This window comes from uncultured Cyclobacterium sp., assembly GCF_963977555.1.
Taxonomy (GTDB): Bacteria; Bacteroidota; Bacteroidia; order Cytophagales; family Cyclobacteriaceae; genus Cyclobacterium.
The window spans coordinates 115343-173013 of the sequence record NZ_CAXBPD010000006.1 but is presented as its reverse complement, the minus strand read 5'-3'; the positions used below and the strand labels follow the sequence as shown (position 1 = coordinate 173013).

At 38.6% G+C, this 57671-nt stretch carries 55 protein-coding genes (2 of these 55 running past the window's edge); 42 read left to right on the top strand and 13 right to left on the bottom strand.

What is annotated here, in order from left to right:
• From AAC073_RS09385 to AAC073_RS09335, 11 genes are all read left to right on the top strand, one after another.
• A protein-coding gene (locus AAC073_RS09385; protein ID WP_020888625.1) for a DNA-directed RNA polymerase subunit alpha crosses the window boundary here: on the top strand, positions 1-469 show its end. It extends 521 nt beyond the left edge of the window; the window shows 469 of its 990 coding nt (coding positions 522-990); its start codon lies beyond the left edge, outside the window; it ends in the stop codon at positions 467-469.
• Between the two features lie 6 nt (positions 470-475).
• A complete protein-coding gene (rplQ, locus tag AAC073_RS09380; protein ID WP_339923596.1) occupies positions 476-1063 on the top strand; it encodes a 50S ribosomal protein L17 in 588 nt (195 codons plus the stop codon).
• A 130-nt stretch (positions 1064-1193) separates the two neighbouring features.
• On the top strand, positions 1194-2285 hold the full coding sequence (gene carA / locus AAC073_RS09375) for a glutamine-hydrolyzing carbamoyl-phosphate synthase small subunit (protein WP_339923595.1): 1092 nt from the start codon (positions 1194-1196) through the stop codon (positions 2283-2285).
• 21 nt (positions 2286-2306) lie between these two features.
• Positions 2307-3584 (top strand): phosphopyruvate hydratase, encoded by a 1278-nt coding sequence (eno, locus tag AAC073_RS09370; protein WP_339923594.1) that lies wholly within the window; start codon positions 2307-2309, stop codon positions 3582-3584.
• 348 nt (positions 3585-3932) lie between these two features.
• Positions 3933-4220 carry a septum formation initiator family protein gene (locus tag AAC073_RS09365; protein ID WP_339923593.1) on the top strand — a complete coding sequence of 96 codons (288 nt, stop codon included), beginning with the start codon at positions 3933-3935 and terminating at the stop codon, positions 4218-4220.
• A complete protein-coding gene (locus tag AAC073_RS09360; protein ID WP_339923592.1) occupies positions 4201-4770 on the top strand; it encodes a hypothetical protein in 570 nt (189 codons plus the stop codon). The genes AAC073_RS09365 and AAC073_RS09360 overlap by 20 nt, the downstream gene beginning before the upstream one ends.
• A gap of 15 nt (positions 4771-4785) precedes the next feature.
• Complete coding sequence (locus tag AAC073_RS09355) at positions 4786-5622, top strand: serine acetyltransferase (protein WP_339923591.1); 837 nt, start codon at positions 4786-4788, stop codon at positions 5620-5622.
• An 11-nt stretch (positions 5623-5633) separates the two neighbouring features.
• Positions 5634-6512, top strand: coding sequence for a cysteine synthase CysM (gene cysM, locus AAC073_RS09350; RefSeq protein WP_339923590.1), 879 nt, complete (start codon positions 5634-5636; stop codon positions 6510-6512).
• Between the two features lie 242 nt (positions 6513-6754).
• The gene (locus tag AAC073_RS09345) at positions 6755-7972 is read left to right on the top strand and encodes a hypothetical protein (RefSeq protein ID WP_339923589.1); all 1218 of its coding nucleotides are present in this window, start codon (positions 6755-6757) and stop codon (positions 7970-7972) included.
• Between the two features lie 440 nt (positions 7973-8412).
• Positions 8413-9444: a TIM barrel protein gene (locus tag AAC073_RS09340; protein ID WP_339923588.1), complete on the top strand. Its 1032-nt coding sequence runs from the start codon at positions 8413-8415 to the stop codon at positions 9442-9444.
• A gap of 82 nt (positions 9445-9526) precedes the next feature.
• Complete coding sequence (locus AAC073_RS09335; RefSeq protein WP_339923587.1) at positions 9527-9901, top strand: VOC family protein; 375 nt, start codon at positions 9527-9529, stop codon at positions 9899-9901.
• Between the two features lie 42 nt (positions 9902-9943).
• On the opposite strand, the gene AAC073_RS09330 is transcribed toward AAC073_RS09335, so the two are convergent.
• The gene (locus AAC073_RS09330) at positions 9944-10897 is read right to left on the bottom strand and encodes a YafY family protein (RefSeq protein WP_339923586.1); all 954 of its coding nucleotides are present in this window, start codon (positions 10895-10897) and stop codon (positions 9944-9946) included.
• A gap of 155 nt (positions 10898-11052) precedes the next feature.
• On the opposite strand from AAC073_RS09330, the gene AAC073_RS09325 reads away from it, so the two are divergent.
• Positions 11053-11535, top strand: a complete 483-nt coding sequence (locus tag AAC073_RS09325; RefSeq protein WP_339923585.1) for a DinB family protein — start codon at positions 11053-11055, stop codon at positions 11533-11535.
• 87 nt (positions 11536-11622) lie between these two features.
• On the opposite strand, the gene lysS is transcribed toward AAC073_RS09325, so the two are convergent.
• Together lysS and AAC073_RS09315 are read right to left on the bottom strand one after the other, a co-directional pair.
• Positions 11623-13344 carry a lysine--tRNA ligase gene (gene lysS / locus AAC073_RS09320; RefSeq protein WP_339923584.1) on the bottom strand — a complete coding sequence of 574 codons (1722 nt, stop codon included), beginning with the start codon at positions 13342-13344 and terminating at the stop codon, positions 11623-11625.
• 12 nt (positions 13345-13356) lie between these two features.
• On the bottom strand, positions 13357-14547 hold the full coding sequence (locus AAC073_RS09315) for a proline dehydrogenase family protein (RefSeq protein WP_339923583.1): 1191 nt from the start codon (positions 14545-14547) through the stop codon (positions 13357-13359).
• A 224-nt stretch (positions 14548-14771) separates the two neighbouring features.
• Between AAC073_RS09315 and AAC073_RS09310 the strand changes: the two genes are divergently transcribed.
• The 9 genes from AAC073_RS09310 to AAC073_RS09270 all read left to right on the top strand — a co-directional run bounded on the left by AAC073_RS09310 (position 14772) and on the right by AAC073_RS09270 (position 25553).
• The gene (locus tag AAC073_RS09310; protein WP_339923582.1) at positions 14772-15821 is read left to right on the top strand and encodes a nucleoside hydrolase; all 1050 of its coding nucleotides are present in this window, start codon (positions 14772-14774) and stop codon (positions 15819-15821) included.
• On the top strand, positions 15818-17176 hold the full coding sequence (locus AAC073_RS09305) for a hypothetical protein (RefSeq protein ID WP_339923581.1): 1359 nt from the start codon (positions 15818-15820) through the stop codon (positions 17174-17176). The genes AAC073_RS09310 and AAC073_RS09305 overlap by 4 nt, the downstream gene beginning before the upstream one ends.
• 496 nt (positions 17177-17672) lie before the next feature.
• On the top strand, positions 17673-18779 hold the full coding sequence (locus AAC073_RS09300) for a chorismate mutase (protein ID WP_339923580.1): 1107 nt from the start codon (positions 17673-17675) through the stop codon (positions 18777-18779).
• A 238-nt stretch (positions 18780-19017) separates the two neighbouring features.
• Positions 19018-20055 (top strand): 3-dehydroquinate synthase, encoded by a 1038-nt coding sequence (aroB, locus tag AAC073_RS09295; protein WP_339923579.1) that lies wholly within the window; start codon positions 19018-19020, stop codon positions 20053-20055.
• A 59-nt stretch (positions 20056-20114) separates the two neighbouring features.
• Positions 20115-21344, top strand: a complete 1230-nt coding sequence (locus AAC073_RS09290; protein WP_339923578.1) for a 3-phosphoshikimate 1-carboxyvinyltransferase — start codon at positions 20115-20117, stop codon at positions 21342-21344.
• Between the two features lie 113 nt (positions 21345-21457).
• Complete coding sequence (locus AAC073_RS09285) at positions 21458-22273, top strand: prephenate dehydratase (protein WP_339923707.1); 816 nt, start codon at positions 21458-21460, stop codon at positions 22271-22273.
• Positions 22273-23433 carry an aminotransferase class I/II-fold pyridoxal phosphate-dependent enzyme gene (locus tag AAC073_RS09280; RefSeq protein ID WP_339923577.1) on the top strand — a complete coding sequence of 387 codons (1161 nt, stop codon included), beginning with the start codon at positions 22273-22275 and terminating at the stop codon, positions 23431-23433. Before AAC073_RS09285 ends, AAC073_RS09280 begins: the two co-directional genes overlap by 1 nt.
• Complete coding sequence (locus tag AAC073_RS09275; RefSeq protein WP_339923576.1) at positions 23430-24278, top strand: prephenate dehydrogenase; 849 nt, start codon at positions 23430-23432, stop codon at positions 24276-24278. The genes AAC073_RS09280 and AAC073_RS09275 overlap by 4 nt, the downstream gene beginning before the upstream one ends.
• A gap of 57 nt (positions 24279-24335) precedes the next feature.
• Positions 24336-25553: an arginine deiminase family protein gene (locus AAC073_RS09270; RefSeq protein ID WP_339923575.1), complete on the top strand. Its 1218-nt coding sequence runs from the start codon at positions 24336-24338 to the stop codon at positions 25551-25553.
• Positions 25554-25596: 43 nt separating this feature from the next.
• On the opposite strand, the gene AAC073_RS09265 is transcribed toward AAC073_RS09270, so the two are convergent.
• Positions 25597-28329, bottom strand: coding sequence for a putative LPS assembly protein LptD (locus AAC073_RS09265; RefSeq protein WP_339923706.1), 2733 nt, complete (start codon positions 28327-28329; stop codon positions 25597-25599).
• Positions 28330-28428: 99 nt separating this feature from the next.
• Between AAC073_RS09265 and AAC073_RS09260 the strand changes: the two genes are divergently transcribed.
• Positions 28429-29229: an N-acetylmuramoyl-L-alanine amidase gene (locus AAC073_RS09260; RefSeq protein WP_339923574.1), complete on the top strand. Its 801-nt coding sequence runs from the start codon at positions 28429-28431 to the stop codon at positions 29227-29229.
• 125 nt (positions 29230-29354) lie between these two features.
• A complete protein-coding gene (locus tag AAC073_RS09255; RefSeq protein WP_339923573.1) occupies positions 29355-30194 on the top strand; it encodes a transglutaminase-like domain-containing protein in 840 nt (279 codons plus the stop codon).
• Here the strand turns inward: AAC073_RS09255 and AAC073_RS09250 are convergent.
• Entirely contained in the window at positions 30191-30772 is a 582-nt protein-coding gene (locus AAC073_RS09250) for a redoxin family protein (RefSeq protein ID WP_339923572.1), read from the bottom strand. The two genes, AAC073_RS09255 and AAC073_RS09250, sit on opposite strands and share 4 nt — an antisense overlap.
• Positions 30773-30811: 39 nt before the next feature.
• Positions 30812-31441, bottom strand: a complete 630-nt coding sequence (locus AAC073_RS09245; RefSeq protein ID WP_339923571.1) for a 4'-phosphopantetheinyl transferase superfamily protein — start codon at positions 31439-31441, stop codon at positions 30812-30814.
• Between the two features lie 43 nt (positions 31442-31484).
• On the opposite strand from AAC073_RS09245, the gene AAC073_RS09240 reads away from it, so the two are divergent.
• Genes AAC073_RS09240 through AAC073_RS09225 form a run of 4 tightly spaced genes read left to right on the top strand, consistent with a single transcriptional unit; the run spans position 31485 to position 34114 of the window.
• On the top strand, positions 31485-32399 hold the full coding sequence (locus AAC073_RS09240) for a WD40 repeat domain-containing protein (RefSeq protein ID WP_339923570.1): 915 nt from the start codon (positions 31485-31487) through the stop codon (positions 32397-32399).
• 33 nt (positions 32400-32432) lie between these two features.
• Positions 32433-33275 (top strand): DivIVA domain-containing protein, encoded by an 843-nt coding sequence (locus tag AAC073_RS09235; protein WP_339923569.1) that lies wholly within the window; start codon positions 32433-32435, stop codon positions 33273-33275.
• Positions 33275-33640: a dihydroneopterin aldolase gene (folB, locus tag AAC073_RS09230; RefSeq protein WP_339923568.1), complete on the top strand. Its 366-nt coding sequence runs from the start codon at positions 33275-33277 to the stop codon at positions 33638-33640. The genes AAC073_RS09235 and folB overlap by 1 nt, the downstream gene beginning before the upstream one ends.
• 12 nt (positions 33641-33652) lie before the next feature.
• Positions 33653-34114, top strand: coding sequence for a DUF4268 domain-containing protein (locus AAC073_RS09225; RefSeq protein WP_339923567.1), 462 nt, complete (start codon positions 33653-33655; stop codon positions 34112-34114).
• A 33-nt stretch (positions 34115-34147) separates the two neighbouring features.
• Here AAC073_RS09225 and AAC073_RS09220 read toward each other — a convergent pair whose 3' ends face one another.
• Positions 34148-34465 (bottom strand): iron-sulfur cluster assembly accessory protein, encoded by a 318-nt coding sequence (locus AAC073_RS09220; protein ID WP_339923566.1) that lies wholly within the window; start codon positions 34463-34465, stop codon positions 34148-34150.
• A gap of 112 nt (positions 34466-34577) precedes the next feature.
• On the opposite strand from AAC073_RS09220, the gene AAC073_RS09215 reads away from it, so the two are divergent.
• The 6 genes from AAC073_RS09215 (at position 34578) to AAC073_RS09190 (ending at position 38630) form a co-directional block, all read left to right on the top strand.
• On the top strand, positions 34578-35099 hold the full coding sequence (locus tag AAC073_RS09215) for a hypothetical protein (RefSeq protein ID WP_339923565.1): 522 nt from the start codon (positions 34578-34580) through the stop codon (positions 35097-35099).
• Positions 35100-35126: 27 nt separating this feature from the next.
• Positions 35127-35543 carry a YkvA family protein gene (locus AAC073_RS09210; RefSeq protein ID WP_339923564.1) on the top strand — a complete coding sequence of 139 codons (417 nt, stop codon included), beginning with the start codon at positions 35127-35129 and terminating at the stop codon, positions 35541-35543.
• Positions 35540-36262 carry an NAD-dependent epimerase/dehydratase family protein gene (locus AAC073_RS09205; RefSeq protein ID WP_339923563.1) on the top strand — a complete coding sequence of 241 codons (723 nt, stop codon included), beginning with the start codon at positions 35540-35542 and terminating at the stop codon, positions 36260-36262. Before AAC073_RS09210 ends, AAC073_RS09205 begins: the two co-directional genes overlap by 4 nt.
• Entirely contained in the window at positions 36259-36711 is a 453-nt protein-coding gene (dtd, locus tag AAC073_RS09200; protein ID WP_339923561.1) for a D-aminoacyl-tRNA deacylase, read from the top strand. Before AAC073_RS09205 ends, dtd begins: the two co-directional genes overlap by 4 nt.
• A gap of 78 nt (positions 36712-36789) precedes the next feature.
• Entirely contained in the window at positions 36790-38298 is a 1509-nt protein-coding gene (locus AAC073_RS09195; protein ID WP_339923560.1) for an ATP-binding cassette domain-containing protein, read from the top strand.
• Between the two features lie 5 nt (positions 38299-38303).
• Complete coding sequence (locus tag AAC073_RS09190) at positions 38304-38630, top strand: nucleotide pyrophosphohydrolase (protein ID WP_339923559.1); 327 nt, start codon at positions 38304-38306, stop codon at positions 38628-38630.
• 54 nt (positions 38631-38684) lie between these two features.
• Here the strand turns inward: AAC073_RS09190 and AAC073_RS09185 are convergent, their stop codons facing one another.
• Positions 38685-39479 carry an MOSC N-terminal beta barrel domain-containing protein gene (locus tag AAC073_RS09185; RefSeq protein WP_339923558.1) on the bottom strand — a complete coding sequence of 265 codons (795 nt, stop codon included), beginning with the start codon at positions 39477-39479 and terminating at the stop codon, positions 38685-38687.
• Positions 39480-39675: 196 nt separating this feature from the next.
• On the opposite strand from AAC073_RS09185, the gene dnaK reads away from it, so the two are divergent.
• The 3 genes from dnaK (at position 39676) to AAC073_RS09170 (ending at position 45364) form a co-directional block, all read left to right on the top strand.
• Positions 39676-41598, top strand: a complete 1923-nt coding sequence (gene dnaK / locus AAC073_RS09180) for a molecular chaperone DnaK (RefSeq protein ID WP_339923557.1) — start codon at positions 39676-39678, stop codon at positions 41596-41598.
• Between the two features lie 273 nt (positions 41599-41871).
• The gene (locus AAC073_RS09175) at positions 41872-42246 is read left to right on the top strand and encodes a co-chaperone GroES family protein (protein ID WP_339923556.1); all 375 of its coding nucleotides are present in this window, start codon (positions 41872-41874) and stop codon (positions 42244-42246) included.
• Positions 42247-42754: 508 nt separating this feature from the next.
• Positions 42755-45364 carry a PAS domain S-box protein gene (locus AAC073_RS09170; RefSeq protein ID WP_339923555.1) on the top strand — a complete coding sequence of 870 codons (2610 nt, stop codon included), beginning with the start codon at positions 42755-42757 and terminating at the stop codon, positions 45362-45364.
• Between the two features lie 119 nt (positions 45365-45483).
• Here the strand turns inward: AAC073_RS09170 and AAC073_RS09165 are convergent, their stop codons facing one another.
• The 5 genes from AAC073_RS09165 to rocD form a co-directional block, all read right to left on the bottom strand.
• Entirely contained in the window at positions 45484-46653 is a 1170-nt protein-coding gene (locus tag AAC073_RS09165; protein WP_339923554.1) for a porin, read from the bottom strand.
• Positions 46654-46760: 107 nt separating this feature from the next.
• On the bottom strand, positions 46761-48059 hold the full coding sequence (gene amt / locus AAC073_RS09160) for an ammonium transporter (RefSeq protein ID WP_339923553.1): 1299 nt from the start codon (positions 48057-48059) through the stop codon (positions 46761-46763).
• Positions 48060-48556: 497 nt separating this feature from the next.
• Positions 48557-49525 carry a porphobilinogen synthase gene (gene hemB, locus AAC073_RS09155; protein WP_339923552.1) on the bottom strand — a complete coding sequence of 323 codons (969 nt, stop codon included), beginning with the start codon at positions 49523-49525 and terminating at the stop codon, positions 48557-48559.
• Positions 49526-49607: 82 nt separating this feature from the next.
• Positions 49608-50264, bottom strand: coding sequence for an HAD family phosphatase (locus AAC073_RS09150; protein ID WP_339923551.1), 657 nt, complete (start codon positions 50262-50264; stop codon positions 49608-49610).
• Positions 50261-51550 (bottom strand): ornithine--oxo-acid transaminase, encoded by a 1290-nt coding sequence (gene rocD / locus AAC073_RS09145; RefSeq protein ID WP_339923550.1) that lies wholly within the window; start codon positions 51548-51550, stop codon positions 50261-50263. The genes AAC073_RS09150 and rocD overlap by 4 nt, the downstream gene beginning before the upstream one ends.
• 223 nt (positions 51551-51773) lie before the next feature.
• Here rocD and rpmB point away from each other — a divergent pair, with 223 nt between their 5' ends.
• The 6 genes from rpmB to AAC073_RS09115 form a co-directional block, all read left to right on the top strand.
• Positions 51774-52016 carry a 50S ribosomal protein L28 gene (gene rpmB, locus AAC073_RS09140; RefSeq protein WP_014020701.1) on the top strand — a complete coding sequence of 81 codons (243 nt, stop codon included), beginning with the start codon at positions 51774-51776 and terminating at the stop codon, positions 52014-52016.
• A gap of 34 nt (positions 52017-52050) precedes the next feature.
• Positions 52051-52233 carry a 50S ribosomal protein L33 gene (rpmG, locus tag AAC073_RS09135; protein ID WP_014020702.1) on the top strand — a complete coding sequence of 61 codons (183 nt, stop codon included), beginning with the start codon at positions 52051-52053 and terminating at the stop codon, positions 52231-52233.
• A 31-nt stretch (positions 52234-52264) separates the two neighbouring features.
• Positions 52265-52417, top strand: a complete 153-nt coding sequence (locus AAC073_RS09130) for a DUF4295 domain-containing protein (protein ID WP_020888572.1) — start codon at positions 52265-52267, stop codon at positions 52415-52417.
• 90 nt (positions 52418-52507) lie between these two features.
• Positions 52508-53464 carry a signal recognition particle-docking protein FtsY gene (gene ftsY / locus AAC073_RS09125; RefSeq protein ID WP_339923549.1) on the top strand — a complete coding sequence of 319 codons (957 nt, stop codon included), beginning with the start codon at positions 52508-52510 and terminating at the stop codon, positions 53462-53464.
• Positions 53465-53727: 263 nt separating this feature from the next.
• Positions 53728-57228, top strand: a complete 3501-nt coding sequence (locus AAC073_RS09120) for a sulfatase-like hydrolase/transferase (RefSeq protein WP_339923548.1) — start codon at positions 53728-53730, stop codon at positions 57226-57228.
• A gap of 269 nt (positions 57229-57497) precedes the next feature.
• Positions 57498-57671: the beginning of a cation diffusion facilitator family transporter gene (locus AAC073_RS09115; protein WP_339923547.1), read on the top strand. 708 nt of this gene lie beyond the right edge of the window; 174 of the gene's 882 nt are visible here — the first part of the coding sequence; the start codon lies at positions 57498-57500; its stop codon lies beyond the right edge, outside the window.

Here is a 57671-nt window from a genome sequence, read left to right as displayed (position 1 = left end):
GCCTATAAAAAATGTAAAATACAGGATTGAAAATACCCGAGTTGAGCAAAAGACTGATTATGAGCAATTGATCATGGAAGTCAGCACAGACGGGTCTATACATCCTGAAAAAGCCTTGCAAGAGTCTGCAAAGATCTTGATTCAACATTTCATGCTGTTTTCAGATCAGACTATGGTTATCGATGCTCCAGGAAGCGGTGCCATTGAGCCAATAGACGAAGAATACCTGCACATGAGGAAGTTGTTGAAAACCTCTTTAAGTGATTTGGATCTTTCTGTTAGGGCTTATAACTGTCTTAAAGCAGCCGATGTTAAGAGTCTTGGAGATCTTGCCAAACTTGAAATTTCTGATATGATGAAATTCAGGAACTTTGGTAAGAAGTCTTTGGCAGAATTGGAACAACTAATCCAGGAAAAAGGCCTGACCTTCGGTATGGATCTGTCTAAGTATAAACTTGATGAAGAATAATTTAAAATGAGACACGGTAAGAAATTTAACCATTTGGGTAGAACCGCCTCACATAGAAAGGCCATGCTTTCGAATATGGCCAAATCTCTTTTGGAACACAAGCGGATCAGCACCACCCTTGCCAAAGCCAAAGAGTTGAGGAAATATGTCGAACCTTTGATCACAAAGGCCAAAGATGATACTACCCACAATAGAAGGATAACATTTAGTTACCTTAGAAATAAAGAAGCCATCAAACTTCTTTTTGGAGAAGTAATAGAAAAAGTTGGTGGCCGACCTGGTGGATACACAAGGATTATTAAAACTGGTTTTAGATTAGGTGACAACGCAGAAATGTGTATCATCGAATTGGTTGATTTTAACGAATTGATGTTGAAAGAAGAAAAACCAGCTAAAAAATCTAGCAGAAGAAGCAGAAGAGGTTCTGGAAAAGCGAATAGCGAAGAAGGAGCATCTACTCAAGAAGTTGCTGGAGAAGCTAAAGAAAGTGCGAAAGCAGAAAAAGCGCCTGAAGAGGAAGCTTCTGCAGATGCTTCTGATACTGTTTCAGAAGATAAAGCCGAAAATAAGGATGAAGATAAAAAAGCAGAGTAATCTATCTATGCTATACCTTCTTTAATATTAATAGGGATTGGGCTTTTGTTCAGTCCCTTTTTTTATATCCTTTTCGCCGAAAGCTTTTTACAAATTAGAAAATTCTTAAATTTGCATAGCAAAATTTGATATGAAAAAGAAAAAAGCAATACTTCTTTTAGCTGATGGCACTGTATTCACTGGTAGCCTCGTTGGTAGCCATGGCACCAACGGAGGCGAAATCTGTTTCAATACAGGCATGACTGGCTATCAAGAAATTTACACCGACCCTTCTTATACGGGTCAAATTATTGTGAACACTACCCCACATATTGGTAATTATGGGGTGATTGATGAAGAACAAGAATCCGCTAAACCTCTTATCGCAGGGATAGTTGTGAATGATTTCTCTACAATCTACAGTAGGTTGGATGCTAAATCCTCACTTCAAGAGTTTTTAGAAAACCACAACATCACTGGGATTGCAGATATCGATACCCGAAAATTGGTACGCCATATTAGGTCTAGTGGGGCAATGAATGCTATTATTAGCTCTGAATTCGAAGATATCGAAAGCCTAAAAGCGGAGTTGGATAAAGTGCCTGATATGAATGGGCTTGAACTTTCCTCCACGGTTTCTACAAAGGAACCTTATTTTGTAGGTAATCCAGATGCTTCTATTAAAATTGCATGTGTGGATTATGGCATTAAACGAAACATTTTAAAATGCCTAAACGAAAGAGATGTTTATTGTCAGGTATTTCCTGCAAAAACCGGTTTGGCTGAAATGGAAAAATGGAACCCTGACGCCTATTTTCTTTCAAATGGACCTGGGGATCCTGCCGTAATGAGCTATGCTGTAGAAACTACCAAAGAAATTCTTGACTTGGGCAAGCCACTTTTTGGTATCTGCTTGGGACATCAAATCTTGGCAAGAGCATGTGGTGTAGGTACTTATAAAATGCATCATGGGCATAGAGGACTTAACCATCCTATTAAAAACCTTCTGACGGGTATAAGTGAAATCACCTCTCAAAATCATGGGTTTGTCGTTAATAAAGATGATATTGACAACAACAAAGAATTGGAAATTACTCACGTTCATTTAAATGATGGCACGGTAGCTGGTATTAAACTAACCAATAAACCTGCTTTCTCAGTTCAATATCACCCTGAGAGTTCTCCAGGGCCACAAGATTCCAGGTATTTATTTGACCAATTTATTTCACAAATTCAGAAATAATTCATTAACCTTAATATTGATATGACATTAATTCAATCGATTCACGCAAGACAAATATTAGATTCCCGTGGTAACCCTACGGTAGAAGTTGATGTTTTTACAGAAACAGGTGCCTTTGGTAGGGCTGCAGTTCCTAGTGGTGCCTCTACAGGTATACATGAAGCTGTAGAGCTAAGAGATGAGGACAAAAGTGTATACATGGGCAAAGGCGTATTAAAAGCGGTTTCCAATGTAAACGATGTTATAGCACCAGAGCTTATTGGTTTTGATATTTTTGAGCAAAATCAAATTGATGAGATCATGTGTAGCCTTGATGGTACCAAGAATAAATCTAAACTTGGCGCCAATGCTATATTAGGTGTTTCCTTAGCAGTAGCTAAAGCGGCAGCTATGGAATCTGGTCAGCCGCTATACAGATATATTGGTGGTGTAAATGCAAACACCCTACCTGTACCCATGATGAATATCTTGAATGGCGGTTCGCATGCTGATAATGCTATCGATTTTCAAGAGTTCATGGTTATGCCTGCCGGTGCTACTTCTTTCTCTGAATCATTGAGAATGGGTACTCAAATTTTCCATAACCTAAAGTCTGTTCTTAAAGCAAAAGGTTTAAGTACTAACGTAGGTGATGAAGGTGGATTTGCTCCAAATTTACGTTCTAACGTTGAAGCCGTTGAGATTGTATTGCAAGCAATCGAAAAAGCTGGTTTTAGACCAGGTGAAGATGTTTTCATAGCTATGGATGCCGCTTCTTCTGAGTTTTATGACGAAGAGAAAGGTCTGTATGTGTTTAAGAAATCCACAGGTGATGAATTGACTTCCTCCCAAATGGCTGATTACTGGAAAGACTGGGTAAGCAAATACCCAATCAAATCTATCGAAGATGGAATGCAAGAAGACGATTGGGATGGATGGAAATTGATGACTGAATATGTTGGAGATAAAATTCAGATAGTTGGGGATGATTTGTTTGTAACCAATGTTGATAGATTGCAAAAAGGGATTGACGAAAACATCGCCAATGCACTTCTTGTTAAAGTTAATCAAATCGGTTCCTTGACAGAAACAATCAATGCTGTTGACCTGTGTCATAGAAACAAATACAAGTCAGTAATGTCTCACCGTTCTGGTGAAACTGAAGATTCCACTATTGCTGATCTTGCAGTTGCTTTGAATACAGGACAAATCAAGACTGGTTCAGCTTCTAGGTCTGATAGAATGGCCAAGTACAACCAATTGTTAAGAATTGAGGAACAACTTGGAGACTCAGCCTATTTCCCAGGTCTTAAATTTTAATATAAGATTCAAAATTTGAATCAAATTGGTTCCTGTTTTTTAATGGGATCTATAATTAGCCTTTTCAGGATTATCCTGAAAAGGCTTTTGTTTTAAAAAAGTTTAATTATTATTTCAATCCAATAGCAAAAGAGGTCGATTTCAAATTGTGCATTTATAGGGCAATTAGCCTTAGTCTGCTTGACATGGATATATTCATGTTTTATTTGTGCATCAAAATTTCAATACCTATTGAATTATTCAAAGACAAGATTTAAACGCTATTGAAGGTTTCAACGTTATTTTAAAGGGACTGAAAGAAAGGATTGTTATTCTTTTAATATATTTGTAGAAACACTGAAGCAGATTATGGCTAAATATTTAAAGTACACCAAAAACTTCTACTTCGTTTTTACCGTTTTATTCGTTATGTGGATGGTATTCATTGATAGCAATGATATTGTCAGTCATTTCAAACTTCGTTCAAAATTAAATGAGCTTGAAAAGCAAAAGGAGTTTTATCAAGAACGAAAAGAGAAAATTAAAGTTGAGCGAGAGGAATTGCTTAGCAATTTTGAGCTGTTGGAAAAATTTGCTCGAGAACGGTATTTAATGAAAAGAAAAACGGAAGACCTTTATGTTATTATGGAAGAGTAAATCAGTAGGCATAACGTTGTTCGCTGTTGTTTTTATTTGTTTTTTTAATGGTGAGGTGAATGCTCAAAGGGTTATTTATGAAGAGGATAATCCTTCATTAACTGAACGTTTGTATTATGGGGGTAACTTTAGTCTCCAATTAGGTAATATTACCTATATTGATGCTTCACCATTGGTTGGTGCCATGATTACGGACAAATATTCAGCAGGCGTTGGTGCAACCTACCAATATTATAACAATAAATATTATGTTGATGGAGCTTCCCATGTCTATGGTGGCCGCATTTTTAACAGATACAATGTGTTCCGTCAAATTTTTGTTCATGCTGAATATGAAGCCTTGAATTTGGAGGTGCCATATACCTTGGCCAACAACGAGATTTCCTTTTCTAGGGAGTGGGTCCCAGGTTTATTTGCAGGAGCAGGCTACTTTGTTCCTTTCGGAGACAGGGGAGGAATGAACTTTATGGCTTTGTATAATTTCAGTTATGACAGTAAAAGGTCAAATTATAATGAACCATATGTTTTGCGAGTCGGTTTTGTATTCTAAAGTAATTAATTGCGTATGGATGGATTCTTAAACCGATTGCAAAAAGCCCACAACTTATGTCCAGGATGCCCTTCTCCGAAGGTGATCAATAGTTTTTTTGATGATATTTTGGGGATTTTGTTTCCAGAGCATTCGAGTAAGGCATTAAAGGATTTGGGAAGTTTGGAAATGAAATTTTCCGATCTAAGGTTACAATTACGTGAAATCCTTAAACTTAATGTGGCACTTCATCAAGCCAATGGAGAAGCTTTGGCGGATGCGTTTTTTGAGAAATTGGAAGATGAGGTTTATAATAAGCTTCATGAAGACATCGATGCCATGTACAAAGGCGATCCTGCAGCCAAGTCCAAAACTGAGATCATTCGTTGTTACCCTGGTTTTTATGCCATTTCTGCTTATCGTGTAGCTCATTTATTGCATCGATTAGGGATTTCTTTGATACCAAGGATGATTACTGAATATGCACACAGTAAAACTGGTGTTGATATGCATCCAGGAGCCGTTATCGGTAGGTTCTTTTGCATTGATCATGCTACAGGCATAGTCATTGGCGAAACCACAGTCGTTGGTGATAGGGTAAAGATTTATCAGGGGGTTACTCTTGGAGCTCTAAGTGTCAATAAAGAGGATGCTGACAAGAAAAGACACCCTACCATTGAAGATAATGTAGTGCTTTATGCAGGTGCTACTATTTTGGGTGGAGATACCGTTATAGGTAAAGGAAGCGTGGTAGGCGGAAATGTTTGGTTGACAAAAAGTATACCCGCAAAGAGTAAAATATATTACCAAACCAAAATGTTAGACGGTGCTTCCAACCTAACTGATTTTTATGTGCTCAAAAGCGAGGCCTGATAAATACAATTATGAAGTTATTTGAATTAATAGGAAATACCCCTTTAATTGAACTTGAAAATATTCCTGTAAATCCCAATGTTAAAATTTATTGTAAGCTGGAAGGGCAGAATCCCGGCGGGTCTGTTAAAGATCGCGCGGCTTACCATATGATTCAATCAGCATTAGACAGAGGAGATATTAAGAGAGGAGACAAGTTGGTCGAAGCAACTTCAGGAAATACTGGTATTGCACTTGCCATGGTTGCCAATCTTTTAGGCGTGGAAATGACATTGATAATGCCTGATAATGCTACGAGAGAGCGGGTTTTGTCTATGGAAGCTTATGGGGCAAAAGTCATCCTTACTCCAGCAGATAAATCGATAGAATACGCCAGAACTTTGGCTGAGGAGATGGCCAACAATCAAGGGTATTTTATGCTCAATCAATTTTCAAATCCCGACAATTATTTAGCCCATTATAAATCTACAGGACCAGAGATTTATGAAGCTACAGCAGGTAAAATAACTCATTTTGTATCCGCTATGGGTACCACTGGCACTATAATGGGAGTGTCACGATACCTAAAAGAACAAAACGAAAACATACAAATCGTAGGTACCCAGCCTACTGAAGGATCAAGTATTCCAGGCATTAGAAGATGGTCACCTGAATTTCTGCCTGTAATATTTGAGCCAGAAAGAGTGGATCAGGTCATAGATGTAAGCCAGGAAGACGCCACACTGATGACTAGAAGGATGGCGAAAGAAGAAGGCATACTTGGAGGTATGAGCAGTGGTGGAGCCTTGTACGCGGCCATTAAGCTTTCTGAAACATTAGAAAGCGGCGTAATTGTATGTATTACCTGTGACCGTGGAGACCGTTACCTAAGTTCTGATCTATTTGGGTAGTTGAAACCCTTTGAAATTCCAGAAGAATTAATCATTCGATTTATTTTTTCATGCTTTCGAAATAATTTTTTGAGCAAATCTGATAGGTAAATTAGTACCTTTTTTATAATCGTTTATTATCGAATTCATGACGCCATAGGTATTTAGTTGGATTTCGTGAAATGCCAGCCTGATTATAGAAATTCTTTCTTATTAGAATAAAATCATTTGATGAAAAGTTATTTTCGGCTTATCTTTTAGCCATGGAAGATTTTCTTAAGATAAAGAAGGCATGTGAGGAAAACACAGCCTTAAGTAAATCCATTTTGGACAGGTTTCTTTTATCCTATGCTACTGAAAAGGATAAATTAGGAAAGGAGGCCGATCAAAAGTTACATGTGTACAAGCACATTATAGAGAAATTTGGTCGCCACTGGTTTGATATGCTTAAATCTCAATACATTATCCACAGGTTAATGAAAGATGGAGGGCTTATCACCAAATATTTAAAACATGCTGCAATTAGCAACTTGGAAGAATCCAAGAGAAACTGGATGGCTTTTCAGTCCGAAAATCCATGGAGATTTACTTTTTCGGAAGTAAAGAGTCAACCAGAAAAAGATTTCTATCAAATGGAAGATGTTTTTTCAGGTGAAAATTATCTGCTGTATTCTCCATCTATAAAAGACATTGTAAGCAGGGATGGAGAAAAAGAACTTTGGTTTAACCTGATTGGCTATAACGGAGAATGTTGGCAAACTTATGGCCCCTTGTCAGGTTATGCTAGTTTTAGTCCCGATGATATTTTCTTTTTTGCAACTGAACTCAATCATTTGATTGAAGATGAAGTTGCACTGATCAAGGATGTCGATGACAATCCAACGCCATATATGATGTTATTTGCAGGGTCAACACAGCCTTCAGTGGTTCATGAAGGGGAACGTTTGGTAATGGTTATAACTGAAAGAAAAGCAACTGTTCCCAATGTTCAGGAAATGGAAGGAGATTTCAATGTGAGCTATACAGGTGGTGTTTACCGACTTGGACTCAAAGAATTGGAGCTGTCTCCCCATTTTGCAGTAGCCTATTACAATGAAAAGGATCAGACAATGCAGGCCACTGCGCTGACGGAGAAGGGTTACGAGTCATTGATAGATGCTCTGGCTAAATTTGGGGTAAAGCTGAATAAGAACGCAGATATTTATTTGGGACCTTCTATGCACCTTACTGCTCAAGAGATATTAAAGCGAGATATTGAGCTCATGCCTCTCGAGCTTATGTTTGAGCAAGAAAATGAGGAAGAAATGGATGAAGAACTAAGGAAACTTGACCAATTGGCAGGATTAGCAATAGCTGCATTAACGGCTGAAAAGGAACCTGATCTGGAAGCTTTGGCCGCAGAGGTCGGGATTAACTTAGAGAATAACAGGCAAGTAATTGAGAAAATAATTAATGATTTGAAAGATAAAGTAAGCAAATAAAGTATACTATTTTAGTATTTTGGTCAAAGAAGGGCTTGAAACAATAATTTTGTTTCAGGCCTTTTCCATTTTAATCCATGCACGGCTATATTCCTTTTATCAAAGGATTTGCCTTTCCCTGGCTATATATTAGGGACCTATGCAATAATTTAATATTGGGGAGATTAATGTAAATCAATTAAGTGTTTTTTGGAAAAGTGCGATAGGTTATCAGGTCTTTCTCAGGAAAATTTTTCTCACACAACTGAATTATTATCGGCTAGATTGGCTAAAATCAATTTTCCCTTCTCCCTATTTTAGGTCAATCTATTACCTGCCTAGTATTGATTCAATGAGAAACCCCACTAATTATTTGATAGAGATTAAGTGTTTTTGAGTTAAAAGAATAATATTTAGTCAGTCAATTCTTATATTACAGTTTAAACCTAAATTCCCGTCAAATGAAAAATAGAAGAGCATTTTTAATAAAGTCCGTTTTAGGAACTGCAGGCCTGGCGTTGGCTTCAACTTCGTTAATAAAAGGAGCCCCTGCTATAATCAAAAATTATAATAAGCCCAATTCGAAAATTAACGGCGTTCAAATAGGGTGTATTACCTATTCCTTCCGATCTATGGCAGATCAAAGCGCAGAGGCAACATTGAAATATGTTACCGACAGTGGGATTAGTGCCATAGAACTAATGGGTGGACCTGCCGAGTCTTTTGCAGGTATTCCCGAATCTACTATGGACAAGGGGAGGCTCAATCAGTTAGGGCGCAAAAAGCGTGATGGGGGACAACTCTCTGCTGATGAAGCCAAGGAATTCGCTGAACTGCAAAAAGAAGCAAATGCTTATTCCGATACAGTAGCGAATTGGCGTGCGAAAACAGATTTTAAAAAATTCGAGAAGTTTAGAAAGATGTACAAGGATGCTGGTGTGAGCATTTATGCTTTCAAGCCTAGTGCTTTTGGAAGAGACAATACCGATGCGGAAATTGCTTACGGCATGAAAGCAGCAAGAGCCTTGGGAGCTACGCATGTTACATTAGAACATCCTGGTGATGATGCACGTACCTTGAAATTGGGCAAGTTGGGTGAGGAAAATAAAATGTCTGTAGGATATCATGGACATACTCAGCAGACCCCTACATTCTGGGATACTGCCTTGGCACAAAGCCCCAGAAATGTTTTGAATTTAGATGCCGGGCATTATATCGCTGCTGGGTATACGGACATTATGGAGCTGCTTCAGAAGCATCATAAGCGTGTCTTCAGTATGCATACCAAAGACCGTCAAACGCTCGCAAATGGGCAAAATAATCTTCCTTGGGGTGAAGGGGATACTCCTATCGTTGAATTATTGAGCGAAATCCAAAGCAGAAAGTATAAATTCCCTGCTACTATTGAGCTTGAATACAAAGTGCCAGAAGGATCTGATGCTGTAAAAGAAGTTCAAAATTGTCTAGAATACTGTAGAAGATCTCTAGCTTAGCGTAATATGAGGTGGAGAATTAGTGTTTGTACATAGATTCTCCATCTTTTACATTGGTTGTTAAAGTTAAATCTCATCAATTATGAAATTAGGTGCATTCTCAGTCAGTCTTGCTGTAAAAAGCTTAAAAGAATCCAAAGAATTTTATGAAAAGTTAGGCTTTTCAAAATTTGGAGGGTCCGAGGAAAATCATTACATCATAATGAAAAATGGGGATACGTTAATTGGCCTTTTTGAAGGAATGTTTGAAGGGAATATTTTGACCTTTAATCCGGGATGGGATACTGATGCAAATGTGTTGGAGGATTATCAGGATGTTAGAGAAATTCAAGAAGAGCTTAAAGAACAAGGTCTAACTCTTGATAAGGAAGCTAAAGAAAACAGTAAGGGTCCTGAAAGCATTATGGTCAAAGATCCCGATGGAAATGTTATTCTGATCGATCAACACGCATCATAATACTAATGAGAGGAGGTTTATAGATCAATTAATTTTCTGTATTTAACCTCCTTCTTTTAGCTTTTTAATCATTGAAGTAAGCAAAACTTCTAACCTGTCAGAAAGTACCTTTGGTTGTATGACATTAATAATATCTGCCATTGAGATGATCCATCGAGCAAAATACTCTAAAGAGCCTACCATGAAAGTAAGTTGCACTTTCTGTCCTGCATCTTCCTGTAATACAAAGCCATGATTGTATTTATGGGTTTCAATGTACTTGACATAGGAAGGTTCCATTTGTATTACTATTTTCGTCAACTCATGTCCTTCTTCCATTTTTTTCAAATAGGCTTTTAATGTGGGATGATTGGTATTGAAAATAGCTTCCCCTTTTTCTAGATTTCTGATTCTATCTATCCTAAAAGTTCTATAATCTTCCCGGAGTTTGCAATAGGCGATTAAATACCAGTTTCCTTTTGAATAGTACATACCGATGGGTTCTACAGCCCTACTGGTATTTTCCTCTTTTAGAAAGCTGGTGTAGTTAAATTGTAAAACGCTGTTGTCAGCCAAGCCTGATAAAATTCCTTGAATCACCTGCTCATTTCTACCAGAGTCGTCCATGTCCTTGCTGTAAAAAGCAACCTGTTGATCCAGGTGATCTAATGCGGATTTTTGACGGTCTTTTAGTACGGATTTAATTTTGATCAGTGCCGATTTAAACCTTTCACTTATTTCTCTATCTGTAAATTGTTCAATTACCTTTTCTGCCAATAATAAAGAATAGGCTTCTTTTTCATCAAACATGACAGGCGGTAGTCTATATCCTTCTACCAAAGCATACCCTTTGCCCGTCTCACCAGTTAATGGGACGCCGGCTTCTTCCAATGCTCTGACATCTCTATAAACAGTCCTAAGGCTTATGTCAAATCTTTTAGCGATTTCTTCTGCTGTAATGTGCCTTTTGCTCTGCAATTGGGTGAGTATGGCGGTAAGTCGGTTTAATCTATTCATGGAGGATTCAGGTCAATTAAAACTAATGAAATTTTCACACTTAAAAAACATTTAACCATCTGCTGTTTTTTTTCAAACCTACTGACATAGGGCTGTCACTAGCGTTGACTAAGTTTGTCATATATAATCATTATTTACTTATAAAAACTTCTATCATGGAAACCAATGAACTTCAAATGATCATTTCACAAGAGCAACTATTAAAGCACTGGCAAGGACACCGAGGGCTTACGCGTCGAGTAATTGAGGCATTTCCTGAAGAGCAGCTTTTTCATTTTACTTTGGGCGAAATGCGTCCTTTTGGAGAGATGGCCCAGGAATTAATAGGGATAGCAGGCCCTGGAATCAAAGGCCTTGTAACTAGAGAATGGGAACCGCTGAATGAGGATCATGCTATAGAGGAAAGCAAAGAAAAGTTATTGGAATTATGGGATAAGGCTACAATTGAAATAGACCATTGGTTTCCACAACTTTCTACTGAAGATTTTCAGGATACCGTAAAAGCTTTTGGCCAGTATGAAAACAAAGTTTATTGTTCTTTGATGTACTTTATTGATAATGAAATACACCACAGAGGTCAAGGGTATGTATACCTGCGGGCATTAGGGATAGTTCCACCTAATTTTTGGGAACACTAGGAGGTTGGGACCTAACGAAGGGGTAGCGATCATTAAGTAATAGGACATAAAAAAAGCCCGAAGCGATTATTGCTTCGGGCTTTCCTTTTAACCATTTATCCAGTTAGCGACATCTTCCTTACTGGGGTTGGGTACTTCCAGCTTCAATTTTTTCTTTTTACCACAAACATCATTGAAAAGTTTATTAGGGTTCAGTCCTTTAAGTTGTTCAATGGTATGAATGTTAAGTTCCCTGATAGCTGGTACAAGCCCAGGATGAATACCTAATCCTATAAATTCCTCATCTGTAGCAACTTTTATTTTCTTCTCCGGCTTCATTTGCGGAAAGAATAAAACTTCTTGGATGGTGCTTTGATTGGTAAGCATCATGCTAAGCCTGTCTATACCTATGCCCAATCCAGAAGTAGGAGGCATACCATATTCGAGAGACCGAAGAAAATCTTCATCCATGGCCATGGCTTCGTCATCACCTCTTTGAGCTAGTTTGAGTTGGTCTTCAAATCGCTCTCTTTGGTCAATAGGGTCATTTAGCTCTGTATAGGCATTGGCGATTTCTTTACCATTGACAAACAATTCAAATCTTTCCACTAATCCAGGTTTGGATCGATGCTTCTTTGCAAGCGGGGTCATTTCTATCGGATAGTCTGTAATATAGGTTGGCTGGATCAAGTGTTCTTCTACCTTTTCTCCAAAGATCTCATCGACCAATTTACCCTTACCCATACTGTCGTCTACCTCTATCCCCAAGTCCTTGCAGACTTCTCTTAAGCCTTTTTCATCCATTTGGCTGACATCTATGCCTGTATACTCTTGGATGGATTCAAACATGGACAAACGCCGGTAGGGACCTTCAAATTCAATCACCTTATCGCCAACTTTTGCTTGAGTAGTTCCCAAGACTTTGGTTGCAATCTGTGAAATTAGTTTTTCAACCATTTCCATCATCCAGATATAATCCTTGTAGGCGACATAAATTTCCATAGAAGTGAACTCAGGATTATGTGTTCTGTCCATACCTTCGTTACGAAACATTTTACCTATTTCATAGACGCCCTCAAAACCTCCTACGATCAAACGCTTTAAATAAAGCTCATTGGCTATTCTTAAAAATAAAGGAGTGTCCAATGCATTGTGGTGTGTTTCAAATGGCTTCGCTGCCGCACCTCCATGCACCTGTTGTAATATAGGCGTCTCCACTTCCATCCAGCCATGGTCATCAAAATACCTTCTCATGGTGGAAATAATTTTAGACCGAGTGACAAAGGTTTCTTTTACCTCGGGATTTACGATAAGGTCAACATAACGTTGCCTGTATCTTAGCTCTGGATCTTTAAACCCATCAAAAACATTCCCTTCATCGTCTCTTTTGACTATAGGTAGTGGCTTTACTGATTTAGCCAATAAGATGAATTCCTGAACATGCAAAGAGATTTCACCAGTCTGGGTGGTGAAAATAAAACCTTTAAGTCCAATGAAATCTCCTATTCCCAGTAGCTTTTTAAATACTGTATTGTAAAGGGTTTTATCTTCATCAGGACAAAGTTCATCTCTTTTGACATAGATCTGAAGCCTGCCAGTACTGTCTTGTATTTCTGCAAAGCTGGCAGAACCCATGATCCTTCTGGTCATAAGTCTTCCTGCGATGGTTATTGCTTTATAATCGTTTTTACGATTCTCGTAATTTTGATGAATGTCTGCCGCTGTGGCATTTATTGGGTAAGAAAGGGCTGGGTATGGATCAATTCCTAAATTAATTAATGCCTCCCGGTCTTTTCTTCTTTCTATCTCCTGTTCGTTCAGTAATTGCATGTATAATGTCAGTTATGCTATTTTTAGATTTTTTCTTCTGAAGATCTCCTTTTTGACCAGAATTTGTTCCCTACTGATCTGTCCAGAAATCCCTGAATTTTCTTTAATCCTTCTCCCAAGGTAAGGAAGCACCTCTCTTACTGGGCCATAGGGAAGGTACTTGGCTACATTAAAGCCTGCCTTGGCCAAGTTGAAACTTATGTGGTCACCCATCCCATATAGCTGGGAGAAGTAAAATCTCACGTCTGATCTTTCAAAGCCATGCAAGTCAATTAATTCGGCAAGTTTTTTGTTGCTTAATTCATTGTGAGAGCCACTGACTAGAGAAATCTGCTGAATATTTTTGACACAAAAGTTCAGGGCATTATTGTAGGCATTGTCTGTAGCTTCTTTTGTTGAGTGGATGGGGTCTGTATAACCCATTCTTCTGGCATTTTTTCTTTCTTTTTCCATATAAGCACCCCTGACCAACTTAGCCCCTAAGTAAAAGCCACCTGTTACTGCTTTTTTGTGGGCATCTTTTAACCTTTCTTCCATGTTCGTCCGGTACATCTGGAAGGTGTTATATAATATAGCTTCTTTCTTGTTATATAATTTCATGGCTTCAAGCATCCAGCTATCTGTTATGTCCTGAAACCAGCTTTCCTCACCATCCACCATGAGCTTTACACCTGAATTTGCTGCGGCCTTACATAATAAAAAGAACCTTGCTCTGGCGGCGTCAAATTGCTTCTCTTCTTCTGGAAAGAGGATGCCATTAGTTTGAACCTTGGCCATTATTGAAGTAGAAGCAATTCCTGATACCTTAAAGACTGCAAAGGGCAAAAGAGGGTTTTTACCAGTTTTTTGGATTGTATTTAGGATTTCCATCATCGTAGCCTCAAAGATGTTTTCCTCCTCTTTTCCTTCTACTGAATAATCTAAAATCGAACTAACCCCATAGCTACCAAGTTTATTAATGGTTTTTTGACATGTTTCAAAACTTTCGCCACCGCAGAATTGCTTAAAAACAGTTCGTTTTAAAGGTTCTTTGACAGATAACCCGAATTGAAAAAAGGTTTTAGTTAAGAAAACCCCAGTCATTACTAAAAAAGGGTAATTCATTAATCTATAAAGCTTTTGCATTCTTTTCAGATCAGTAATCTTAAGATGGGCAAAGGCTATTTTTAGATTGTCAAAGGAAAATTCAGGTTTTATTCTCATTTTCAGTGGACAAAGATATCAAAAAAACAACTAATGACAGGGCTAAAGGTTTGATTTTATCACCAAAATAGAGATTTCACCTGTTTGATTTCATTTAAGAATGCCTAATTTTAAAAATATTAATAGTAACCCCAAATATACGAGGTATGCTGCCTATTTTGAAAATTAAGCCTAAGAAAAAAAGCATTGTTTATTTAAAGTTTGTTTTTAAATACAATAATGTTTTGAAAAACATTCCGATTAAAAGATTAATCAGTAGTTTATTTTTGCTTTCCATTTTGCTCTATGTTCAAGATTCCATAGCCCAGGCTGAAAAAATCATTCTTGACACTGATATGGGGTCCGATTGTGATGATGTAGGAGCCATGGCAGTTTTGCACCATTTTGCAGACCAAGGAAAAGTGGAGATTCTTGGAGTGATTTATAGTTCTGGAAAAGTCCCTTATGGAGTGGGTATAATTGATGCCATAAACGTTTACTATGGTAGACCAGAAATACTGATAGGAGCCAGTCATGACCTGAGTTTTGGAGACCCAAAAGATAAAATGCATTCAGAGAAGCTCGCCAAAGACACCATTGCTTATAAAAACAGATTGATTCATAATCTTGACGCCATGGAGCAAACGGCTCTAAATCGACAACTCCTGATACAGGCTCCTGACAATTCAATTACCTATATTACTATAGGTCATACCAAAGGTTTGTATGAGTTAATTAAGTCGTCCCCAGGTAGTGATTCCCCATTGACTGGTTTGGAATTAGTAAGTCGAAAAGTAAAAAGATGGGTGGCCCTTGGTGCATTAGGGGCATCCAATGAGGAAGGTTTAGGGGTGAAAGATTGGAATTTTTTCAGAAACAACACGGCTACCTATACCCATTACCTAATAGATCATTTCCCAAAACCTGCTTATTTTGTGGATGCAGGAGCAAATGTTTTTACTGGAGAATCTCTCGAGGCTTTAAATCCTGGAAACATTCTTAGGACAGCATATAGGGACTGGCTTTGGAACGTGGAACATAAGAAAATTAGGGATCAAAGGCCAAGTTGGGATCTGGCTACTGTATATTTTTCAGTGATGGGTACAGGTGATTTTTTGCAAGAGTTAGGGCCGGGTGCTTTAATCTTTGATCCGGAAGAGGGGAGTCGGTGGGTTTCTAATAGGGTCAATCCTTTGCACCACTTTATATTACAGCGAAAGGATGTTGACAAAGCATTTGCTGTCAAGTTAAATGCCGCAATTAGTGCTAAACCTGAAAATTCCATTGTGAAATGAATAGGCCAAGTAGTTTAATTTTGGGATGTTTGATGTTATTTTCTCCCTTTTTGCTAAAAGGTCAAACACATGATAAAACCGAAGTATTATCGAAAGATCAATTTGAGTTTCTTGAAGGTTTAACAGAAGCGGTACTTGAAGCTTCCAGGATCTATCCAAAACAATTTGTCTCAGATGAATTCGGGGCAAATAATACAGGCGGATTGCTCATAAGGCCAGGAGGAAGAAATGCTTATCCCTCGTTTTGGATTAGGGATTATGCGATGGCCTTGGAAACGGGACTGGTTTCGCTGGAAGAACAAAAGCATATGTTATTACTCACAGCTCATACCCAAGCCAATCAAACCTGGATTACTTCAGGTGGAAGTATGGTACCTGTGGGCGCCATTGCCGACCATATCCGAATAGACGATGGCCTTCCCATTTATTTCCCAGGAACTTATAGTTTTACTGCTCAGGGTACAGATAAATGGGGTAGTCTTCCTCCCTATGGGGATCAGTTTATGTTTGTCCACATGGCGTACATGTATGTGCAAGCGAATGGAGGAATGTCAATTCTGTCGGAAGAAATAAATGGTTTGAATTTAATAGAGAGACTGGCATTGGCTTTTCACGTTCCTCCTTCTGGATTAGAAAATCAGTTGGTAGTTGCCTCTGAAGAATTTAGAGGTGTAGATTTTGGGTTTAGGGATGCAATTGAACTCACTGGTGAGTTACTGTATCCATCACTGCTTAAGTACAAGGCTGCCCTGGAATTATCAGCGCTCTTCTCAATTATGAATAGGCCAGTGCTAACCGATAAATACCAGCGAATAGCAAAGACGATAAAGAAAAACATACCCCTTTTTTTCAGGGATGATAGCGGGTATCTGAAGGCATCAACAGGTTTGAGTGCACAACCAGACGTGTGGGGAACCTCCTTAGCGGTTTACTTGGGCGTTTTAGAGGGTGAAGGACTTGCTGCTGCTAGTAAGGTTTTAACGGAAGCTTATAAAAAGGGCACCATTAGCTACCGTGGAAACATCAGACATGTGCCTACAGATCATGATTTTGATAAAAACAAAGTCTGGGAAAAGTCTTTGGTAGCGAAAAATACTTATCAAAATGGTGCTTATTGGGGTACTCCTACCGGTTGGGTGGCCTATGCTATTCATCAAAGCAGTCCTGAGCTTGCAAAACAATTGGCAACCGAATACATAGATGAGTTAAAAGAAAATGATTTTAGAAAGGGAGCAGCTTTTGGTGCGCCTTATGAATGCTTTGGTAAGGAGGGAGAAACGCAAAATCCCGTTTACCTTACATCAGTAGCGTGCCCCCTTGCCGTTTTTAGGAAAATATTGGGTAAAGAGAGATAAGTGGATGATTCATATAAGGTATGATATAAATGGAGATATTGCGACATTATTCCTATTAGTAGCACTTAAGATTTAGAAAGAGACTGCGCTAAATGCCTCATAATTTGCTATCGATGAGCCGGGCCTCCTGAATAATTAGATTATTCCTACTTAAGATTGATAAGGCAAAGGCCAGCTGTAAGTTGCTGATTTTCTATTTATTGGGTTATTTGATAATCAGTCGTTCGGAATCTGTTGGTTCAATCCATTATAAATTCAAGACTTAATGCGAAATAAAACAATAACTATTTGATTTTTAAAGGGGGATAGGTTACATTTGACGCATGAAAAATTTCGCAGCTACCTACTTTAGCTTCTTTTACTTTTACTTTCGTCCCCAAAGTCGAATCGGAGCTGCGTATTGTCTTGACAAAAAATAAAAAAAGATAAAAAACATAGAAGCCCGATTCGAAAGAGTCGGGCTTTTTTATTTTAATATTTAACCGAGAATACAGAAATGGAAAATCACTTACAAACAAAAGACTGGGGTTTAGGTCTTAACAACGAGCACCTGATTATAGCAGGACCTTGTAGTGCAGAAACTCCTGAGCAAATCGAAAAGGTTTGCGCAGACATGATCACCGCCAATGTTGTCCCTGACGTTTTCAGAGCAGGAATTTGGAAGCCAAGAACAAGACCAGGAAGTTTTGAGGGTATCGGTGAAGAAGGATTGGGTTGGTTGGAAATCGTTAGAGAGAAACTTAATGTTCCAATTACGATAGAAGTAGGGAATGCCTCTCACGTAGAATCAGCGTTAAAACATGGCGTGGATATTCTTTGGATTGGTGCCAGAACAACGGTGAATCCATTTGCTGTTCAGGAAATTGCTGATGCGCTTAAAGGTGTTGATATTCCTGTAATGGTGAAAAACCCAATGAATCCTGATTTGGAACTGTGGAGAGGAGCTTTAGAAAGACTTCAGGTAGTTGGAGTGAATAAACTTGCCGCCATACATAGGGGATTCAGTGATGCTTATGATACTAAGTTCCGTAATAAGCCTAACTGGTCTATGCCTATCCATTTAAAAAGATTATGGAAAGGGATGCAAGTCATCAATGACCCTAGCCATATTGTAGGTAATAGAAAAGGTATATACGAAACATCTCAGCGTGCGATTAATTTCGGACTTGACGGACTGATGATAGAAACACATCATGATCCTGACAATGCATGGAGTGATGCGAAGCAACAAGTAACGCCTCAGCAGCTTAGAGAGATTTTGGATAGAATTGATTTCAAACATCCGGTTCAAAATGAGAATCCTTCAGAAAAATTGCAGGATCTCAGAAACGCTGTTGATCATTTAGACGATCAATTGATGGACCTTCTTGCAGAAAGATTTTCTATAATAGACCAAATTGGCGAGCATAAAAGAGACAATAACCTTATTGTTTTTCAGGCAGATCGCTGGAAGCAAGTAATGGAGACTAGAACTGCTAAAGGTATGGAGAAAAATCTTAGCGAAAAGTTCATGAAGGAGTTACTTTATTGTATCCATGAGGAGTCTGTTAAACGTCAAGAGAAAAAATTGAGAGGAGACGTTTCCGCAAAAAAATCAGTTTGATGTTAAGCCCGTTTTTATTCTTAAATAAGTGCTGAGTATTGTCCCTAAATTTATTTCATAACTGTTTTTAGTATAGGCGTGAAGTGAATTTTGCTTGAAATAGGATTTAATTGTCTACTTATAAGTTCAAAGGATTGGTATTCAGAGATTGGAATTAGTTTGTTAAATAACCTTTTTCCAATTCATTATTTACGGGATAAAAACGGGTTTAATTTTTACCTTTACAAAAAAACAGCTTTTGGAAACAATTATATTTTCTTCCCGAATAGCAGAGGATTTGGTTCGGTTTCTCGATTCAAAAAAGTACTCCAAACTAGGAGTCATTATGGATAGTCATACCATCAAACATTGTTACCCTCTGATCTCAAGTCATCTTCCTGAGCACAGTAGTTTTGCTTTTGAAGCAGGCGAAGTGCATAAAACCTTAGACACTTGCGTCGCTATTTGGGAATGGATGACAGAGAATAGTTTCGACCGAAAGACACTCATCCTGAATATTGGTGGTGGCGTCACAGGTGATATGGGAGGCTTTTGTGCCAGTACCTATAAACGTGGCATACGGTTTATTAATTTACCCACGACTTTGCTTTCTCAGGTTGATGCCAGTGTTGGGGGTAAGCTAGGGATTGACTTTAAGGGTTTCAAAAACCATATAGGTGTATTCAATCAGCCTGAAGGGGTATTGATCAGTGAAGCGTTCTTAGGAACATTACCTGAACCTGAACTGCGTTCCGGATATGCAGAGGTAATAAAGCATGGGTTAATAAGGAATGAAAATTATTTTAACAGTCTTAAGACTGAAAATTGGCAGAATCAATCTTGGAAAGACATTATCTCTGTTTCGGTAGGAATCAAAAGAGAGGTAGTTGAAAAGGATCCAAAGGAAGAGGGCCTCAGAAAAATCCTGAACTTTGGACATACCATAGGACATGCCGTAGAGTCACATTATCTGGATACCCCTTTACATCTTCTCCACGGTGAAGCCATTGCCATAGGAATGGTGACTGAAGGATATCTTTCGCATAAATTTTTACGATTGCCAAAAGAGCAACTTGAGATTATCCAACAAAAACTCTTGACAGTATATGGAAAGGTTCATATCGATGAAAAAGATTTTGAGTCAATAATTGACTTGTGTTTTCAGGACAAGAAGAATGAAGGGAATGTACTTAATTTTTCCTTGTTAAAAAGAATTGGAGAATGCGATTTTAATATTGTGGTAGGAAAAGAAGCCATTATAGAGGCTTTGAAATATTACAATCAATTGGAAAATTGAAAGCTGAACATTGCACCTCAGCCTTATTAAACCTGTAAATTTTAAGCTTTAAATATTTCATGAATACTATTTTACTACCAAAAAAACGGGTGTTTGGTCAAATTCAAATTCCGCTGCCTTCATCCAAAAGTGAAAGCAATAGGGTTTTAATCATCAATGCGCTTACTGAAGGAGGGAATACCCTTTCTAACTTGGCTGAGGCAAGAGATACGCAGACCATGATCCGACTACTTGAAGAGGATCCGGACACTTATGACGTATTGGATGCGGGAACTACTATGCGGTTTCTGACCGCTTATGCTGCGCTAAACAATAGACAAAAAACCATGACGGGAACTCCCCGAATGTGTGAAAGGCCTATAGGTATTTTGGTAGATGCTTTAAAGGAAATAGGAGCTAGTATAAATTACCTGAAGAAAGAAGGGTATCCCCCCTTGACTATAGAGGGGTTTTCTGGTCAAAAAACCAAAGAAATACAAATAAGAGGAGATGTCAGCAGTCAGTACATCTCAGCCTTATTGATGAACGCCCCTTTACTTCCTGAAGGATTAGTACTTAACCTGACCGGTAAAATTGGTTCAAGGACTTACATCACCATGACACTGGAATTAATGAAGGCCTTCGGTGTTGATTATATTTTTGAAGGCAGCCAGATCAGAGTTAAGCCTGGAAAATACCAGCCCACTACTTTTTCAGTAGAGAGCGACTGGTCAGGAGCCAGTTATTGGTTTAGTTTATTGGCATGTGCTGATTCAGGGGAATTGTTCCTTAAAGGTCTTAAAGCAGAAAGCCTACAAGGTGACGCAAAGATCGTTGCTATAATGGACAAGTTGGGAGTGGAGAGCGAATTTACTAGTGATGGAATAATTCTTACGAAAAAAGCGATTAGCGGTTTGGCTTCATTTGACTTTAGCCATTGCCCCGATTTGGCGCAAACAGTTGCCGTCACTTGCGCACTTACCGGACAAACTTCTGATTTCACGGGCTTGGAAAGCTTGCGAATTAAAGAAACAGACCGTATAGATGCATTACAAAAGGAATTGGCGAAAATTGGCGCTTTACTTGAAGAACGCAAAGAAGGTGTTTTTACCCTTGTTCCTGCAACCAATATTCCTGACAGGGTGAGTATTGCCACATATGACGATCACCGAATGGCTATGGCCTTCATGCCATTGATAACCAGAACTAAGCTGGAAATAGAAGATCCTGAGGTAGTGGATAAGTCGTATCCGAGTTTTTGGAAGCATTGTTCCTTATTGGATATTCAGCCAGAATTTATCAATGAATAATCCTTCACAATGTTTTTCCCTCGCTAGCTTGGAGCATTTATGGGTGGGGAAGTTAAGCGTATAAGCTGAATTTAATGTGTAATCCACATAATAGATAGATTTTGGAAAAGAAAATTAAAATAGCAATACAGGGCGTTCTGGGTTCTTTTCATCACCAGGTTGCCCAACAATATTTTGGAGAGAACATTGAAGTGTTTGGTTACAATACTTTTGAAGAAGTTGCCAAAAGTGTAGGGAATGAGGTCGTAGATGTGGCTGTTATGGCCATAGAAAATTCTATTGCAGGTGCTATTTTGCCAAATTATGACATTATCGATCGGTACGAACTTTATATTACCGACGAATACTATTTGCCTATTTCCCACAATTTAATGGCATTGCCAGGTCAACAGTTATCTGATATTACAGAGGCCAGATCTCACCCTATGGCACTGTTGCAATGCAAGGATTTTTTTGCCAGTCACCCGGCTATAAATCCAATAGATGATGTTGATACCGCATATGTTGCTAAGATTATCTCAGAACAAAAAATCAAGGGCCTAGGGGCTGTGGCGAGCATTAAAGCTGCTGAATTCTATGGGTTAGCGTTATTGGCCGAAGACATTCAAACAGTGAAAAACAATTTTACTCGATTTATCATTCTTCAAAAAGGGAAACCTATAAGCTTGCCTTCTCCCACAAAAGCTAGCTTAAAAATTACCATCAAAAATCAAAAAGGAGGTTTGGCCAAATTGCTCACCGTTTTAAGTGACAATGACCTTGATTTAACTAAGATCCAGTCTATTCCAGTAATGAGCAAACCCTGGGAATATTCCTTTTTTATTGATACCCTTATTTCTGATGTTGAGCAATTTAATCAAGCGATGGACTTAATCGCTTCGGATTTTGGGTCCGTTAAGATTTTTGGAACTTATCAAAGTAGAAAATAATGAAAGGTTATTCCGACAGGTTGGGAGAAGTTAAAGAATACTATTTCTCCAAAAAACTCAAAGAGGTACAGAAACTTAGAGAGAGTGGGAAGCCGATAATCAACATGGGAATTGGTAGCCCGGATTTGCCTCCTGACCACAGCGTGATAGAGGCGTTAAAACGCATAGCCGACTCCGATTCAGGACACGGGTACCAATCCTATCAGGGTACTCCTGCATTGAGAAATGCCATTGCAGCATTTTATGATAAGCACTACGGTGTTTCTCTGGATCCTGCTTCAGAAGTATTGCCTTTAATGGGGTCTAAAGAAGGAATCATGCACATTTCCATGGCCTTTCTGAATGAAGAAGATGAGGTTTTGGTTCCCAATCCAGGATATCCTACTTACACCTCGGTGACCAAACTGCTTAATGCCATTCCTGTATATTATTCACTCAATGAGAACGATAGTTGGGAACCGGACTGGAAAGCATTGGCACAAATGGACCTTTCAAAGGTAAAGTTGATGTGGGTCAATTACCCTCACATGCCTACCGGTGCAAAGGGAAGTGAATCATTATTTGCAAGACTAGTGGATTTTGCGAAAACGCATAATATTCTCTTGGTTCATGACAATCCTTATAGCTTTATTTTAAACGATGAGCCAAAAAGCTTGTTGGAAATACCAGGTGCTAAAGACCATGTCCTGGAGTTAAATTCTTTAAGCAAAACTTTTAATATTCCGGGTTGGAGAGTGGGGATGTTGGCTGGAAGAGGTGAATATATTGATGCTGTATTGAGAGTAAAAAGCAATATGGATTCTGGAATGTTTTTGGGGATACAAGAGGGTGCCGTAGCTGCATTAAAACTAGATAGTACCTGGATAAGCTCCATGAATAAAATTTATGCAAGGAGAAAATCGCTTGTATTAAAAATGGCCAAATTATTGCAGCTTGATGTCCTGGAGGATGCAGTAGGTTTATTTGTTTGGGGGAAGGTTCCAGACGGTAAGACAGCCACAGAAATTGTGGATCAATTGCTTTATGAATACGATATTTTCATTACTCCAGGATTAATATTTGGTAGCAAAGGGGCTTCATATGTTCGCTTTTCATTGTGTATAAGTGAAGATAAAATTAATGAAGCCATTAAAAGGTTGGAAAATTACTATACGCCATGAAAAAAATACATATCATAGGGTTAGGTTTGCTGGGTGGTTCTTTCGCCCTTGCCGTGAAGAAAACATATCCTGATTTAGAAATCACTGGATTTGATTCAGACAGTGAAAACATGGAACTTGCTCTGGGCATGCAACTTGTATCCAAAAGTCTAATTGAACCGGACAAGGATACTGATATTGTGATTCTGGCAACACCTGTTGATACATTATTTTCACTCTTAGAAAAGACACTCGATCAGGTCGGTGAGCAAACTTTAGTAATGGACTTTGGCTCAACCAAAGAACAACTTTGTCGCCAAATGAGTCAGCATCCTAAAAGGCAACAGTTTTTAGCAGTCCACCCCATAGCAGGAACTGAAAATTCAGGCCCTAGAGCTGCGCAAGCAGATCTTTTTGATGGGAATGTAATGATCATCTGTGAAATGGAGAAGACAGACGTCCATCTCAAAGGGATGGCCTACGAAATTTTTGATGCCCTAAATCTTAGGTTGCGTTTCATGGATTCAAAAGACCATGATCTTCACTTGGCTTTTGTATCACATCTTTCTCATGCTACTTCCTTTGTTTTGGGGAAGACTGTAATTGATAAAACAGCAGATGAGAGAAATATACTAGACATGGCTGGGAGCGGATTTACATCCACCGTAAGACTTGCGAAAAGCTCTCCAGAAATGTGGGGCCCAATATTTTTAGAAAATAAAAGCAATGTATTGGAAGCTTTTGACAGTTACATTGAACATTTGACTGCCTTCAGAAAAAGAATTGCGGAAGATGATATTGAAGGTTTGAAAGCAGATATGAGAGAAGCCAATAGAATCAGAGATATTCTAGATTTTAAAGAATAATTCGAAAGAATGGTATTAATAGTCCATTAATTGTGGTTTTGTTGTAAATTGGTGAATATGCATTTGACCATCAACTCTGAATTCGCAACATTAAAGGAAGTATTAGTTCACCGTCCTGGGCGTGAGATAGATAGATTGACACCCTACAACAAGCACTTGCTGCTATTTGAGGATGTCCCTTATCTAGAAGAAATGCAGCGGGAGCATGATGTCTTCACTAAACTTATTAGTGAAAAATGTGGTGCTAAAGTTTATTTTTTCGACAAATTATTAGGCGATATTCTTGAAGACAATTCCTTGAGAATTGACTTGATCAGAGAAGCACTTGCTGTCTCAAGATTGGAGCATTTGACAGAAGAATTACTTGGTGTACTCAGCCAGGACCAATGTGTGCAGGCCTTGATAGCAGGCATAAAGGTGCATGAGGTCAGGGGCAGAGTCAGTGCCGCAGCATTGGCAGATCTATTGGACCTTGCATTTTTGATTCCCCCTTGTCCCAATTTGTATTTTCAGCGAGATACAGCTGCCATTTTGCCAGGAGGTATGGTTTTTTCCAGTATGCGCTTGGATCAGCGCCAAAGGGAAGCCAATATGGTGAGGAAAATATTTGAAAATCACTCCCTATTCAAAGATAAAATCCAACAAGTATATCCCATGATTACTCACAATCATACGCCATCCATAGAGGGTGGAGATGTGATAATTCTTTCGGATAATGCTGTGGCGATTGGCTGCTCTGAAAGAACCGATGAAAAAGCTGTGTACCATGTAGCCAAAAACCTTATCGCCGAAGGGAGAATTGACCGTGTTTATGAAATTCATTTGCCCAAAAAAAGAAACTTTATGCACTTGGATACGGTATTTACTATTTTGGATAAAAATAGGGTATTGACTTATCCAGATGCGCTCCAGGCTGTTAAGCATATTTCGGTATATACTAGAAAAGAGGAAGACAGTGAGCAGGTCAATATCAAAAGAACTGTTTTAAAGAAGCCGTTAAGAGAGATACTCAGAATGGAAATCCCGGATTTGGAAATAATTGGTACAGATAAAGTGAACCAAGAATATGCCCTGAGAGAACAATGGTTTGATGGAGCCAACGTGTTCACCATAGCTCCTGGGCAGGTCATCTCCTATAATAGAAACAAACACACCAATCAAGCATTGCGAGAATACGGTATAGAAGTCTTGGAAATGCCTTCTTCAGAACTTTCCAGAGGCTTGGGTGGGCCAAGGTGCATGAGTTTGCCGATTGCCAGGGAAATAATTTCATAAGTAATTCCCAAGCGTTTTTAGTATCTCAGTACCCTTTTAAGGGTTAAAAGCTATCGAAGAAGGACCGTCTTCTGGAAACTTTAAGGTCTCGAAGTATATTTGATTTTACCCGAATATCTATGCTGTAAGAAGTGAATCTGCCGAAAGGCACCCAATTCGCGTTCAACTGCCAGCAGTGTAGGTCCCTTGCAATTCCTACCATGGTTTGGGTGATCGCAGCAGTAGAAAGATCGTAACCACTGGTAAAGTTGATTTTCCACTTGTCCGACAGGCTTAGGTCTCCCGAGATATTGATTGCTTGCGTGACATTTTTGGTTCCCGTGGCAGCTTTGCTGTAACTCAGGTTATAGCTATAAGTCATGTTCCAAGGAATTGACCAGTCAATGTATTGGCTTGGGTCATTGGCTATTCTATTGATTTCATTTTCTACAAAATCATTCATTTGACCACCCTGATTTAGAAAATCATTGGTAAGTTCGTCACGCACTTCACCGGGGGATTGTTCCGTCTTACTTGGATTTATACTTCCATTGATGTTTAGAGAGGCTCTTCTTATGATACCTATTCCTTGTCCTTTTTTCCAAGCAAACTCGTTTACTCTTCGTGTGGTCACCTCTTCACCGTTGGTAAATGTACCTGTAGCATAAGGGTCTAATGTAGTGTTCAGATTGACCGAAAGCTTTTTATCGAATAAGGAGGTCCTGGTACTGAAATTGAATGGTGCAAGGTTAAATGAATCTACTGCAAAATTGTAGTTAGTAGATACATTTAGTGATTGCAGGATCGGTATTTTCTTGGTAGTGGCCTCTGCAGTATCACTTTCTGTTTTAAGTTTGGCTTCCAAGGTATTCCTTATATTAATGCTCAGTGATTTTGACTCTCCTAAAGGTGCACCACCATAAATAAAGCCTTGAAACCTAGATAGACGCCTAAGGGTCCCGCTGGCATCAGTTTGTACCTCTTGGTAATACCCGTATTTCGGGTCAGAAAAATCTGGAGTACTGGTGAAACCAAAAGTAGGCTGCATGTGATGCCTGATTGCTTCTATTTTAGAGCCTTTCTTAAAGGTGTAAAACCCATAAACATTGGTTGAGAGGTTAAAAGAGCTGTTATAATAATTTACTCTACTAAAGCCACTTTCCAGAATTTGATCCAACCGCTCTTCCTGAGGATTATAATAATAATTGATTTTATCCAAGTACCATAATTCGGTGAAATTCATTGAGGCTGTTCCTGTAAAAAATCGGAAAAGGCTAAAGTTTGAAGATATTGGAACAGAATTTTTGAAACCGTTATCAGCATCCCTGAGTAATTGTGGGATATTGGCAATATTAAAAGGGATAACGTTAGGAGTGGAGGTTACTCCTAACTCCTCTAGTTCTTGCTGAAGCCCTGGGTCCACACCCAATTCAGTGGTGATGCGGTTATTGATAGAGTTCTGTGCGTTAAAATTCCACGAAACATTTAAGGTTTTGAGTGGTTCAAAATTCACATTTCTAAACGGATTTTGCCTGTTCATATTGATGGCTACATCCGGCAAGAGCAAATTCACTTCGTCCGTAACCTGGTTCTGAGAATGCCTCAAGTTAGCAGACATGCTAAAAGGAGTACCCGTAAATGTCTTGCTATATGAAATATTAGAAGAGAAATCGGATTGCTGATTTTGCTGGAAATTTCCCTGATTAAGGATATTGTCGTTGTAGGACTTGGTTCCGAAATTAGCGGCAGCAGAAAACCTTGAATTGCCTCGTGACTCGGGTGTGTGGTTCCATCGAAACCAGAAAGCGTTGTATTCCAGAGGAGTCTCAGCTGTTTCTGGACTTTGGAATTTCTGGTAATCAATATTCAATCCTCCTTTGTACCGGTACCTTTTGTTGTAAACTGATGCTGTCTTCATTCCATAGCCCCCTTTGGAATATACTTCACCAGTAACACGGGTGTGCACATAATCGTTGAAGGCAAAATAATAGCCAAAATCCCTTAGGAAGAAGCCTCGGAGTTGTTCTTCTCCATAGGAAGGGAAAATGATTCCGGAAGTTTTTTCCTCAGGAGTATCTGGTATTATACCAAAAGGAAGCCCCAAGGGGGTAGGAATATTATTGAAATACAAATTAAACGGTCCGGAGATGATGTGTTTTCCACGGACAGATTTTATTTTGGAAGAGGAAATGTGCCAGTGTGGTTCTACCAAATCACAGGTGGTATAAAAACCTTTACTCAGGTAAACAGATCCATCATTGTCTTTTTTTACAACGGCTCCTCGGAGTAGGCCTTCATCCTGTTGGGTTACTACATCCGAAATAATGGCCTTTTGACTTTTGAAGTTATAGCGCATCTCCTTGCGGATTTCATAAACACTATTGCCTTCCTTAAACATCGGCGTTCCCTGTGCCACACCAAGACTGTCCTTCAATCCTGAGGCATAGAGTTCATTTTTTTTCCAATCAATTGCGATATAATCTGCATCCAGACGTATATTTCCGTATTCAAACCATGCACCTTTATATAGAAATACTTTATTTTGTGCAAAGTCAGTAATGATACTGTCTTCGGCGTAATAATTGATTGTGGTTTGAATATCACCGTTTGGCTGACTCAGGGTAGAATCCAAATCAGTAGCAGTAATAGTAAGAATGCTATCTGGAAGTACAGGCATTAAAGTATCTAGCCTGACTTCGGGGTTACCCAAGGTATCAGGAGCTGTGAGTTCTAGTTCGGAAGTTCTTTCAGTGCCGGATTCCTGGGCCAGAACAGTATGCCCAAAGAAGCTGAACATACAGATGAAAAGAAATACGGTCTTTATTATCTGCACTAATAATTTATGTTTGCTATAAAAATCATTTAATTTTCAGTAAAGTTAAGGTTATTAACGTTTATGGAACGAACCAAATTGAAAAATATTCTTATAATTTCATTGCTCTTCATCACAACCGTTTTAGTGGGATTTATTCCCCCTGAAGAAAAAAAGGCAGAGTTCAAATTAAGAAGGATAGTAATAGATGCCGGCCATGGCGGTAAGGATCCTGGAACTATAGGTAGGGTATCGAGAGAAAAGGATGTTGCGCTGGCGATTGCGCTCAAGGTAGGTGGGTATATTTCGGAATTGCTTCCTGATGTGGAAGTAATTTATACCCGGAAAACAGATGTTTTTATTGAATTAAAGGAGCGGGCAAATATCGCTAACAGGAACAGAGCGGATTTATTTGTTTCTATACATTGCAATGCCATAGGCTCTACGAGGGCTTACGGTACTGAAACTTACGTAATGGGAAATAAAAACTTCAATGGCAATTTCGAGATAGTAAAACGAGAGAATGCAGTAATCCTGCTAGAGGACGATTATCAGCAAAACTATGAGGGCTTTGACCCCAAGTCACCTGAGTCTTACATGATGTTTAACTTAATGCAAAAAGCCTACTTTGCCAATAGTCTTTCTTTAGCCGGGAAAATTGAGAATGATTTGTCAACGAGAGTAAATAGGCATTCCAGGGGCGTAAAACAAGCCCCTTTCTATGTTTTATGGACAACGAGTATGCCGAGTGTATTAATAGAAACAGGCTTTTTGTCAAATCCGGCAGAAGAAAAATACCTCAATAGTAAAAGTGGACAAACTTATGTTGCTTCTGGGATATTCAGGGCGATCAAGGCCTATAAAGAGGAATTAGAGGCTATATGATGGTTTACTAGTCCTTAAATTTAATGAACGTCTCACTTAAAAATAAAATGACAGTTAATTTATCCCTAAAAATTGGTAAATTTGGTTAGTTGAAACTTTGAGGGTAAGTTGAGATGAATATGCAAATGACAGATAAAGAATTAAATGCTCTTGTGTCTTTGTTGGATGATGGGGATCAGGAAGTAAAGGAGCATGTGAGGGATAAAATTCTCTCCTTAGGTAATAAAATTATCCCCTTTCTGGAAAACAAGTGGGAGGGATCGTTCAATCCTGAATTGCAAAAGGAAATCGAAGAGATCGTCCATGACATGCAGTTTAATTTGCTCCTAGAAAGGCTTACAGATTGGACAAATTCTGAGGAGAAAGAATTACTTGAGGGCTTATGGATTATCAATACCTACCTCTATCCTGAACTTGAATTCGAACAGCTTAATGCCCTGATGCAACAAATTTATTTTGATGTATGGACGAATTTCAAGAACGAATTGTCGGTTTATGACAAAATAAAATTGATCAATAATGTGATGTTTAATGATTTGAAATTCTCTGCCAACACGAAGAATTTCCATAGTCCTTCAAACAGTATGATCAAAACGGTCCTAGAAACTAAGAAAGGAAATCCAATAAGCCTTTGTTCAGTTTATCTATTGGTGGCAAAAAAATTAGGTTTGCCAGTTTACGGGGTTAATCTACCCAATCTGTTCGTATTGACATACAAGTCAGGTAAATTCAAATTTTATATCAATGCCTTCAACAAAGGTCTTATTTTTACCAAACAGGATATAAACAATTACCTTGATCATTTGAAATTGGACCCTAAGCCGGAATATTACGAGCCATGCGAAAACATTGAAATCATCAGAAGAGTAATTCGAAACCTTATTTACTCCTTCGAAAAAATAGGGGATTTAGACAAGTCCAAAGAAGTTAATCAATTATTAAAAATAGTGGATTTACCTTCCTAAGGGGTAAACCTAATATTACAACCCACAGCTCTGGTTACGGTAGGACTTGGCCGGTCTCTTTTAGTGATGTCTTCTAAAGCTGTATCAAGATAATGGACTGTTGCACTTTCCATTGCTTGGGCATTATTGTCTATAGCTCCTCGGTAAGCAACACTGTAGCCCGTAGGACCAGCTGTAATAATTACCACCTCCGGTATTTTTTTCACCCCTGTCATTTTTGTGAAAACTTGATTTTCATCTAATAGGAATGGAATTTGATTGTTTTTAGCAAACGCCAATGACGCAAGCTTTTCAATGGTTTCATCCTCTTGATCAGCATGAGGATTTACCAGCGCGAAAGTAATCTTTGATGAGCTGTATTTTTCCTTCAGTGCCCTAATCCTTGAATTGTATAGTTTTGGATAGGGGCATTTAAGTGTGTAAAAAATAAAAACCTGTGCGATGGATGCCTTGTTTTTGTCTAGCGAATAGGGTTGATTGGTAATGGCATCTACCATTTCCATGTTGGAAATCTTTTGTCCGTAAATGGCCGAAGTCCATAGGATACAAATTACAAAACATGTAAAAAGTTTCTTCATATCTAGTTTTGTTGATTACAATTATAAATATAAGAAGAATCACCAAATAGTATAGGTAAGTACCATATCGTTTTCTGAATGGACCATTACCTTGTAAAAATGATCTGAAAAATCGGAGCCATACACTTTGCCTTTTATGATTTTATCTTTAGCAGTAAATGGTTCCAGAATAATATTCTGCCTTAGGCTAATGCCCCTTTTTCCTTGACATTTGTAGATGCTTTCTTTTACTGACCAGGCTAAAGTGTACAGGTAACTGTCTTTCCCTAAAAAAGCCAATTCAGAAGGGTCTAGGTATTTCGGACCAAGTGGTACCGTTTTTTCTCTAACCCTTTCCAAGTCCACCCCTACTGGCATGTCTTTGTGGAATATCGCTGCGGCATAATCACCATGGTGAGTGAGGGATACATGTCCTGAACCATCCATAGAATGTGATTTACCGTGGCTATCTTTATAAAAGCCAGGGTAGGGTAAATCCAGACTGTCCAAGGTGTTTTTTATTGCGAGACGTGCGCCTTTCCATTCTTTTCTTTTTTGTGCATGACCGATATTGGCCAGTGATAGTTTTTCTCTAAAACTCAAAAAGTCCATGGATGCGTTTTCAGACGTTTTAATATTGTTGATGGCAAAAGCAGATAAAGGGCTAATTTTTTCTATTTTTGTTAACATAGTAGCTTTAAGGCAACTGAGTGGTAATTAGGTTTTGCAATATATGTCAAATATTCAAGTTAGTAAACTTAACACATTAAGAGGTCATAATCATTCCGTTTTTGCACTTGCTAGTGGTTGCGTACCTCACCTTATTTACACTGGCTCCGGAGATGGAATGGTAGTAGAATGGGATCTTTCTACTCCTGGAGATGGACTTTTGCTGGCCAAACTTTCAAATTCTGTTTATGCCCTTGAAGTAGATGAAGAAAGAAATCTTTTATTCATAGGCCATAATAATGAAGGGGTTCATGTTATTGATCTAAAGACTAAAAAAGAAATTTGGTCCTTAAAAATCACTTCTCATTCAATTTTTGATCTGAAAGTAGTTGGCGATCTATTATTGGTGGCTACCGGAGATGGAGTGCTTGTGGTTTTGGATATTGAGGAAAGATCCCCAGTTCGCCATGTAAAAATCAGTGAGCAGTCCCTACGGGTTATGGCAGTGTCTCCTGACAAACGTCAACTCAGCGTGGGAGCCAGCGACAATTTGGTTAAGGTTTTTGATTTGGAAAATTGGAAGCCATTGGCGAGAATGGGTGGGCACAACAAATCAGTATTTGCTTTGGCATACAGTCCAGATGGTAAGAAAATTATTAGTGGAGGAAGGGATGCTCAGCTTAAGTTCTGGGATACTGAGAAATTTGAGGAACAAAAAAACATAGCAGCGCACATGTATGCGATCAACTTTCTATCTTTTCGAGAAGATGGTAAGTATTTTGTGACATGTAGCATGGACAAGTCAATGAAAATTTGGGATTACGAAGCTTTTAGGCTATTGAAAGTTATAGATAAAGCCAGATTTGTAGGTCATGGAACATCCATTAATAAAGTTTTGTGGACGAAACACAATAATCAAGTAGTAGCCATCAGTGATGATCATACTGTTTCTGTTTGGGAAATAAATATTGGTCAATAACTTCCGGTCTAAGATCGGCTAAAGGACGAAAAAATGAAAATTACACCATTAGATATCCGTCAAAAGACCTTCGAAAAGAATTTCAGAGGCTATGATAAAGACGAAGTTTCGACTTTTTTGAGTTATCTGTCTCAAGAATGGGAAAAGCTCGTCGAAGAGAAAAATGCCCTTAAGATAAAATATGAGCATGCTGAAAAAGAAGCTTCCAAACTTAGGGAAGTGGAGCAGTCGCTTTTTAAAACTTTGAAAACGGCAGAGGATACCGGCGCGAGTATAATCGAACAAGCGAATAAAACGGCGGAATTAATTCTTAAGGAAGCACAAATGAATGCTGATGCGCTACATGCCGAATCAAAAGGCAAGGCCAGAAGCATGATAGATCAGGCAGAATCCCAATCCAAAAACATCATAGAGGACCTTAAGGAAGATGTTAATGTCTTGGTGGAAAATTACGAAAAACTACTTGACCAAAGGGATTACTTGCTGAAGAACTTGAAACGTACAGCCACAGAAACGCTAGAGAATGTAAATGCTGCTAGGGAAGGGTTTAACGAAATTGATGCTGGCATTCATACTCGTTTGGTCAAAGAACTGCAAAGGAAAGAAAAGAATTTCAATTCTACAGAAAAGGAGGAGCCAAAGTCAAATCCATCCGGCAATACATATACATGGGAGCAGCCTGAAAGCAAGGAAGAGGTCGAAAACGAGTCTGAACTTGATGAAGATGAAAAAGTAGTTGCTGCTGAATTTGATCCAATTCAAGTAGTTGAAGAGGTTGATGAACAAGAAAAGCAGAAAGAGGAAGAGGAAAAAGTCTCAGCTGCCAAGAATACCAATAAAGGTGAATCGGGTTCATTTTTTGATCAATTTGAATAATGGGAAAAGTATCGCTTGAGGGAATTGAGTTTCATGCCTTCCATGGGGTGTTCTCAGAAGAAAAAAAATTAGGCAACCGATTTACTGTCGATTTGCATGTGTATACAGATTTTGAAAAGGCAATGCGTACGGATGACCTCAAGTATACGGTCGATTATTTTAAGCTTTATCAAATAGCTAAAGCACACATGCAGGTTCCCGTGAAATTGTTGGAACACTTGGGACACTTAATGATTGGGGATATTCTAAAAGCCTATCCTGAAAGTACACAGATTGAAGTGGTGATTAAAAAACACAATCCGGCCCTTGGAGGGGTGGTGAATTTTTCTGTGGTAGAAGTAGCTTACCCTAGGGATTACCAATAAACTGGATAATGAATGTACACCAAAAATGAGCTTAGCAAAACCAGGCAAGAGTTTTGGACCACGTTTGGACAGTATATGAAGCCTGTACCTAATGCTGATGGAACAAAAATCAATTGGAAAAATTATAAAACAGGTGTAAAGCACATGTATTTTAGAATGAAAGCAGAGCGAGATTTTGCTTCCATTTCGATAGAAGTGCAGCACCCAGATAAGGAGATAAGGAGTTTGCTTTATGATCAGCTAGTGACTTTTAAGGGGATTTTTCAGCAAGAAGTAGAAGAAGAATGGAGCTGGGTACCCGACTCAGAAAATGAGTGGGGGGAGTTTTCCAGTAAAGTGGAAAAAACACTACCAGGGGTGAGCGTAATGAATAGAGACGATTGGCCAGAAATCATTTCTTTCTTGAAACCAAGAATAATTGCAATAGACGCATTTTGGTCAAATATGAAATATGGTTTTGAAGGCTTGACTTGATAAATCGGTAGCACTCTTTTTTAGCGAGGACAACTATTGGTTGTCGTGCCTTTTAGGTAAGTCAGGGTTGGTAAATACAAATCCTTTGGCCTCATTGCTTTCGTGAAAGTCTACCTGCATGCCCATCAAAAACATCACATGTCTTTTTTCAATCAGCACTGCCAGCTCTTCGATTTCATAGCTTTGGTCCCCCTCTTTTGCCAGATCAAAACCTAAAGCATATGAAACACCACCACATCCACCACCTTTCACACCTATTCTCAGGGAGTACTCCACAGGAATATTTTTGGTAGCCATAATGTTTTTAATTTCTTCGAGTGCTTTGGCAGTTATTTTTATTGGAGTCAACATGTGAAATTAAGGATGAAGTAGGATTAATGGTTCCAAAATTAAAACAGAAAAACAATTGGTGCATAGTAAAACATGACATTATTTCAGATATTGCCAATTAAAACCTTTGTATATGGATTACCTCTTTGAGCTATTAAAAATAATTATTCCTGCAGGCCTGGTCATTTATGGGATGTTTATTATTACGGTATCATTTTTGAAGAAGGAAAGGGAGATGAAATGGTTGGATATTAAATCCAAAAATTCAGAACAGGTGATTCCTTTACGTATTCAAGCTGGCGAACGCCTTTGCTTGCTTTTAGAGAGAATCTCCCCAAATAATCTAATTAGAAGGATTAATGGGCCTGAAATGCTTTCCGGAGAATTGCATGGCCTTTTGATTCAGGAGATCAGGAGTGAGTTCAACCATAATTTGTCTCAACAAATATATTTTACAGATGATTCTTGGGAGACCTTAAGGTCTGCTGTAGAGCAAACCATTTCACTCATTAACAATGCTTATCAGCAGGTTGGTGGAGAAGAAAGGAGCCTTGAGTTATCGAAAAAAATTTTCCAACTCGCAATGGAGTTGGAACAGGACAGTATAGCGATTGCGTTAAGAAAGATCAAAGATGAAATACGCATATACTACTGAGCCATCACTATAAAGCAATAAACATTTATGGACAGTTATTCTTCAGGCCAAAGCCTTTTTGAAAAGGTCAAAGCCATTTATCTAAACAGGGCTGAGCACATTGCTGGTACTGAAAAAAAACTCGGCAGTCTACTTGAGAAAGTAAACCAGAAATGGCAAGAACTTTCCAACAACCCTACATTTGCAGAGGTCAAATTTCAAGTCGAGATATTTATTAGAATGGTCAGAGCACATTTAAGTAAAAAATATGCAGGACTATCCAACAGGTCTTTGGGCTTGTTAGTCTTGGGTTTGTTTTATTTTGCACTTCCCACAGACCTGGTTCCTGATTTTATTCCTTTTGTAGGTTATGTAGATGATGTTACCGTTTTACTCTTCATATTTAAAAGTCTTCAATCTGATATTGAGAAGTTTTTAGACTGGGAAAAAAACCAAAACTTATGAGTCATATCGCTTTTGTTTCAGGAGCCTCCGGCTTGGTAGGTGTACAACTTCTTCATCAACTTTTTAAAAATGAATCCGTCGATTGGGTGGTTTCTTTCGGCAGAAGAGAATTGGCTTTTAAGCATCAAAAGCTCGTTCAGTTGAAGGTTGACTTTGAGCAGCTAGATAAGTTGAATCTGGAAGATGAAATTAGAAAGCAAAATATGGGCGGAGACAAGCAGCCTTTATTAAAAGCACTGAGTGAAGCCTCTACATCAATAATGGCTTTCTCTGCCTTAGGAACTACGATTAAAAAGGCGGGCTCTAAAGAAAACTTTTACCGAATAGACCACGATTATGTACTTGACTTTGCAAGGATGACCATCCGGCTGGGAGCCAAGAGATTCTTATACGTAAGTGCCATAGGAGCGGATGCCCAATCTAATATACATTACAACAGTGTGAAAGGAAAGGTTGAAGATGGACTTAAAAGAATGGATTTTAATTATGTGGGGCTCTTTCAGCCTTCTATATTATTAGGCGAAAGAAATGAAAACCGACCAGGGGAAGAAATAGGCAAAGCTGTTATGAAATTCGTTACCTTTTTTGGGCTTTTTAGTAAGTATAAACCCATATATGATCATCAGGTAGCTAAAGCAATGGTACAAAAAGCCCTCAATTTGAAAATGACAGGAAATGAGACTATTTCCTCCTCAGAGATGCATAAGATGACGAAATGATTGTAGTTTTACAAAGAGTAAAAAGGGCATCAGTACAAATTGAGACAATCGAGAAAGCAGCTATTGAGGCAGGTTTACTTGTTCTTCTAGGTATCGAATCAGCAGACACGCTTGATGATATAACCTGGATTTGTAGAAAGATCGCGAATATGAGAATTTTTGCCGACCAAGAAGGGGTGATGAATAAATCTATTCTGGAGACAAATGGAGATGTTTTAATTGTTAGTCAGTTCACCCTCCATGCGAGTACAAAAAAAGGCAACAGACCTTCCTATATTAAGGCGGCCAGGCCAGAAGTTGCCATCCCACTTTATGAGCAATTCATAAATGAAATGAGCAAATTACTTGGGAAACCTGTGCCAACCGGTGAATTTGGAGCTGATATGCAAGTCTCCTTGATAAATGATGGGCCTGTGACCATTGTACTGGATTCAAAAAACAAGGTTTAAAATATTCTTTCTAAAGGCCTCTTATTTATACGCTCGCCCTCAGATTTAGCGAAGCCCATCCAGACTAAAATTAATGAAATGAAGAAAAAGAGTGTCTTTTTAGAAATAGAAAATGCTACGGTTCAGTCGTTTGGGAAAACAGTATTTAGAGATCTTAACTTTACCGTTGAAAATGGTGAGTCTTGGGCTATTTTAGGTGATTCAGGAAAAGAACGCACTTTATTTCTAGAAACTATTTTGGGTAGGACCGCCATAGTGGACGGAAACATTAAATGGCCATTTGCAGCTGACTATCAGCAGAAACAACGAGATCTTGGATTGATCAATAGCTTTAGGGATCTGATAGCGTTGGTCTCACAAAAATATACTTTCCGCAATAAATCCAGTCAACAAAATTTTTATTACCAGCAGCGATTCAATAGTGCTGAATCTGAGGATACAGCCACTGTAGGTGCCTTCTTGAGCGAGGTGGAAATTAAGGAAGAAGGAGCTTGGAACCTGTTAAACGTAATTGAGCTCTTTCGGCTAGAAGGTTTAAAAAGTAAATCTTTAATTAAGCTTTCCAATGGTGAAACAAGAAGGCTGGCGATGGCAGAGGCTCTATTAAAGAACCCGAAATTATTATTGATAGACATGCCGTTAGTTGGCCTTGATGTACAAACCAGAGCTGATTTTGAAGGGATACTTAAAACCATTCAGCGTTCAGGAATTCAAGTCATCATGACCTCTACAGCCAAAGAAGTCCCAGAGGCAGTAGATCGAATAGGTTGGATAAGTGGTGGGAAATTAATGGTAGTAGAGGATAGGAACAGCTTGATTCCTCTGGAAAATGAGGCTTTCTCAACGTTCAACTTTTCTTCCATGTCTTTTGACGGATTACTAAACACAGGGACTTTGCCATTTTCGGATCAGGAGATCATTAAAATGAATAATGTTACGATCAGCTATGGTGAAAAGAAACTGCTCGACAATGTTTCTTGGCAGGTATTGCCAGGGGAAAAATGGTTGATAAAAGGACATAATGGCGCGGGAAAATCCACCCTCATTAGTTTAATACTTGGCGAAAACCCGCAGGCCTACGCCAATGACATTTCACTATTTGGCAGGAAGAGAGGGACAGGTGAAAGTATTTGGGACATAAAACGCCCTATTGGTTTTGTATCTGTTGAATTGGCCAGGTATTTCCCCATCAATCAAACCTGCAGAAAGGTAGTGGCATCTGGGCTATTTGACACCATGGGATTATTTAAAAAACTAACTGAGACACAGGAGGACTTGGTGGATAGATGGCTAAAGGTATTTCAGTTGTCCCATTTAAGTGAGCTTAGATTGCAACAAGTGAGTTTGGAGGAGCAAAGATTCTGTATTTTAGCGCGAGCGATGATTAAATCCCCTACCTTACTCGTCTTGGACGAGGCCTCTCAAGGCATGGATGAAGAACAACGAAGTAGGTTTAAATCCACCATTGAGTTTTTTTGTAAGGAGACAGGATTAACATTGCTTTTCGTAAGTCATTATGATGTGGATATTCCTGATTGTATAGAACATACACTTGAACTCGAATTAGGTAAAGTAATTAACAAATAGAAAGAATGACCATAGAAGAAGCACAAAAGCAAGTTGACGAATGGATAAATACCACAGGGGTTCGGTATTTTAGTGAATTGACAAACATGGCCATTTTGACTGAAGAGGTGGGCGAAGTAGCTCGGATTATGTCACGAAAGTATGGAGAGCAATCCTTCAAAGAAAGTGACAAGGAGGTAGATTTGGGTGATGAAATGGCAGATGTCTTATGGGTGTTGCTTTGTTTAGCCAACCAGACAGGAATAGATCTGACGAAAGCTTTTGAAAGAAATTTTGAGAAAAAGAATAAAAGAGACATTAACAGGCATAAAAACAATGAGAAATTAAAATAAGCAACTGCTTTTCTCAAATACCCTCTTTCGGCTAGTTGGAGTCACAGGTCATACTTAAACGAGCTTTATAATATTACCTACGGCAATGCTTCCCTTGTCTAATGCAATAAGATTCTGGCCAAATAATACTTTCCCATCCACTTTTCTGTATTGAGAAAGGGTGGTTAGGGGTTCTTTGCCTTTCGTTCCTGTTTTCTGATCTATAGTGATCATCATACATCTTGCACAGGGTTTAGTGACTTTAAACCTTAATTGACCTATTTGGATATTGTCCCAATCATCCTCGGCAAAAGGGAGTGCGCCGGTAAACACTAAATTTGGCCTAAACCTTTCCATGGCAATTGGTTCTTTCAGTTTGCTGTTTAGATCGTCCAGCGAGGATTGGCCAATAATGAGGAATGGCATACTGTCTGCAAAGCTAACGTGTTCATTGTTAACTTTATATTTACCTTCTATATACCTTTTATTCTCCAAATCCATTTTCACCAATTGACAATTTGTCTTTAGTTGGGCGGAAAACCATTTGTCAATCTTAGCAGAGACATGGAGTGTTTTTACTGAGTCATCCCAAACAGTACCTTCTATTTTTTTGCCAGTATTTTCATGAAATGGGATTTCAATCCTATCATCAGGATTTAATTGATGATACACAAGCAATCCATTTTCCTGCAATTCTACCTGAAGTAAAGCCATTTCTGGAAAAGAACGTTGGGTCAGAAATTTCCCATTTTGGTCTACCAGCATCCAATTCCTGTCATACCGAAAACCGGAAACTTCTGCGTTGGCTTCCATTAAATTGATTCCGCCAAGAGATTTTATAGGGTAAATATTGATTTGAGAGACTTTCATTTTGATTTTACATGTTGACTTAGCAGGTAAATATCGGTTACTTTTGTTGCAATACTATGGGAAATATTGACATTTTTAAAGATAAGCTGTCATAAATTGTGACAATGTGGCATTAATTTTTCCAATAATTCACTTGGCACATTGGTTGTTATAGTAGTTTTGTGTTTAAAACGAAAACGACAAAATTTATATAATCATGGGAAAAATTATCGGTATTGATTTGGGTACAACCAATTCATGCGTCGCTGTAATGGAAGGGAATGAACCTGTTGTCATTCAAAACAGTGAAGGAAGAAGAACTACACCCTCTATAGTAGCATTTTTGGATAATGGTAATGGAGAAAGAAAAGTGGGAGATCCTGCCAAACGTCAGGCGATTACCAACCCCGCAAATACCATTTCTTCTGTAAAGAGGTTTATGGGTAAAAAGTTTTCTGAGATTTCAGATGACAAAAAGAACGTTTCTTATAAAGTAGAAAAAGGAACAAATGACACAGTTGCTATAAAAATTGGCGATAGGTCATATACTGCACAGGAACTTTCTGCAATGATTTTGCAAAAAATGAAATCCACTGCAGAAGATTTCTTAGGTCAAGAAGTTACTGAAGCTGTAATTACAGTTCCAGCTTATTTCAATGATTCAGAAAGACAAGCAACCAAAGAAGCGGGTCAGATCGCTGGTCTTGATGTTAAGAGAATCATCAATGAGCCTACTGCAGCAGCATTGGCTTATGGACTGGATAAGAAAAATGCAGACATGAAAATTGCTGTATTTGACCTTGGTGGAGGTACTTTTGATATTTCTGTTTTGGAATTAGGAGACGGTGTATTTGAAGTAAAATCTACCAATGGGGATGTGCATTTGGGTGGTGATGACTTTGACCAAGTGATCATCAATTGGTTAGCAGATGAATTTAAATCTGAAGAAGACATTGATCTTAAAAACGATCCAATGGCGCTTCAAAGGTTAAAAGAAGCTGCTGAGAAAGCCAAAATAGAGCTTTCCAGCTCTTCTGTAACGGAGATTAACCTCCCTTATATTACAGCTACTCAATCTGGACCTAAACATTTGGTAAGGAGTCTTTCAAGGTCAAAATTTGAGCAATTGTCAGACAGCCTTGTGAAAAGGTCTATGGAGCCTGTTCGAAAAGCAATGGCCGATGCTTCTTTGTCTCCTTCTGACATTGATGAAGTTATACTTGTTGGTGGTTCTACAAGGATCCCTAAGATCCAAGAGGAAGTTGAGAAATTCTTTGGTAAAAAACCTTCAAAAGGTGTAAATCCAGATGAAGTTGTTGCCATCGGTGCAGCCATTCAGGGTGGTGTACTTACGGGAGAAGTGAAAGACGTTCTATTGTTAGATGTTACGCCACTTTCTTTGGGTATCGAAACAATGGGAGGCGTATTTACCAAGCTAATTGAGTCTAACTCTACCATACCTACTAAAAAATCTGAAGTCTTCTCAACTGCTGCTGACAATCAGCCTGCTGTTGACATTCACGTCCTTCAAGGAGAGAGGTCCATGGCAAAAGACAACAGAACTATCGGAAGGTTCCAACTTTCAGATATCCCGCCATCACAAAGAGGTGTTCCTCAAATAGAGGTGACCTTTGACATTGATGCCAACGGTATTCTAAACGTTTCTGCTAAAGATAAAGGTACGGGTAAAGAGCAAAAAATTAAGATTGAAGCCTCTTCTGGTTTATCTGATGAAGAAATCGATAGAATGAAGAAAGAAGCCGAAGCAAATGCTGCTACGGACAAAGAAGAGAAAGATAAGGTTGATAAAATCAATCAAGCTGATAGTTTGATTTTCCAGACGGAGAAACAATTAAAAGAGTTTGGCGACAAATTGTCTGATGGAAACAAAACAGCAGTTAATAGTGCATTAGAACAGCTTAAAGCTGCACACCAAAGTCAGGATTTAGCTGGAATCGAGACAGGAATGGAAGCCTTGAATGCTGCTTGGGCAGCCGCTTCTCAGGAGATGTACAGCGAAACTCAGGGAGCTGAGGGTGCTGCAGGTCAGCCTGGTCCTGACGACGCTTCAGCTGACGGCTCTGGAGACGGTGTTTCAGATGTTGATTATGAAGAAGTAAATGAAGAGGAAAAGAAGTAAACAACCTTCATTTCTTGATTATAAATTGATAAATAATGGTGTCTCCGGTTTTCCGGAGATGCCATTACTTTTTAGTGTACCTTTCGTTCTTTCTACAATTGGCAAAATGGAGCGTTAATTATAATGGGTATCAGTTCTTCGTAAACTAATTTGGCTCACTACGTGAAAGTAGGGGCTCGGCAAAATTGATTCTTTTAAATTTGAAGCTTCCTTGAAATCCCATAGTACGGAAGGGTTTAATTCCCATTCTATTCGCCATAAACTAATAGCGGCATGCAATTAACATCTGATAATAAACTTAAGAACTTGATTATTGTTGGTGATCGGCTCCTCATCAAATTGAAGAAGCCAAATCAAAAAACGTCCAGTGGTTTGTATTTGCCACCGGGGGTTCAAGAAAAAGAAAAAGCGCAACAGGGTTATATCATAAAAGCTGGGCCGGGATACCCAATTCCACTTCCGGTACAGGACGATGAACCGTGGAAAGATCAAAATGAAAATGTGAAATATATCCCTTTGCAAGCAAAAGAAGGAGATCTAGCAGTCTTTCTTGTTAATGGCAGCTTTGAAGTGATGTATGAAGGTGAGAAATATTTCATCGTGCCTCAAAGCGCTATTTTGATGCTTGAAAGAGAAGAAGAGTTATAAAAGGTTTTCAAATATTCTTAATAGAGGAAGGCAATAGATTTATAATCACTTCAGAGGAAGTGTCCTTCCCTATCACAATAGGCTATTATTTAGAAATTTTAATAAAGTGAGCGCTTCCCTATATCAGGGCTGTCTCACTTTTTCTGTTATTACATTAGGGTTTAATAAAGTGCTTTTTTACCCAATCGATTTTAGATGGAGTTATTATTACAATGAATTATTTAAAGGCCGATTTAAGGGTTTTTCCAATCCGTTAATTTTTGCATTTTACATTTCTTTTTTTGCTTTCTGCATCATTAGCTAACTTTAATGTGTATTAAAACAGATTAATTTGTAGCTTGATGGGTGTTTTGCCTCTATAATCAACATTTAGTAAACTGTTTATTTCTTTTTCACCTAGGAATATTTTAGAGCAACTCCAGATTTTCCTAATTCAATAATGAATCAAAAAGTCGCATAATCTTTTTGATTCAAATTTACGTGCCTTAAAACCCTTTAATATTAGCAAATGATAACTTCATCAATTTTTGAAAACACGACAAAGAGGGATTTATTTAATTTTTTAAAATCCCATTACAATGAAGGAATGGTTGTAATTAAAAGAGATGGGGAATGGACGGCTGAATGCAATGATGATCTTATTGGGACACTAGGCTTTTCAGGTGATACAATACAATTTCCAGGTTTTTTTAATTTGATGTCCAGCCCTGTTAAAGATAAATTGATAGCGTGTTTAGAAAACGATCTTCAGGAAGAAAAAGGCGCATTAAAGCATATTATTAAACTTCAATCAGAAAGCGGGAAGTTGCTTACCTTAAGGCTAAATGGGTATTTGATAGCTGATTTGGAGGGAGCACCAACCAATGAATTTGTATTTTTTATTGAGAATCTTACAGATATTTTAGAGAAAGATAAATTTCGTCATCAATGTAATCTCATTTCTAAAATCGGATATTGGAGTATTAATCTTGAAAAAGGGTTACCAGAATGGAGTCAGGTAACCCGGCTTATCCATGAAGTGCCTGACGATTTCGAACCCACCATGGAGGGGGCCATTGACTTTTATAAAGAAGGGAAAAGTAGAGAGGCTATTAAGAAAGCATTTGATAATACCTTAAAGACAGGAGAATCTTATGAGCTCGATTTAATATTAATTACTTATACTAAAAAAGAAAAATGGGTAAGGGCGATTGGTCAAGCAGAATTAATTGATGGAAAACCCGTAAGGGTCTTTGGTACTTTTCAAGATATACATAGTAAGAAAATTGCCCAGTTAAATTGGACTGCTGAACAAGAAAAGTTTAAATATGCTGTTCAGGGTACAAATTTGGGTATTTGGGAGTGGGACATTCAAACTGGTGAGACCATATTTAATGATAGATGGGCTGAAATCCTCGGGTATAAAGTAAGTGAATTAGAGCCTCTTAATTTTCAGACTTGGGTGGACTTAATGGATCCTGAGGACTTGAAAGTTGCCGAAACCAATTTGCAAGCCTGTTTTGAGGGGAAAACCGATTATTATGAATGTGAGTTCAAAATGAGGCATAAGGATGGGTCTAGGAGGTGGATTCACGCAAGGGGGAAAGTGATATCCTACACAGATGATGGCCAACCAAAAATAATGTTTGGTACGCACCAGGATATTAATTTCTCTAAAATTAAAGTTCAAAAGCAAGCTATTTTTATTTCTCAGGCACCCATTGCCATCGCTATGTTTGACAAAGAAATCAAATACCTGGCCGTTTCTTCCAAATGGATGTCAGATAATAATTTAGGCACTAAATCGGTGATAGGTAAGTCTCATTATGAGGTTTTTCCTCAAATAGATGAAAATTGGAAAAAAATACATCAAGAGTGTCTGGCAGGAGCAACTAAAAGTAATAGGGAAGACAAGTTTGTAAGAGAAGATGGTATTGTACAATGGCTTTCCTGGGAAGTGAAACCCTGGTTTGATGAAGGGAATGTCATAGGTGGTATAATTATGTATACCGAAGATATAACAGCACACAAACTTGTTAGTGAGAAATTAGACATTTCGTTAAAAGCCTTTCAGCAGAATTTTGAAAATGCAGGCATTGGTATGGCCATTGTTTCATTAGAAGGGAAGTGGCTTAATGTAAATGATAAAATATGTTCAATATTGGGTTATAGTAAGTCAGAATTTAATGATTTAACCTTTCAAGACCTTACACATCCTGAAGATCTGGCATCTGACTTAAACTTTCTACAAGATGTTATAGATGGGAAAAGACAAACCTATCAAGTCCAAAAAAGGTATATTCATAAATTAGGGCATGAGGTTTCTGCTATTTTGGCAGTATCCGTAGTGCGAGATTCAAAAGACAATATTTTATATTTTATTTCTCAACTTATTGATATTACAGCCCTGCGAAGTGCGCAAAATCAAATATCCGCACTTCTGCAAACTACTCAAGACCAAAATGAGCGGCTAAAAAACTTTGCCCATATTGTGTCGCATAACTTAAGATCTCATTCATCGGGAATGAACATGTTGCTTGAATTATTAGAGTTTGAACATCCTAATTTGTTTGAAATGGAGATTCTTAGTTTACTCAAAAAAGGTGGCATTAATCTCTCCGAGACCATTCAGCACTTGACTGAAATAGTAAATATAAATTTACATGAAACGGCAGAAAACGAGAGAGTCGAATTGTACAAAATCTTAAATAAAACCATAGAGAGTGTTTACCCTATGGCCAAACAGGAAGGAGTGGAACTCATTAATGAAGTTACTGATGAACTTTATGTTGCTGGCATTCCTGCGTACATAGAAAGCATTGTTTTAAATTTTGTCACAAACGGCATAAAATACAAGTCGCCAGATAGAGAAAGTTACCTAAAAGTGGGGGTGAAGGAGCATAAGAAAACTTTTGAAATTAGGTTTGAAGACAATGGTTTAGGAATAGACCTTGAAAAAAATGGGGATTTGTTGTTTGGGATGTATAAAACCTTTCATAAGCATCAAGACGCTAGAGGTATAGGCTTATTTATCACTAAAAACCAGATAGAAAGTATCGGCGGGAGTGTAAGTGTGGAGAGCAAGGAAGGCGTAGGAACTACATTTAGTGTGTTTCTACTGAAGGATCAGAAGCATTGAAGCAGTACAATATTTTAAATTAGAATACCATTGTTAGCTGTAAAATGAAGAGGCATAAAAAAACGCCATGGTTGAAATATTTCACCATGGCGTAATTGTCTCCTTCTAATTCTTTTTCTCTAGAAAGAGAATACTCCTGCTACCAAGAAAGAAGCTAAATTTTTAGTGCTTTGAAAATCGTTATTGATGAAGAAATTGCTAGACATCATGTCTGCTCTAACTTCAGGAATAATAGTAAAGTTATCCGTGATTTTGATATTTCCAGACAAGGTGCCTGCCAACACTCTGCCATCACCGTCTGAATCTACGCCTACAACATCTTCCAAACCATCATTGAAAACTTTGAAATATTCTCCTCTTGCTCCGAGGGAAAATTTGTCAGAAGTAGCAATTTGTAAGTAACCTGCTACGCCATAAAAGCCATAACCATCACCAGTCGCATCTTGTATGGCTGAACCATTGTACATTTGACCTGCTGCAGTAGTGTTGTAAGTGGTATTCAGACCAAGAAATAAAGATTCTGTAACATCATAACCCGTAGTTAAGTCGATCTGAAATGTGTTTCCCATCGAATTTGGACCAAATGATGATAAAGTGTTCATTTCTAATTTTCCGTCTTGGTCTCCATAAAGCAAGTTTAGGTAAGTTCCACCAGCGTCAGTAGTATAGGCCAGTTGACCACCCAAGGTGTAAGAACCGTAGAAATTTAACTCAGTCATATCTGTCGGGTTCATAACGGAAGCCATTAGTGACCAGTTGTCTGAAAGCTGAAAGTCTGCCTTCAGTCCTGTATGAGAGAATGGACCATAAGAAAACATATAAGAAGTAGAGTAATTGAAATTTCCAGTTGGGGAAATAACCTCATAACCCAAATAGGTGTTGAAATTACCCAGGGTAAACGTTACAGCATCACTTACATTGTAATACATATAAAGTTGGTTTATGATTTGAGAACTACCTGCCATTCCGCCAGCGTATAGAGGAGAGCCAAAAACAGCATCTTCTCCTCTTGGACCAAATACCAGGTCGGCAACAAATCCTACTTTTTCACCTTCATAGGTCGCGATAATATTTGCCATTCCTAAAGAGAAACCTGGGAGGTTACCAAACGATGTGGCCGGCGACTGAGCCGCATCACCTTTGTTAGGTGCATTTAGATTACTTCTGAAGTAAGCATCAACTGACCCTGATAGAGAAAATTCTGATTGGGCTTCTTGTTCTTCCTGAGCCAGAAGAAATGTTACTGGCAATAAAAATAGGATTGTTAAAATTGAATAAAATTTTTTCATTTTGGATATTGATTAAATTTTAGAATTTGTTTAGAATCAATGGATCCTGCTTTTCTAACCCTTTTATTAAAAAAGCAGGATCCTGTTTTTAAGTTTATAGAGATTATTTATTCATCATAAATGATAGTGTAACCTCTGATTCCGTGCTCATGGCTGTCAAGTCCTGATATTTCGTGTTCTTTAGATACCCTTATTCCAATTGTTTTCTTCATTACAAAGAATATTGCTAGAGCAGAAAAGAATGCTGCAGCACCGCAGATTGCTACGCCCGCTAGTTGCGTTAAAAAGTTGTGATCTGGATTGTTAGAGAAAATACCTACGGCTAAAGTACCCCAGATACCACACGTAAGGTGAACTGAAACGGCACCCACTACATCATCAAGTTTTAACCTGTCTAATAAAAGAGCAGACATCACGACTAATATCCCAGCTATAAAGCCAATTAGTAGTGCGTATATAGGGTTAATTACATCGGCTCCTGCGGTGATCCCAACCAATCCAGCTAAGATTCCATTCAACACCATTCCAAGGTCCAATCTTTTGAAAGCAAAATACGCTGCGAAAAAACCACCTAAACCACCTGCACAAGCAGAAAGAGAAGTTGTAACGAGTACAAAAGATACCAGTCCTGGATCAGCAGAAAGGACAGAGCCTCCGTTGAAACCAAACCATCCTAACCAAAGTAGGAATACACCAATTACTGCCAAAGGAACACTCGATCCTGGCTTGTCCATTGTTTTGCCATTCACATATTTCCCTATCCTTGGGCCTACTAATAGAACACCTGCTAATGCTCCCCAGCCACCTACAGAGTGAACCAACGTAGAACCAGCGAAGTCATAGAAGCCCATGGCGTCTAAAGCGCCTCCGCCCCATTTCCAGCTTCCAATTATAGGGTATACAATACCTACAAAAATTACAGTAAAGATTAGATAAGCCCAAAGTTTTACTCTCTCTGCTATCGCACCTGATACAATAGTGGCCGCAGTGGCAGCAAACATGGCTTGAAAAAGAAAATCTGTCCAATAAGTATAGCCAGCATCTGCGTATTCAGTACTTACATCAGCATTTCCTGGGCTAAACCAGAACATGCTCCAACCTGCACCATCAAATCCGAACCAACCTGGAACGTCAAATCCTGGATACATAAGGAAGAAACCTACTAAGCCATAAGTCAAAATACCTATTATAGGAGTAACGGTATTTTTAAAAAGTATATTCACAGTATTTTTTGCCTGGCCAAAGCCAGCTTCTACACCTGCAAAACCAAGGTGCATAATGAATACAAGAGCCGTAGCCAACATCATCCAAACATTATTTGTTGTAAGGAGGTTTTGAGCGATTGCATCGGCGTAGTCAATTCCACTAGAACTAACTTGTAATAAAGGAGGTAAAATGTTTTTCATAAAGAACCTAGAGTTAAAGAGTTACAGGTTGAATTTTTACTTTCATTTTCATTTACAACAAATTTAGGCAATTAATAGTCAAAAAAACAACTAGTAAATTTAAAATAAGTGTAAAAATTACAAAGAGTAGGGTAAAAAATATCTGAAAAATAGATTTATTGTGTTTTTAAATATATTAAAGGGTAGTATTAACACCTTAATAAATAAAATAGATAAAGTCTGCTTTTCTGGTGATCTTTGGTCTTTTCTATGGTATAATTAATTTGTTTGTCCTTTATAAATTGATATTAACAAAAAAAGCCATCACTTATTTTAAATAAGTGATGGCTTGATAGAATTTGGGTCAATAGGGAATTTTGGTATTATTCCAATATTAAATTTATTTTCATTTATTTTTAAAAAAAGCTGAAATAATTGCTTAATATTTATTGAATTCGAGTTGTTGTGAGTCTTTTTGTAATAAAAACACCGAGTTGTTGATGATTTTTAAACAAAAGTTACTGATTTAGAAGTGCGAATTCTTTAGCGAAGTAGGTCAATATGATTTTTGCACCCGCTCTTTTAATGCTAAGAAGGGACTCTGTCATTGCTCTTTCGCCATCCAGCCACCCGTTTGCAGCGGATGCTTTGATCATGGCATATTCCCCACTTACATTATAAGCAGCAATAGGAAGGGGGAATTTGTCATGCAGTAATTTAATAATGTCCAGATAGGCCAATGCTGGCTTTACCATTAAAAAATCTGCTCCCTCATCAAAGTCCAGTTGCCCTTCGATCAATGCCTCTTGGCTGTTTGAGGGATCCATTTGGTAGGATTTCTTGTCTCCAGCTTTAGGAGCGGAATCCAGTGCATCACGGAAGGGATTGTAAAATGCACTCGCATATTTTGCTGTATAGGACATGATGGAGACCTCTTGAAAACCATTTTGGTCAAGTATTTTTCTCAAATACCCCACGCGACCATCCATCATATCTGATGGACCGATAATGTCCGCTCCAGCCCTGGCCTGAGCAAGTGTCATTTTGCCTAAAATTTCGAGGGTTTCGTCATTAAGAATTTTACCGTTCTCAACGAGTCCGTCATGCCCATCTATACTATAGGGGTCCATGGCTACATCGGTCATGATGCATGCTTCAGGGAAAGTTTGCTTAATAGTAAAGAGTGCTTTTAAGTAAAACGTATCCTCCCGATGGCTTTCTGTTGCCCATCGGTCTTTTTTGTCTTCCGTATATGCTGGGAAAATATCAAAGGTAGTGATGCCTAATTTAAGGCAACTTTCTATTTCAATTAACATTTGGTCCAAGGAATACCGAAATATTCCAGGCATAGAATTTACGGGTACTTTCTGGTTGATACCATCTATTAGAAATAATGGAAGAATAAAATCTTTGACAGATAATCTGGTTTCCTCAACCAATGCACGAATGGCTGGAGATTTTCTGTTTCTTCTGGGCCTTCTCAACATGGCTTTTGTTTTAAGGTTTAGTATTATAGTATTGGTGTAAATAATCGCTTTCCTATATAATAGGTAAAATAGGACGTTTTACTTATTGTAAAAGTTTCTCTACAGTTTGAATATCAATCTCTGAATAGTCGTTAATATACAATTGACAAGGAGGGAGGTCTTCTTTTGTATGTGAGGAGAGTACACCTACTACCTGCATGCCGGCGTTGATGGCAGCCGAGACCCCTGAATAGGAATCCTCGAATACAAGGCAATTTGCCGGATTTACATCCAGCAACTTAGCAGAGGTGAGATAAACTTCCGGGTCAGGTTTGTGGTTTTTAACATTCTCACTGGCTAAAATGGATTCCATTTTAGGTGCGAATTTCAATGCTCCCATAATTAAGTCAAGATTGGCTCTTGGTGCAGAAGTGGCTACGCCGGTTCTGAAACCAACATTTTTTAACTCGTTTAAAAAAGGAAGGAATGCAGGAAGCGTTACGATTTGATCGGCATAAATTTCTCTAAAAAGCCCCTCTTTTTCATTTTCCAGGTTATTGAACTCGGTTCCAGAGATTTCCCTTCCCAGGAAATGGTTGAAAATATACTTATTGCTTTTGCCGTACATGTGTTTTTCAAATTCTTCTTCAGTGGGGTCAAGCCCCCTCTTACCGAAAAATACCCTGAAGGCTTTAGAATGGAACGGGTTGGTATGACAGATTACACCATCCATGTCGAAGATTACTGCTTGGTTTTTCATTTTTGACTTGCAGGGTTTTCAAAATTTAAAATAGTTCTTTCAATGATGTCACAACAGTCATGCAACTCCGCTTCAGTCATAACTAAGGGAGGAGCGAAGCGAATAATGTTTCCATGGGTAGGTTTGGCGAGAAGCCCATTTTCTTTCAGCCCCACACAAATATCCCAAGCGGTACTACTATCAGGAGTGTCATTGATTACGATTGCATTTAAAAGGCCTCGGCCTCTCACTAGTTTGACCAAATTGGTTTTTTCGATCAGTTGTTCCATGCGTTCCCTGAATAGTTTTCCCAATTTTCTGGCATTCTGTGCCAATTTTTCGTCTTTCACCACTTCTAAAGCCGCAATGGCTACTTTTGCACCCAAGGGGTTGCCTCCGAAGGTGGAACCATGTTGTCCAGGGTGTATCACTTCCATTATCGCATCATTGGCAAGAACGGCGGAGACAGGGAAAAAACCTCCAGAAAGTGCTTTCCCCAAAATCAAGATGTCAGGTTCTGCGTAAGTCTCTTGTTTTTCACAATGACTTTCGCAGCTGCAGTTACCGCAAACAGCCAATAAAGAACCAGTTCTTGCAATGCCAGTTTGAATCTCATCTGCCATTAACAATACATTGTGTTCCTGGCAAAGTTTTTTCGCCTCCTTTATATAGTGTTCATCAGGAGTGATTACACCTGCTTCTCCTTGAATGGGTTCTACTAAAAAACCAACGCAATCAGGGTTGTTTGTCAACACCGCTTTTAGCGCAGTTATATCGTTGTAGGGTATTTGAATAAAGCCGGGTGTGTAAGGGCCAAAATTGTTTCGCGCGTCCTCATCTGTAGAAAAAGACACTATGGTTGTTGTTCTTCCGTGAAAATTTTCTTTGGCTACAATTATTTTTGCTTGATGAGGTTGAACCTCTTTTTTATCGTAGCCCCATTTTCTGGCGATCTTAATGGCGGTCTCTACGGCCTCAGCGCCAGTGTTCATTGGAAGTACCTTATCAAATCCAAAATAGGTAGTGATGTATTTTTCGTAAGGCCCTAGAATATCATTGAAAAAAGCCCTTGATGTCAAGGTCAGCGTTCCAGCCTGTTCGATAAGGGCTTCTTTTATTTTAGGATGGCAATGCCCTTGATTAACAGCGGAATAGGCCGATAGAAAATCGTAGTATCTTTTGCCTTCTACATCCCATAGGTACACCCCCTCACCTTTTTTTAGGACCACCGGTAATGGGTGATAATTGTGTGCACCGTATTTATTTTCTAGCTGTATGGCTTCTTGACTTGAGCTGATCTCCTTCATTCTGGATCTCTTTTTTGGTTCATTAAAAATATATATTTGCAGCGCATTGGCCCTGTTTGGCAAATATAATAAAAGGGTTTTGGAATCAGGAATCAAAACCAAAAACTTGGAGTGCAGGGATTTATTAAATAATTATGGGGTACACTTTTGTTATTTAATGAAATCTTCCGATATTTGCAAACCCAATTGAAAAAAGTCAATCATTACTGGATACATATATATCATGGCAAAAATTTGTGACATTACTGGAAAAAGGCCTCAGGTAGGAAATAACGTATCACACGCCAATAATAAAACTAAGCGTAGATTTTACCCTAACCTGCATAAGAAGAGCTTTTATATCCCTGAAGAAGACGCATGGATCACTTTGAAAGTGTCGTCCTCAGCATTGAGAACGATTAATAAAAAAGGAATCAGCGCGGTATTAAAAGAAGCGCAGAAAAAAGGGGAGATTATTATTAAATAAGACTTGCCCCATACCAATATTAAAATAAAAGGAAATGGCTAAGAAAGGTAATAGAGTTCAGGTGATATTAGAGTGCACTGAACATAAAACAAGCGGTATGCCTGGGACTTCCCGGTACATTACCACTAAGAATAGAAAAAACACTACAGAAAGGTTGGAACTTAAAAAATTCAATCCTATTTTGAAGAAGGTGACTGTTCACAAGGAAATCAAGTAATCACACAACCCAAGGGTAAAACGATAATATTATGGCTAAGAAAGTAGTAGCAACACTGAAAAAAGAAGGTGGCGTGACTTATGCCAAGGTAATTAAGGCAGTTAGATCTGAAAAAACTGGAGCTTATACCTTTAAAGAAGAAATGGTGCCAAGCCAAATGGTTCAGGAAGTCCTGAAGAAATAAGGTTACAAGGCAAACAAAAATTTTTACTATCCCTTTCGGTTCCTATCGAAAGGGATTTTTGCGTATATTCGACTCAGAATTAAAAAAATTATGGGAATATTTGATTTTTTTTCTAAAGAGAAAAAAGAAAGTTTAGATAAGGGACTGGAAAAATCCAGTGAAAACCTGTTTTCGAAGCTAGGGAAAGCCATTGTAGGTAAATCAAAAGTTGACGATGAAATATTAGATGAATTAGAAGAAATTCTCATTACATCCGATGTTGGCGTAGATACTACGATAAAAATTATTCAAAGAATTGAAGAACGGGTTGCCAGAGATAAATATGTCAGCACCGGAGAACTTGATCTTTTACTTAGAGAAGAAATCGCAGGCCTTTTAGAAGAAAACAATACCCAGGATCTTGGTGGTTTCGATCTACCAACAGATAAAAAGCCTTATGTAATTATGGTAGTTGGTGTGAATGGCGTGGGTAAAACTACCACCATCGGTAAATTGGCCCACCAATTCAAGGAAGCAGGTAAGTCAGTTGTGCTTGGTGCCGCAGATACTTTTAGGGCTGCTGCCGTAGATCAATTGATTCTGTGGGGCGAGCGGGTAAATGTGCCCGTAATTTCTCATGGCATGAATACCGATCCCGCTTCAGTAGCATTTGATACTGTGAAAAAGGCAGTGGAAATGAAAGCAGATGTGGTAATTGTAGATACCGCGGGACGATTGCACACAAAGGTCAATCTCATGAACGAGCTCACTAAAATCAAAAGGGTGATGCAAAAATTCATCCCAGAAGCGCCACATGAAATTTTATTGGTGCTAGATGGTTCTACAGGCCAAAATGCATTCATTCAAGCCAAAGAGTTTACCAGAGCAACAGAAATTAATGCGCTTGCGATCACCAAATTAGATGGAACAGCAAAGGGTGGTGTAGTAATTGGTATTTCGGACCAATTTAAAATACCGGTTAAATACATAGGGGTGGGGGAAAAAATGACCGACCTGCAAGTTTTTAACAGCAAAGAATTCGTGGATTCTTTATTCAAAAAAAAATAGGATACTTTTTAAATACAAGGTCTTTCCCTAAAAAAAATCTTAGTTAGTTTAATTAAGGTTACTACCTGCGCCTTGGGATAGATAATTTGTAATGGGGCACTTAATACTTCAATAGATCCCTATGTTGGTTTAAAACTATTGAAGTAAATTTTAGTCAATTACCTAGTGGATGGTTCTTACACAAATTTATCCCCTTGCAGGTAAGTACAGTATGGCTATTCAATCGAAAACTATTACATTTATCACTCATTAATTTAAATCCCATGTACCCTTTTACTACTAGATTTGTGCTACTCTTGCTAGCCATCAATGTTTTTAATTCTTTCCTAAGTAAAGCTCAAAAGGAACGTCCCAACATTATATTTATCCTCACGGATGATCAAAGGTGGGATGCTTTAGGTTACGCAGGCAACGACCTCATTCATACACCTGAAATGGATAAATTGGCTGAGGAAGGTAGCTACTTCCAAAATGCCTTGGTGACTACTCCTATCTGCGCAGCCAGCCGGGCAACTATTTTTACAGGTTTATATGAGCGAAGTCACGCATATACTTTCCAAACCGGCCCTATTAAACCCGAGTATATGGAAACTGCCTACCCCAAATTGCTTAAGGAAGCTGGTTACAATGTGGGGTTTTTTGGCAAGTTTGGGGTTAACCACAAAGATCTGGATGGACTGTTTGATTCCTTTGAATCTTACGATAGGAATGGGAAGTTTGCAGACCGCCGTGGCTATTACTACAAAACCATAGGTGCGGATACTGTACACTTAACACGTTATACAGGGCAGCAAGCGCTAGACTTCATTGAGGAGGCAAATGCTGATCAACCTTTCTGCCTTTCTCTTTCTTTTAGCGCTCCTCATGCGCATGACTCAGCCGAAAAACAATATTTCTGGCAGGATGAGACCGCACCATTATTGGATGGAATCACTATTCCCAAAGCAAAAATCTCAGAGGATCAGTATTTTGATGCCCAACCGGAGATGGTTAAAAGTGGCTTCAATAGATTGCGATGGACCTGGAGATATGACACTCCGGAAAAATATCAGCATAGCGTAAAGGGGTATTACCGTATGATTTCAGGGATAGACCTAGAAATCGCCAAAATCAGGAAGCAGTTAAAGGATAAAGGGATGGACAAGAATACAGTCATTATCCTGATGGGTGACAATGGTTATTTTTTAGGAGAGCGGCAACTGGCGGGGAAATGGTTACTTTATGACAATTCAGTCAGGGTGCCTTTAATTGTAATGGACCCAAGGTTAAAGAAACAGTCTGATTCTAAAGAAATGGCTGCCAATGTGGATGTCCCATCCACTATATTGGATTTGGCAGGGGTTGATATTCCTGCAGGCTATCAAGGTAAAAGCCTAGTTCCAGTGATCAAAGGAGAAAAATTAGATAGAGATACGGTTTTAATTGAACACCTATGGGATTTTGAAAATATACCACCTAGCGAAGGACTCAGGACTGCAGACTGGAAATATTTCCGTTATATCAATGACCAGTCCATAGCAGAAATGTATAACCTGGCAGAAGATCCGATGGAAATAAATAACCTGGCCAAGGATCCTCGATATGCTAGTAAAGTAGCGCAATTTGACAAAACATTGGATGCCATGACTTCCAAGTTTTCAGACAATAGTACAGCTGCACCAGTGAATATGCACATAGAAATGGTAAGGCGTCCCTCAGGGCAACAAATAATTGATAAAAACCCTGAATTTGGATGGCAGGTACCTGAAGGTTTGGACTTCCAATCTGCTTACCAGGTTTTGGTCAGCAGTTCAGCTGATAATAGCAAAAGAAATATTGGTGATGTTTGGAACAGTGGAAAAGTGCTTGACAGTAAAGTTTCGGATATAGGTTATATGGGGCAGGACCTCTCTGAAGGTAAAACCTATTTCTGGAAAGTGAGGATTTGGGATGAAGACAACCGAACAGGTAGGTATTCAGCCAGTCAAAGTTTTCAAGTAGGTGGAACAGATAACTACATTACTACGGGCAATATTTTTGAGTTGGAAGAGGTTTCTCCGAAATCAGTAGAGCAAGTAGCGACCAATACATGGTTGGTTGATTTTGGCAAAGCTGCTTTTGCAAACATGTCGTTTAATTACCCAAATACAAAGAAGGAGACAATCACAGTAAGAATAGGTGAACAACTTAAAGATGGCAGGATCAATTCAGACCCTCAGGGTAATATTAGGTTTGAAGAAGTGGAAGTTTCCGTGAGTCCTGATCAAACGGAATATTTCTTGGATTTGCCGAAAGACAAACGAAATACTGGTCCCGCAGCCGTTTCCCTTCCTGATAGTTTTCCGGTATTGCTTCCATTTCGATATGCAGAGATAGTTGCCAATAAAAAGCCGCAAATGCCTACACAGCAGGCTTATTTTAGTTTCTTCGATGACAGCCAAAGTAGTTTCAGCAGTTCAGATACGATTTTGAATCAGGTATGGGACCTTTGTAAATACTCCATGAAGGCTACTTCTTTCGCAGGCATTTATGTAGATGGTGACCGAGAAAGGATTCCCTATGAAGCGGATGCCTATATCAATCAGCTTAGTCACTATGCGGTGGACTGGGAGTACCCAATTGCTAGAAGGACAATCGAATACTTCATGGAAAACCCTACCTGGCCAACGGAGTGGCAATTGCACGTGGCTTTAATGTTTTATGAGGATTATAGGTATACAGGTAATACAGAACTTATAGAAAAGTATTATGATGAGTTAAAGCATAAAACACTGATGGAATTGGCAAGAGAAGATGGGTTAGTAAGCTCAGCTAATGCTACTCCAGCATTCATGAAAAAACTTGGGTTTAAGGATCCTGAAGTCAAATTGAAAGATATTGTTGATTGGCCACCTGCCCAAAAAGATACGGGTTGGAAGTTGGCAACGGCAGAAGGTGAGCGGGATGGTTTTGTATTCACGCCGATAAATACAGTGATCAATGCTTTATACTTCCGAAATTTGGAAATTATGGGTGAATTTGCTCGCCTTCTCAATAGGAATGATGAAGCCAGAGAATATGAATTAATGGCCATCAAAGTGAAAAAGGCGGTCAATGAAAAATTGATGAATCCCGATACTGGAGTTTATCTTGATGGTGAAGGGGCAGGGCATTCCTCTCTTCATGCGAATATGATGCCTTTGGCTTTTAACATGGTGCCGGAAGAAAATGTTGGTTCAGTCGTCGACTTTATTAAATCAAGAGGCATGGCTTGTAGTGTTTACGGTTCTCAATACCTAATGGATGGTTTGTACAATGCAGGAGAAGCGGATTATGCGCTTGAGCTGATGAGAGCTACTCATGATCGTAGTTGGTGGAACATGATTGCCATCGGGTCTACGGTTACTTTAGAGGCATGGGACATGAAGTACAAGCCTAACTCAGATTGGAACCATGCATGGGGCGCCGTACCAGGAAATATAGTTGCACGTAAAATGTGGGGTATTGAGCCCAAATCACCGGGGGCAGCCTTATTGCAAATCAAACCCCAATTGGGAAGTTTGACGGCGACAGAAATAACTGTCCCATTCATTACGGGAAAAGTTAAAGCTTCCTATAATAAGGTCAATAACCGGTTGCAACGTTATGTTTTTGAATTGCCTGCCAATGTTTCTGCCGAGTTAATTCTTAAATACAATGCCAATGATGCGATCTCTCTAAATGGCGAAAAGGTCAATACGCGTTTTGGATCTATACGGCTTTCACCCGGGAAAAATGAAATTGAATTGCAGGTGAATTCATTTTAAGAAAGATTTACAACACTTCCTGGCTTCTATCAGGAAGTGTTGTAATTACAACTAAGCAATTTTTTTGGTTACTTCAGAAAGAAATCGACCTATAGCGTCTATGGTTTAATTGCGAATAGGCGGATGTAACTTTTGGACTTATTTGTGGAATGCTTGAGTCAATACTGTGTAGAGCAATCTAAAATCACCTTACCCTAATTTAATTTTCAACTTATTTGGAGTAAATTGAGCTCAATCTCGGATCTTTTTTTGTTTGATATAGACTAATCATGGCAGCTCATCATCACCACCATCAATCAGGAAAAAACCTTAAAATAGCCTTTTTTCTAAATTTAGGTTTTACCATATTAGAATTTTTTGGAGGCCTTTACGTGAACAGTATCGCAATTATTTCTGATGCGGTCCATGACTTGGGAGATAGTCTTGCACTTGGATCTGCATGG

Bases quoted from the DNA above. Each gene is read 5' to 3' on its own strand.
- AAC073_RS09275 (WP_339923576.1), top strand. From the start codon at position 23,430: ATGAAAAAAATACATATCATAGGGTTAGGTTTGCTGGGTGGTTCTTTC.
- AAC073_RS09305 (WP_339923581.1), top strand. From the start codon at position 15,818: ATGAATAGGCCAAGTAGTTTAATTTTGGGATGTTTGATGTTATTTTCT.
- folB (WP_339923568.1), top strand. From the start codon at position 33,275: ATGGGAAAAGTATCGCTTGAGGGAATTGAGTTTCATGCCTTCCATGGG.
- AAC073_RS09210 (WP_339923564.1), top strand. From the start codon at position 35,127: ATGGACAGTTATTCTTCAGGCCAAAGCCTTTTTGAAAAGGTCAAAGCC.
- rpmG (WP_014020702.1), top strand. From the start codon at position 52,051: ATGGCTAAGAAAGGTAATAGAGTTCAGGTGATATTAGAGTGCACTGAA.
- AAC073_RS09280 (WP_339923577.1), top strand. From the start codon at position 22,273: ATGAAAGGTTATTCCGACAGGTTGGGAGAAGTTAAAGAATACTATTTC.
- AAC073_RS09170 (WP_339923555.1), top strand. From the start codon at position 42,755: ATGATAACTTCATCAATTTTTGAAAACACGACAAAGAGGGATTTATTT.
- ftsY (WP_339923549.1), top strand. From the start codon at position 52,508: ATGGGAATATTTGATTTTTTTTCTAAAGAGAAAAAAGAAAGTTTAGAT.
- AAC073_RS09175 (WP_339923556.1), top strand. From the start codon at position 41,872: ATGCAATTAACATCTGATAATAAACTTAAGAACTTGATTATTGTTGGT.
- lysS (WP_339923584.1), bottom strand. From the start codon at position 13,344: ATGCAATTACTGAACGAACAGGAGATAGAAAGAAGAAAAGACCGGGAG.
- cysM (WP_339923590.1), top strand. From the start codon at position 5,634: ATGAAGTTATTTGAATTAATAGGAAATACCCCTTTAATTGAACTTGAA.
- AAC073_RS09185 (WP_339923558.1), bottom strand. From the start codon at position 39,479: ATGAAAGTCTCTCAAATCAATATTTACCCTATAAAATCTCTTGGCGGA.
- AAC073_RS09240 (WP_339923570.1), top strand. From the start codon at position 31,485: ATGTCAAATATTCAAGTTAGTAAACTTAACACATTAAGAGGTCATAAT.
- AAC073_RS09150 (WP_339923551.1), bottom strand. From the start codon at position 50,264: ATGAAAAACCAAGCAGTAATCTTCGACATGGATGGTGTAATCTGTCAT.
- AAC073_RS09290 (WP_339923578.1), top strand. From the start codon at position 20,115: ATGAATACTATTTTACTACCAAAAAAACGGGTGTTTGGTCAAATTCAA.
- AAC073_RS09325 (WP_339923585.1), top strand. From the start codon at position 11,053: ATGGAAACCAATGAACTTCAAATGATCATTTCACAAGAGCAACTATTA.
- AAC073_RS09235 (WP_339923569.1), top strand. From the start codon at position 32,433: ATGAAAATTACACCATTAGATATCCGTCAAAAGACCTTCGAAAAGAAT.
- AAC073_RS09250 (WP_339923572.1), bottom strand. From the start codon at position 30,772: ATGAAGAAACTTTTTACATGTTTTGTAATTTGTATCCTATGGACTTCG.
- AAC073_RS09165 (WP_339923554.1), bottom strand. From the start codon at position 46,653: ATGAAAAAATTTTATTCAATTTTAACAATCCTATTTTTATTGCCAGTA.
- AAC073_RS09355 (WP_339923591.1), top strand. From the start codon at position 4,786: ATGGATGGATTCTTAAACCGATTGCAAAAAGCCCACAACTTATGTCCA.
- eno (WP_339923594.1), top strand. From the start codon at position 2,307: ATGACATTAATTCAATCGATTCACGCAAGACAAATATTAGATTCCCGT.
- AAC073_RS09220 (WP_339923566.1), bottom strand. From the start codon at position 34,465: ATGTTGACTCCAATAAAAATAACTGCCAAAGCACTCGAAGAAATTAAA.
- AAC073_RS09195 (WP_339923560.1), top strand. From the start codon at position 36,790: ATGAAGAAAAAGAGTGTCTTTTTAGAAATAGAAAATGCTACGGTTCAG.
- AAC073_RS09335 (WP_339923587.1), top strand. From the start codon at position 9,527: ATGAAATTAGGTGCATTCTCAGTCAGTCTTGCTGTAAAAAGCTTAAAA.
- AAC073_RS09225 (WP_339923567.1), top strand. From the start codon at position 33,653: ATGTACACCAAAAATGAGCTTAGCAAAACCAGGCAAGAGTTTTGGACC.
- rpmB (WP_014020701.1), top strand. From the start codon at position 51,774: ATGGCAAAAATTTGTGACATTACTGGAAAAAGGCCTCAGGTAGGAAAT.
- AAC073_RS09365 (WP_339923593.1), top strand. From the start codon at position 3,933: ATGGCTAAATATTTAAAGTACACCAAAAACTTCTACTTCGTTTTTACC.
- AAC073_RS09205 (WP_339923563.1), top strand. From the start codon at position 35,540: ATGAGTCATATCGCTTTTGTTTCAGGAGCCTCCGGCTTGGTAGGTGTA.
- rocD (WP_339923550.1), bottom strand. From the start codon at position 51,550: ATGAAGGAGATCAGCTCAAGTCAAGAAGCCATACAGCTAGAAAATAAA.
- AAC073_RS09130 (WP_020888572.1), top strand. From the start codon at position 52,265: ATGGCTAAGAAAGTAGTAGCAACACTGAAAAAAGAAGGTGGCGTGACT.
- amt (WP_339923553.1), bottom strand. From the start codon at position 48,059: ATGAAAAACATTTTACCTCCTTTATTACAAGTTAGTTCTAGTGGAATT.
- dtd (WP_339923561.1), top strand. From the start codon at position 36,259: ATGATTGTAGTTTTACAAAGAGTAAAAAGGGCATCAGTACAAATTGAG.
- AAC073_RS09265 (WP_339923706.1), bottom strand. From the start codon at position 28,329: ATGTTCAGCTTCTTTGGGCATACTGTTCTGGCCCAGGAATCCGGCACT.
- AAC073_RS09315 (WP_339923583.1), bottom strand. From the start codon at position 14,547: ATGAGAATAAAACCTGAATTTTCCTTTGACAATCTAAAAATAGCCTTT.
- AAC073_RS09360 (WP_339923592.1), top strand. From the start codon at position 4,201: ATGTTATTATGGAAGAGTAAATCAGTAGGCATAACGTTGTTCGCTGTT.
- AAC073_RS09270 (WP_339923575.1), top strand. From the start codon at position 24,336: ATGCATTTGACCATCAACTCTGAATTCGCAACATTAAAGGAAGTATTA.
- AAC073_RS09260 (WP_339923574.1), top strand. From the start codon at position 28,429: ATGGAACGAACCAAATTGAAAAATATTCTTATAATTTCATTGCTCTTC.
- AAC073_RS09340 (WP_339923588.1), top strand. From the start codon at position 8,413: ATGAAAAATAGAAGAGCATTTTTAATAAAGTCCGTTTTAGGAACTGCA.
- rplQ (WP_339923596.1), top strand. From the start codon at position 476: ATGAGACACGGTAAGAAATTTAACCATTTGGGTAGAACCGCCTCACAT.
- AAC073_RS09345 (WP_339923589.1), top strand. From the start codon at position 6,755: ATGGAAGATTTTCTTAAGATAAAGAAGGCATGTGAGGAAAACACAGCC.
- AAC073_RS09300 (WP_339923580.1), top strand. From the start codon at position 17,673: ATGGAAAATCACTTACAAACAAAAGACTGGGGTTTAGGTCTTAACAAC.
- AAC073_RS09215 (WP_339923565.1), top strand. From the start codon at position 34,578: ATGGATTACCTCTTTGAGCTATTAAAAATAATTATTCCTGCAGGCCTG.
- AAC073_RS09190 (WP_339923559.1), top strand. From the start codon at position 38,304: ATGACCATAGAAGAAGCACAAAAGCAAGTTGACGAATGGATAAATACC.
- AAC073_RS09255 (WP_339923573.1), top strand. From the start codon at position 29,355: ATGACAGATAAAGAATTAAATGCTCTTGTGTCTTTGTTGGATGATGGG.
- AAC073_RS09330 (WP_339923586.1), bottom strand. From the start codon at position 10,897: ATGAATAGATTAAACCGACTTACCGCCATACTCACCCAATTGCAGAGC.
- hemB (WP_339923552.1), bottom strand. From the start codon at position 49,525: ATGTTGAGAAGGCCCAGAAGAAACAGAAAATCTCCAGCCATTCGTGCA.
- carA (WP_339923595.1), top strand. From the start codon at position 1,194: ATGAAAAAGAAAAAAGCAATACTTCTTTTAGCTGATGGCACTGTATTC.
- AAC073_RS09245 (WP_339923571.1), bottom strand. From the start codon at position 31,441: ATGTTAACAAAAATAGAAAAAATTAGCCCTTTATCTGCTTTTGCCATC.
- AAC073_RS09120 (WP_339923548.1), top strand. From the start codon at position 53,728: ATGTACCCTTTTACTACTAGATTTGTGCTACTCTTGCTAGCCATCAAT.
- dnaK (WP_339923557.1), top strand. From the start codon at position 39,676: ATGGGAAAAATTATCGGTATTGATTTGGGTACAACCAATTCATGCGTC.